Here is a 53360-nt window from a genome sequence, read left to right as displayed (position 1 = left end):
GCCACGGTCGGGACCGAAGGAGCCATCATGCAGTCGCTACGTGATTTCGCGGAGGCCAACTACGACCTCATCGGCACAGTGGTCATCGGACTCGGAAACCTCGGGCTGACGGTGGCCAAGGCCGTCATCGAGCTCGGCACGCCGCTGCTCCAGGGATTCTTCGCCTGACGCCACCGACCTCGAATCCAGGGAGCACACCATGGACGAAGTCCTGCAGTTCCTCTCCGACAACTACAACGCCATCGCTGGTCTCGGGGTGTATGTCCTGCAAACAGGATTCGAGATCACCGCCCCGCTGACCTTGCTGATCCTGAATTTCCTCAACTCCTGACGCCTCACGTATGGCACGCTGGGAGCGCACTATTCGGCTCGCCACACGTGAGGACGAACATGATGCTCTCTTCCATCGCGCAGGAATTCTCGACCCTCGGCAACGGTGTTCTCGATGTCGGCAGGGCCGTCGTCGACCTGGTTCAGAACATCATCGACATCGCCACGCCGAACAACCAGGGCGGCGGTGCGGGCGGCGGCCAGTACCCGTTCACCTGATCCCCGCCTCGCCGGGGTTCCGGCGGGGTTGCGCCGGTCACCGACCCACGCCGCTAGTCTGCGAGCCATGACCGACGATGTGCGGCTCGACGCAGGCTCCGCGGGTCTCACGATCGCCCCGGGCGACGGCGGCGCGATCCACAGCCTCACCGTCGACGGCACCGAGTTGCTCCGGCAAGACCCCGGAACCGGATGTTTCGTCATGGCGCCGTGGGCCGGTCGGCTCGGCAACGGTGAGCTGACCGTCGGCGACCACACGTATCAGATGCCGATCAACAATCCGCCGCACAGCATCCACGGCACCGCGCGCGACGGACGGTGGGACGTGGTGGCCGCGACGCCGGCCGAGGCGACGATCAGCCATCGCCTCGGTGCGCCGTGGCCGTTCGCGGGCGCCGTCACCCAGACGTTCACCCTCACCGACACCGGTCTCACCCTGGCGATGCGCATCGCCACCGACCACGATGCCTTCCCCGCCCAGGGCGGCTGGCATCCGTGGTTCCTGCGCGAAGTCGCGCCGGCGACCGGACCGGTGCGACTCGATTTCGACCCGGCCTGGCAGTACGAACGCGGCGACGACTACCTGCCCACCGGCCGCGAGATCGCGCCGACGCCACCGCCGTGGGACGACTGCTTCGCCATGCCGGACGGCGTCCTCGCCCGCCTCACCTGGCCCGGGTTCCTGGAACTCACCATCACCAGCCCGGTCAACGACGTGGTCGTGTGGACACTGCCGCAGCAGTCACTGTCGGTGGAGGCCCAGTCTGGCCCACCCAACGGCTTGAACACCGCACCCCGGATGGTCACGCCCGGCAACCCGCACGACGTGCTCGTCCAGTGGTCCTGGCGCCGGCTGTGACGAACGGTTCACCCAGCACCCACCGGGAGCGTGCTGGGCTCTGCTTCGTGCCGACCGCTGGTCAACGCGGCCGAATGCAGGCCGTGCCGCATCCGGCCGACACCACTACCTCCCGGTGACCGAGTAGCCGAGCACCGCAACCGATTACGGTGATCGCGTGCCGATCACGTTCGCCCACCCGGTTGCGGTGCTCCCCTTCGCTCGGCATCTTCCGCTTGCCGCCCTTGTCGCCGGGTCCATCGCCCCTGATGTCGCCTATTATCTGCCGATTTCCCTGTCCGGCAGCGCAACCCACTCCGTGGCCGGGGTCCTGTGGTGGGACCTGCTGATCGGCCTCGCACTGCTCGTCGTCTTCCGCCTCTCGGCTGGCCCCGCCACCGCGCTTCTCCCGTTGTCGCTGCCCTCGTCCCGTGCTTCCCGACCGCGCGGACTCGACGTGATACCGACAGTCATCGCGGTGCTGCTCGGTGCGGCGACGCACGTGATCTGGGATTCCTTCACCCAGACAGCGGGTTTCGCTGTGCAGCACTGGGATCTGTTGCGGACGTCGGTCATCGAGCCGCACAAGACCTACAACGTCCTCGGCTACGTCTCCTCTCTCGCGGGAACGGCGACCCTCGCCTACCTGCTGGTGCGCCGCGCCCGCCGCACCACCGTCACTGCCACCTGGATGCGCGGGGCCGTCACCGTCGTCTTGCTCGCCGCACCCGTGATCGGTGCCGTGCTCGCGGTCGACGATCCGGTCGCCCGGGCCAGTACCTACGACTTGATCCGGCACATGATCGTCGGCGCGGTGCGCGCGACGGCCGGTGCCTGGGCGATCTACGCCGCGCTCTGGCATATCCGCGCCGGACGCGTACGCTCATCGCGGCGAGTGAGTGCTGCGGAAGGTGAGCGCGACCAGGAAGGTCGAGGCGGCGATGACGGCGAAGGCCGCGGTCATGCCACCGACCAGGACGTGGTTCGGTGAACCGCCTGCCTCACGCGGTGCCGAAGATCCTCACCGGCTCGGGTCCGAAACGAGCCAGCAGCCCGGGATCAGGCGGATCATCACGAACATCAGCACCGCCGTCGGCAGGAACGCGAAACCTGTTGCCAGCGAGCCCATCCCCAGCACGCGGCGCGGGCTGCCGAGCCGCGCCCAACTCCGCACCGCTGCTCACCGACGTAGCGCTCGTGGGCCTGCGCGTCCAGCGCTAGGCCAGGCCTTCGATCTTCGCCGCCAGTTCGGCGCCGGTGAGTGGTTCGCGGGCGATGACAGCGATGGTGTCGTCACCGGCGATGGTGCCGACGATGTAGGGCAGGGCCGCGCGATCGAGGGCGCTGGCCAGGAAATGGGCGGCGCCGGGCGGGGTGCGCAGGACGGCGAGATTGCCGCTGGCGTCGGTGGAGACGAGCAGGTCACCGAGGAGTTTGGACAGGCGGCCGGTGCCGCCGGTGACGCCACGCACGGGGCTGCCGTCCTCGGGGACGATGTAGACGCCGGCGCCGCCGTCGGCCGCGCGCAGTTTCACCGCGCCGAGTTCGTCGAGGTCACGCGACAGGGTGGCCTGGGTGGTCTCGATCCCCTCGGCCGACAGCAGCGCGGCGAGTTCGGTCTGACTGCGGACCGAATGCGAGGTCAGCAGTTCGATGATGCGCGACTGGCGGCCGGCGCGGGTCCGGGCGATCGCGGGCGAGCCCTTCTCGGGCGCGCTCATCGCCCGGCCCCCACGCCGGCCCCGGTTCGCGGTCTCACGCGGCGGCTTTCGCGAGCAGCCACACCAGCAGCGCCTTCTGGGCGTGCAGGCGGTTCTCGGCTTCGTCCCAGACCACGCTGTGTTCGCCGTCGAGCACCTCGTCGGTGATCTCCTCGCCGCGGTGCGCCGGAAGACAGTGCAGCACGATCGCTTCCGCAGCGGCGTGGGCGAGCAGCTCGGTATTGAGCTGGAACGGACGGAACGGGCCGACGCGGTCGAGACCGTCGTTCTCCTGTCCCATGGAGGTCCAGGTGTCGGTGACGAGCACATCCGCGCCGGTCGCGCCGACCACCGGGTCGCCCGTGACCGACACGGTCGCACCGGTTTCCGCGGCGCGCTTGGCGGCGGCGTCCAGGATCCACGGCAGCGGTTCGAAACCGGCGGGCGCGGCCACGGTCACGTTCATTCCGGCGGTCACTCCACCCAGCAGCAGCGAGTGCGCCATGTTGTTGGCACCGTCACCGAAGTAGGTGAGGTTCAGTCCCGCGAGTGCCCCCTTGCGCTCGCTGATCGTCTGCAGATCGGCGAGCACCTGGCAGGGGTGGAATTCGTTGGACAGCGCGTTCACCACGGGAACCGTTGCGGTGACGGCCATCTCGTCGAGGCGGGACTGTTCGAAGGTCCGCCACACGATGGCGTCGACGTAGCGCGAGAGCACGCTGCCGGTGTCGCCGAGGGTTTCCTCACGACCCAACTGGGTGTCGCGGCCGTCGACGACCACCGCGTGGCCGCCGAGCTGCGCGATGCCGAGCTCGAACGAGAAGCGGGTGCGGGTGGAGTTCTTCTCGAAGATCACGCCGACCCCGCGCGGGCCGTCCAGCGGCCGGTGCAGGAACGGGTCCTTCTTCAAGTCGGCGGCGATGGCGAGGATTTCGGCCTGTTCGGCCTGGGTCACATCGTCGTCGCGCAAGAAATGACGCAGGGTCACTTGGTCGCTCCCTTAGCATCGGCGGCGGCCTTGTCGAGGATCTCGGGCAGGTCGGCGACGAAATTGTCGGCCTGGGTTTCGGTGAGCACCAGGGGCGGCGCCAACCGGATCACATCGGGCTTGGCGGGGTTCACCAGGTAGCCGGCCTCGCGCGCCCGTTCGTCGACATAGGCGGAGATGCCGTTCTTCAGCACGATGCCGATGAGCAGACCCGCACCACGCACGTGGTCGATCTCGGGATGCTCGAGCAACGCGATGCCGTCGCTGAGCTTCTTGCCCACCCACTCCACGTGGGTCAGCAGGTTGTCGGAGTCGATCGTGCGCAGCACGGCCAGAGCCGCCGCGGCACACACGGGATTGCCGCCGAAGGTGGTGCCGTGCAGACCCGGCGTGAGCAGTTCGGCGGCGCGACCCTGGGCCAGCACGGCACCGATCGGCAGGCCACCGCCGAGACCCTTGGCCAGGGTGATCGCGTCGGGCACGATGCCCGCCGCCTGGTGCGCGAAAAATGTTCCGGTGCGGCCGATTCCGGTCTGCACCTCATCGAGGATCAGCAGCGCCCCGGCCCGCGAGGTGATCTCCCGCGCCTTGGCGAGGTAGTCGAACGGCGGGACGACCACACCGCTCTCCCCCATCATCGGCTCGAGGAAGACCGCGGCGGTGTCGGAATCGACCACGGCTTCGAGCGCGGCGGCGTCACCGTAGGGCACGTGCACGACGCCGGGCGGCATCGGCTCGAACGGCGTGCGTTTGGCGGGCTGACCGGTGAGGGCCAGCGCGCCCATGGTGCGTCCGTGGAACGCCTCCTCGGCGGCGACGATCTTGGACCGCCCGGTGAGCCGCGCGATCTTGAACGCGGCCTCGTTGGCCTCGGTGCCGGAGTTGCAGAAGAACGCCTTGCCCTCACCGTCGCCGAAGTGGGCCAGCAGCTTCTCGGCCAGCTCGATCACGGGCTCGTTGACGTACAGGTTCGACACGTGGCCGAGCGTGCCCAGTTGCTGGGTGACCGCCTCCAGGATGGCGGGGTGGGCGTGGCCGAGGCTGTTGACCGCGATACCGCCGAGGAAGTCGATATAGCGCTTACCGTCGGCGTCGTAGAGCACCGCACCGGCGCCGCGCACCAGCGCGACCTTCGGGATGCCGTAGTTGTCCATCATCGCGGCCGACCACCGCTGCTGCAGCTTCTCTACTTCGCTCATGATTGCGTTCCATCCGGCGACCCGGCGGGGGTCACCATGGTTCCGATTCCTTCTCCGGTGAACAGCTCCAGTAGTACCGAATGCGGCACGCGGCCGTCGATCACGTGGGCACTGGGGACCCCGCCGAGCACGGCGCGCAAGCACGCTTCCATCTTCGGCACCATGCCCGCATCCAGGCGCGGCAGCAACTTCGCCAACGCGTCGGCGTCGATCTGACTGGTCAGCGAGGAGCGGTCCGGCCAGTCGGTGTAGAGGCCCTCGACGTCGGTGAGCACCACGAGCTTCTCCGCGCCGATGCCCTCGGCCAGTGCGGCGGCGGCGGTGTCGGCGTTGATGTTGTGCACCACGCCGTCGGCGTCGGGGGCGATGGTGGAGACCACCGGGATGCGGCCCGCGTCGATCAGGTCGAGCACGGCGCCGGGGTTGACCTCGGTGACATCGCCGACCAGGCCGATGTCGGTGGCGACGCCTTCGACGGCGACGGTGCGCCGGGTGGCGGTGAACAGGTGCGCGTCCTCGCCGGAGATGCCGACCGCGTACGGGCCGTGCGCGTTGATCAGCCCGACGAGTTCACGACCCACCTGACCGAACAGCACCATCCGCACCACGTCCATCACCTCGGGGGTGGTGACGCGGAACCCGCCGCGGAATTCGCCTGCCATACCGAGCCTTGTCAGCATGGCGTTGATCTGCGGGCCACCACCGTGCACGACCACCGGATGCACGCCGACGGTGCGCAGGAACGCCATGTCGGCGGCGAAGGCGGCCTTGAGTTCGTCGTCGATCATGGCGTTGCCGCCGTACTTCACGACCACGATCTTGTCGCGGAACTTCTGCAGCCACGGCAGCGCGTCGGCGAGCACGTGCGCTTTGTCCAGCGCCGACAGAGTGTGCACCACACTGCCGCTCATGAGCTGTACGCCGAGTTCTCTTCGACGTAGGCGTGCGAGAGGTCGGTGGTACGCACCATCGCGGTGCCCTCGCCCACGTGGAGCTCGATCAGGACGTCGACGTCTTCGCCGGACAGGTCGACCTCGCGGGCGCCGGGCGCGCCGACACTGTCGACGCAGACCGGATTGCCGTTGAACGACACCGCGATCCGGTTCGGATCGAGGGTCACCGGCGCGATGCCGACGGCGGCGAGCACGCGACCCCAATTCGGGTCGGAGCCGAACAGCGCGGTCTTGACCAGACTGTCGCGGGCGACCGCGCGGGCGACGGTCAGCGCCTCGTCCTCGGAGGCCGCGCCGGTGACGGTGACCTGGACCCGCTTGGTGACGCCCTCGGCGTCGGCCATCAGCTGGGCGGCCAGGTCGTCACACACGGTGAACACCGCGGCGTCGAGATCCTCCTGCGCGGGCGCGACGCCGCTGGCGCCGTTGGCCAGCAGCAGCACCGTGTCGTTGGTGGAGCAGGAGCCGTCGACATCGAGCCGGTCGAAGGTGTACTTCGTGGCCTTGCGCAGCGCGGAGTCGAGCTGCTCGGGCGTGGCGACGGCGTCGGTGGTGAGCACGACGAGCATGGTGGCCAGCGAGGGCGCGAGCATGCCCGCGCCCTTGGCCATGCCGCCGACATTCCACTTGTCCTCGCTGTGGAACGCCGACTCCTTCGGCACCGTGTCGGTGGTCATGATGGCGTGGGCGGCATCGGAGCCACCCGACATGCCGCCGCCCATCTCGTGCACGATCTCGGTGATCGCCGGGATGAGCTTGTCCATCGGCAGGCGGTCACCGATGAGACCGGTGGAGCAGACCGCGATCTCGCCCGCGCCGGTCTCGGTGCCCCAATTACTCAGTGCCGCGGCGAGTTCCTCGGCGGTCTTGTGCGTGTCCTGGAAACCGCCGTGGCCGGTGCAGGCGTTCGCGCCGCCGGAGTTCAGGATCACCGCGCGCACGTGACCGGCCTTCAGTACCTGCTGCGACCAGAGCACCGGCGCGGCCTTGACCTGGTTGCTGGTGAAGACACCGGCCGCCGAGTACTCGGGGCCCTCGTTGAGCACCAGCGCGAGGTCCGGCTTGCCGCTGGCCTTGATACCGGCCGCGATGCCCGCCGCGCGGAAACCCAGTGGCGCGGTGATGCCCTGGGTGTGAATCAGTTTGCCGTGGTCCGGGGTCTGCGGATCAGGGGTCGTCACGGTGCCACTCCTACGGTGGAAAGTCCTGCGGTCTCGTCGAATCCGACGGCCAGATTCATCGATTGCACCGCGGCGCCCGCGGTGCCCTTGGTCAAGTTGTCGATCGCGCCGATCACCACGAGCAGACCCGCGTCGGCGTCGACGGTGACCTGCAGGGTGATGGCGTTGGAGCCGAGCACCGAACCGGTCTGCGGCAGTACGCCTTCGGGTAGCAGGTGCACGAAAGGTTCTTCGGCGTAGGCCTTCTCGTAGACGGCGCGGGCCTGCGCGGCGTCGACCTTCACCGGGGCGGTGCAGGTGGCGAGGATGCCACGCGGCATCGGCGCCAGCACCGGGGTGAACGACACCGAGACATCCACGCCGCCCGCAGCTTTCAGGTTCTGCGCGATCTCAGGAGTGTGACGGTGCGCGCCCGCGACGCTGTAGGCCCGCACGCTGCCCATCACCTCGGAACCGAGCAGACCGACATCGAGTTTGCGACCCGCGCCCGAAGTGCCGCTCACTGCAACGACATTCACGGCGGGCTCGATGATCCCGGCGGCGATCGCCGGGGCCAGCGCCACACTGGACACGGTCGGGTAGCAGCCGGGCACGGCGATCCGCCGGGCGCCGGTGAGCTCGGCCCGCCCACCGGGCAGCTCGGGCAGGCCATAGGGCCAGCTGCCCGCATGGGGGCTGCCGTAATACCGCTCCCAGGCGGCGGCGTCGGTGAGCCGGTAGTCCGCGCCGCAGTCGATGATGACGGTCTCGTCGGGCAGGGCGGCCGCGATGGCGCCGGACTGGCCGTGCGGGAGGCCGAGGAACACGATGTCGTGACCGGCCAGGACCTCGGGAGTGGTCTCCTCGAGAATCCGGTCCGCCAGGGGCAGCAGATGCGGCTGCAGCGCGCCCAGTGCGGTACCCGCGTTGGAACCGGCGGTCAGCGCCCCGATCTCGAGGCGCCCCGCTCGGTATTCGGGATGACCGAGCAGTAGACGCAACACTTCGCCACCGGCGTATCCACTCGCACCGGCAACCGCCACCCGCAACACGGGTCCTCCCGACGAATCAACCATGTGATGATTATGCACGACTATGCAAGCTCATTCATCGGCAACCCGACAACACCCCTCGAATCCGAGGAAACCCCAGCTCAAAGCACCCAACCGCAAAACGCGGTTACTCCACCTCTGCCGACCCATCGTCAACAATTTCGAACTCAGGCCGTGCCGGGGCCGTACCAGCGCTATCGGGATCGAAGTACATGTCCGTGGCCCACCGCGAACGCGGAGCCGACGACGGCAGCAGATGCGTGTACGTATTCAACGTAATCGACGGGTCCTCATGACCCAACGCATCGCCCAGTTCCTTCACTGACACGCTCCCGGCTAACTGCTGGCTAGCGTACACGTGCCGCAACGCATGCACCCCGTCCAACTGCCGCCGCTGCTCCAACCCCGCCGCCTCGAACGCCTTCGCCCACGGACCCTCCAAGAACCGGCTCGCATACCACGGCTCATCGTCCGGACGAACAATCGACAACCGCACCGTCGTCGCATCCCCGTCCAGCGTGTCCCACGGAAGCGTCACCGAAACAGGCGGGAACTGCTCCACATGCTGGTCGATGCGCCGCAACTGCCACTTCGACAACGGCACCTGCCGCGTCTTACTCCCCTTCGGCAACGCGAACACCGTGCCACCGGTCAGCCGCTTGGTCTGCCGCGCCACCGACAGCATCATCGCCCGCCGATCAACATCGTCCGGCGAGAACCCCAAGATCTCCCCCAACCGCATACCGGACGCTGCCCCCATCGGAACAACCAGACGCAACCGTTCATCCAACCCAGCCTCGACCGCGTTCAAGCGTTCGCGCGCCCACGGTATGTAGAGCGTCTTCGGCAGCTTCGGACGTGGCGCGTTCTTCGCCTTGCACGGGTTCTCCAAGATCAGCCGTTCCGCCATCGCGAACGCGAAAATACTCGACAACGCACTGAATGCCTGCAGCCGGTACGACGGGCTCAGCGGTCGCCCACCCCACGTCCGCGCTCCCATCCATTCCGACCAATCCACAACCGCTTCCAAACGGGCAGCCGACTCGATGCTGCAGTCCTCGAAGAACGCGTCCAAGCAGTTACCGATGACAGACTCTTGCGCCGCCCGCGATCGCGCCAGAGACGAGGTTGTACGCAACCAAGCTTTCGACACCTCAGGGAACAGCTTCTGCCCCGCCTTCGGGTCGACGTACTTGCGGTCCAGGATCGAGTTGTCGATGTAGGTCTGGAACTCCTCGGCGAGCTTCTTCTTCCCGTCCGGGAAGCTCTTCGACTTCTCCCGCTTCGACCCCGGAGGAATCCACACGACCTTGTACCGCATGCCCTTGCCGAAGTCGGGCTTCTTGAACCGGATCTTCTTCTTCGGGTTATCCGGATCGGGCTCCTCGCCCCACCACTGGTCCTTGATGTGGCTCATGTCAGGCGGCCTCTTCGTGCGAGTCGAGCCAGAGCTCGACGGTCTTGGGTCGCCACCGCAGCGACTTGCCGACCTTGATCGCGCGCGGACCGAGGCCGGACTTGCGCCACTCGTAGATCGTGTCCTTCGGCACCCCGAGGTAGTCGGCGAGAACGTCGATGCTCCACAGGCGTTCAGCCGAGAGAGTCGACACGGTAGCCGTGGGTTTTGTAGGTGTTGATGCGGCGTTCCTGGGCATTGATACCCCTTCCGTAGGTGTTTGTCGTGCTACACCGTAGTATGTACGCTACGTCGTAACACAGTCAATGCCTCGGGAAAGGCAACTCAACGAGAGCCACCCGTCTACCGTCGACCAGGAAGACAGGGCAGCAGTCGCGCGCCGAAAGGTAGCTTGAGCGCCGCTCGCCCCCGTAAGCTGTGCGTTCCATCGTGACTAACGAACGCCAGCAGGGGGCGACGTGACCGGGCCAACGCCACACCAAGGACAGCAGTACCCGCCCCCGCCCGGATACCAGCCGAGGCCACATCCAAGCCGGCCCAATCCCCCCAAGCGGAATCAAACAGTAACCACCCTCGCGATCATCTTTGCTGGCCTAGCGATCTGTGGGATCCTCGCCGTTGTTGCAATCGCGGGGAACAAGTCGTCATCGGATGGCACATCCGACACGATCGCCGAGACCTACGCCAACCCACCAACAGGCAACAGCGGAGACCTCGAATTTCAGATTCTCCGTGTGACGACCGGCCAACGCGAGCCAGGGTTCGACACCGCCGGTGGACAATTCGTTTCGGTTACCGTCAAGGTGACAAACATCGGCAAGTCAGCCGCCAGTTTCGACCCAGAGGATCCGTACCTCATCGACGCGCAGGATCGGCGGTATAGCGCTGACGGCAGTCGCAGGTCGATCGAGTTGAATCCCGGCAGGTCGGTCACGAGCGACATTGCGTACGCCGTACCGGTCGGCATCACGCCAACCATGTTCTCCGCATCCGCCGGCTGGGGCGTCCCATTCGTTCGGATCTCGCTGCCGCCACAGGGCTAGCACAGCGGGATGTCGATCGCGCATTCCCAGGCGTCGGCACGGCGCACCCAGTACCCAGGTGTCGGTGGGGCGAGGAACACTTCGGCGCCCGCGCCGCGTAACGCGGCGAGTTCGTCTTCACTGATGCCAGGGTGAGGCCACACCTCGACTCGACCAGGTGTCGGGACGACGAGGTGACCAACCTCTTTCCACCAGCGCCAGCCGGAGTCGACCCGGTAGACGACGCGCCCGGTCGGGGGTCGCATGGTGACGCCGAGGACGTCGAGGAGAGCGAGTTCGCCAGTGTGGATGTCGTGGACATCGAATCGCTCCCACCTCACGGTCGGTGACACCTCCACTCGCTTATTCGAACTCATGTTCGAATACTAGCGGGTGTTTGCTGAGGATGCACCCATCTATCGTGGCGTGTGCCGGAGACGACAAAGCAGCCCCCAACCTCGAAAGGTCGGGGGCTGTTTTGTACTGAATCGTTCAGTTCAGGCTGCGCACGTATGTGCCGGTGCCGGTGGATACGTTCGCCTTGAACGAACTGTTTGCCCAAGGCCCGGTGTCGAGGACCTGGACGGTGATCAGGTCTCCACTTGCCACATCGGTCGTCACAGTCACCACCGACGGCGACGTGGTTACGGGTGTTCCCGCGGTGCCGACGAGTGTGCCGTTCTTCATGATCCGCGCCGAGACGGTGTGGTTGTTGCCTGAGCCCGGCACCCACTGCACGCGTGCGGTGAGCGTTTTGCCGGTGCCTGAGCCGTTGACGACGAGGGCGCTGCCCGAGATGGTCGAGCCGGGGTAGCCGGTGGTGTCGGCGGTGAACCCGGTGATCTGGGCCATCGCGTTGGTGATCGCCTGGGTGGTGCCCGACTTGTTCATGCCGGACTCGGTGAACGCTGTTGCGGCAGCCGCTACGGTGCCCGCCCCGGAGAACGGTGCGGTCGACGATGCAACCACCGATGCAGCGAGTGCACCTGCAGCCGTGAATGGTGCAGCAGCGGTCCCGTAGGTGGTGCTGGAAAGCCCTGCTGTTGCTGTGAACTGCGCGAGGGCGGTCGGGACCGCGGTGGCCGCGAGTTGGCCTTCGCCTTCCAGCAGGCCGATGGCTTGGCTGGTCGGGATCAGCAGCTCGCCGACAGCGGTGAACGCTGCCGTCGGTGCAGCAGCCTGGACACCGGACAGTGCAGCTATAGCGGTGAACTGAGCAAGGGTCGACGGCACCGCGGTTGCGCCCAGAGTGCCGGTAGTGGAGCTGACGGCACCCAAACGGTCGGTAGGAAAGACGAACACACCCTCGGCGGTGAAGACCGCGGTCAACGTTGGTGCGCTTCCAGCTCCGAGCGCCCCAGCCGTCGCGAACGCCGCTGTTGTCGACGGAACCGCAGACGCAGCAAGTGTGCCAACGGCGGTGGATGTGGCGATGGGTGGCGGCACGTACATCCCGGACGGCAGTCGCGCCCTGGTCCCCGTCGGGAGTGCCCCGATGGTGGTGCTGGTGCCGGGGGTGGCCGCGACCCATCGTGATCCGGTGGGTAGCGGGGCCGACATCAGCTCACCGAGAAGGAGGGGGTGACCTTGATGGTGCCCGCGCTACCGAGGGTGATCGACGGGGCGAGCGCGCACTTGTCGTAGAAGGTGCCCGACGTGCTCGCAGACCACAGGCCCGCGTACGAGAAGCTGCCAGACGGGGCGTTGAACGTGAGCTCGGCCATCGTCAGCGCGCCACCGGAACCCGAGGACCAGGTGCCCTGGACGCGAGCGTAGGAACCACCGGAGGCTTCGGAGGTGCCCGTGGTGCCGGGGTCGCCGGTGTGCAGGGACACCCACACGGTGGAGGCGCCGGAAAGGGTTTTGTAGGCGTCGGCCAACACTTGGCGTGTGGCGGCTACAGCAATTGCCATTGTGTATCAGTCCTGTCGGGCCACTTGGCCCCGGTACCAGCAGAAGTCCTTACCGTCCGAGTAGTGGACGTAGATTCGGAAAGTCGCTGGGATGGTGATGGTGTCGGACACTTCGGAATGGATCAGCCAGGTCACCCAATAGGTGGTGACAGTGGCGTTCCAGGTCGCGAGAACCGTGTTGGCTGGGTCGTAGATGACGATTTCGCAGGTCGTGCCCGCGGGGATGAAACTGCCGGAGGGGACGTCGATTTGGTGATGGAAGTCTTGCCCGGTAACCAGCAGTAGGGTTTCGATTTGGGGTTCGTTGCCGAGCATTCGGCGCCCTCCAAAAGTGGGAATCAGATTCCGACGCCGGAATAGATCCGAATGTCGTTGAATGCGGCGGAATCACTGCCGTCGCGGCGCACACGCAAACCCGCGTACTGGTTGGTGGCGGGGACAACGTTATGGACGTTGCCTGCGTAGAGTTTCGGGACGCCGTTGACCTCGAACCACATGATTTCGGCGTACACGTACAGTGCGATGGTGTCGCCGTTGGCGATAGTGACGGCTCCGTCTTGAAAATCGGTGAAGCTAGGGGTTCCGTTGACGGAGCTGCTCATTCGGCCGAGATACACGTGGTTCGACCGGAAGTTCGCGACCAGCGCTTGTGTGCCTGCGGAGTTGCAGCAGGCGATCAGTGAGCCGTCCATGAGGTCGGTGACGTTGGAAACGACGGCCTCGACACGTACCTGGCCGTTCAGGTTGGTGACGTCGCGGATCAAGCCGACGCTGTTGGTTGCGGTGCCTGTGTGCGCCCATTTCCCGGAGACAAGTCCTGCGTCGGTCCCGAGTTGGGTCCACCCGTTGCCGACCGTTCCGTCATCTCTGTCGAAGTCGTCGTAGAAGATCGACGACCACACCGTCTTCGGCGGGACTGTGCCGGGGCGGTCGAAGGAGTGGACCCATCTAATCCAAACGTTGCAGTAGGAGCGGTTGATCAAGCGGATGCAGCGGCGGCCTGGCCCGAGGGCGTAGTCGGGGGAAACCATCGAGGACCCGACGTAATAGCCGTTCAGCCAAATCCTCATATACTCATCGTTTTCAACCCACACGCGCAGCGTCAGCGTCTGACCGGTGAATCCAGTTGGTGTGGACCACTGTTTTGAACGCGAAACGAATTCCGAGAACATACTGTCAGCCTCGGTGTACCAAACCGTCTGGCCACCAGCCACCGGATTATGCCGAAACACCACCATCGGCGCATGCAGATAGGTGGACTCGACATTCACCCACGTATTGGTGAAGGCGACCAGGAAGTTCTGAGTATCCAAACCCTCAACCGGGTACCAAAACTCCATTTCGAAACCCCAGTTAGGGGTGAACGGCATCCATTCGAAGCTAGGTCCGCGGCCGTCTGAGTTCACGACCTGCTCAGTGACGACAAGCTCTTCGATATCGTTGATGTAGGATTCGCCGCCGCCGAGGTGTTTCCACGGATGCTGCAAGGGGTTCTCTGGAGGGCGCTGAAAAGAGTCACGCCAACCCGCCCACGCCAAAGGCAGATTGCGGCGGATCAGGAAGCTCATTCGGGTTCGAAGGCTCCCGAGATCGTGCCACCGTGGTCGGCGAGGAACGCGCGAATCCCGGCCAATGCCAACCGGTTACCGCGAAGGCCGAGTCGGTCGTCCGGCGACAGGTGAACTCGCAACGCATCGGGATCATTGTTGAAGCGGGCGATCGCACGGTCGATAGCCTCTATCGCCTGATCATCCGGAGTCATATCGAACAAGCCATCGAGCGACTCGACGCCGAATGCGGCGGCCCACAACGCTTCACGGTAGGGCTGGATTTGCGGCGCACTCTCGATAGTTCGCGTAGCGCCGATAAGGTGAAATTGCTTCATGCTCATTCTCGCTTTACGGCTTTGGGGTGAAGACGCCGGCGACCGCGATCTGAAGGACCTGCGGTGCAACGGATCCGGTGATGGTCGGGACCGTGTAGAAGAAGCGCTCTTTGTCTTGGACCTGGACTTCGAGCAGCGGGATGTTGTATCGGGTGACGTTCGCGCCGATAGTCGCGGTGGTGTATAGCGACGAAGCGGTGCCGGTGGCGTTCCACTTTTTGCACTCGACCTGCATGCCAGCGGGTTGGCTGATCAGCGCGATGTGAACGTCGGTGAGGAACGCGTCTTGGTCGTCAGGCACGTTCAGCACGGGGCCGAGGAGGAGTTCGTTGCCGCCGAGGACCACCGCGGCGGAAGCGACAACGCACTCGATGATCCAGAACGAGGAGTTCAGGTATGCCTTGTCGGCGATGTCGACGGCGTTAGCAGCCGCATTCGCCGCGGCTTCGGAAGCGTTGACGGCTTCGTCTGCGTGGCCGTCGACGATCTGGATGGCGTCGTATGCGCCGTCGATGCGTGACTTGACTTGGACGTTGTGCTCGGTCTGAGCGTCCCCGAACGCGCCGAGCACGCCAGACTTCATCGAGGCTTTGGCGTCGTCGGCGGTTGCGGTTTGTAGTGGTCGGAAGTCGCCCGGCTGATTCGCGCCTCCGGGTGTGGGTTCGCTGGGGGCTGTCACCAGACATCACCCCCCTTCGGCTATTCAGATGTCGTTGGAGATTTCGGGCGGGATCGGCGGTGGCGGCGGTGCGGGGACATGCAGCTGGATGAAGGCCAGGAGGTCTCGGACGTAGTCGACGAGGATGTCGATCCGGCGGACGTCGAGGTAGTGCTGCTTGGTGTCCTCGAGGTGCTGGGCCTCGAGGACGGTCACGCGATCGCGGAGGCTGCCCAGCTCGGCAAGGATTGGCGCGAGAACAGCTTCGAAATCCTTGCGCTGCGAGTCGAGCGTGCGTGACTTCGGTGCGACGAAGCCGAGCAGAATGCCGAGTACCGCCGTCACCGCGGGGATGATGACGGGCCACATGGTTTACAGCGCTGGGGTCTTGGCTGCGGCGACACCGAGTCCGAGAGCGGTCGCGACAACGGCCACGATCGCGGAGACTTGGGAATCAGTAGCGACGCCGTAGGTGATCAGGACCGGCTGGGCGACACCGAGGATGCCGTACAGCCAGGTGCGCCAGGTCGCGGTGGAGTTGGCGCCGGCGACACCGAAGCCGAGGACGGCCGCGGCGACGGAGCCCCACAGGGCTGCGTTGGAGTCGTTGAGCAGGCCCAAGGTGACGAGCAGGACCTGCACGGGCGCGAGGAGCGCGTACAGGCGCCCGCGGGCCTCGGCGGAGAGGTCGCGGAGAGTGTCGAAGGACATGGGATACCTCGTTAGGTAGTCGAGATGGGGCACCGCACGGTTAGGCGGCGTCAGCGAGAGGTGTGTCGAGTGGGCCCGCGGCGAGCACGCCGAGCGTGGGCTTCGGAGTCCAATGGATCCGGCCCTTTTCGAAGTCCTGGAACGCGGCGCCGTCGAACGGCTGCTCGTCGCTGACAGGCCAGCCGTAGGGGCCAGCCTCGAAGCCGGAGCGGTTCCAGTGGTCGCGGATCGCGCCGTGGACCCAGAACGCGGGCTGGGAGTAGCGGCGGTAGATCGCGCCGCCCTGGAAGCCTTGGACGTCGCCCCAGTTCTGCCCGTCGGGGCCCTTGAGCACGGTGTGGTCGGTGGTCGGGTAGCCGAGGGGGCCCGCTTCCCATCCGAGGCCAGCGAACTTGTCCCACAGGGTGTCCGGGATCGGGTGCGCGCCGGAGGCTGGCGACCAGTAGATGTAGCCACGCTCGAACTGCGCCCAGCGGCCGACCTTGTCAGGGCAGGTGTTCTCCCCCGCGGTGAGCCGCTTGCCCAGCCACGGCGAGACCGCGGCCTTGTCGTCGATCGCGTTACGCACAGGTGCCGCGACGGCACCGCCCGCGTATTCGTTGACGTAGGAGGCGAAGACGTCCCAGGGGAAGTTCGGGCCGACGTCGGTGTGGTCACCGATGCCGAGAGCGTCTGTGACCCATCGGTGGTCGGAGATGCCGTCAACGACGCGGTAGGGCGGTGTGATGACGGTGGTGGCGAAGCCGTATTTGCGGGCGTCGGTTACGGCCAGGTAGGCAGCGATGCGCAGGTCGCGGTCGATGGCGAGCCATTGCTGTCGCGACCAGGCAGAGCGGGAGCCGGCGAAGCAGAGGTTGATCGTGCGGGAATTGGCGTCGAGGACGGACCACGATGCGTAGTCGGTGTCGACGACGTTGCATATGATGCCGTCGCGCACGGTGTAGTGGTAGGAGACACCGTTGTTCGAGTTGTTCAGGTAGCCGGCAAGGGATTCGGCGGTGCCGTTGCCTTCCTGGGTGTGGAGCAGGAAGTTGGTGATGCGCGCGCCCCACCGGTTGGAGCGGGAGTTGCCGAACCGGTCGAGCTCGGTGAAATCAGGGCGGGTCACAGACCGACCTCCTTGTATCGCTTGGTGATTCCGGTGCGGGCCTGGCCCATGTGGCGCTCGATCGCGACGACGCGGTCTTGCTCGTCTGGGTCGGCATCGCGGAGGTAGGCGAGGACCTCGGTGACGGTGCGGTGGATCGGGTCGAACGGCAACGGCTCGTTTGTGACGGAGGCGCCGTCGCTGGACGGCTTGCCGTAGCGGGGCAGCTGCGGTTCGTACGCCTCGGCCAGTTGGTGATCAGGCACCGCCGCGGCGGGATCGAATCCGAGCGCTTCCGCGAGTTGGCGCCGCGCGTCCTGCGGGAGGCTCTTGACGAACTCTTTGACGTCGAACTGCTCGCGGTCTGGGTCGCTTTCGTCGACCCAGACGCCGGGGTTGGTGAGCCAGTGCGGGTCGCCGACCTTCGGCCGCTGGTACTTGATGATCACTTCGCCAGGGATCACCGAGTCGGCGGGACGGGAACCGCAGTCCCACTGCCGGCGTGAGACCTTCCGCAGGTATTCGAACGGGAACGGGAACGGTGCCCCGCGCATGCCTGGCAGGCCCGCGTACATCCAAAGGAATGCCTCGTCGGGGCAGTTGGGGTTGCAGTTCGCGCGGGTGGGGAATTCGCCGTCTGGCAGCCACGGGGTCTGGTCGACTTCGGGCAGGGTTGTTTCGTCGGTCACTGGGTCTGGCTCCTGGTTCAGCTCGTGACGCCGAGGTCTTTGACCGCGGCGAAGATGTCGGAGATGAATCCGAGAGCACGGAGGCCGCGGTCTTTGTTCTTTTCTTTCTCGCCGATGACGGGTCGCCATTCAGCGAAAGAATCGCGGTCCCATGCGAGGGTGAGTTCGCGGACGCGGTCGATGTAGATCTGTTTCGTGAAATCGCCGACAACTTGTGCGCCGATTCGGTCACCAATAAAGAAGTGACCTTTGCCGTTCTCGCCGATGTACCAAGGCGCGGCGTCGCGAATCAGAATTTCGTGGCTGAACCAGCTGCGGGTTTCGTGGAAACCGGTCCTGAGCGCTGCGAGAGATTCCAAGGTGTATCCGCGATCGGCGCCGGTCTGGAAGTATTCCCAGTACCTGCTCCAACCGGAATTGGCTACACGCGCATTGGACGGCAGCGAAACCCAGGCGAGCAAGGTGTCGGTGTACAGCGGGGCGAGGAGGGCGTCAATTGCGCCGCCCACGGGGGGCACACCGACCATCATGGCCACGAGATCGCCGGCCATCTGAATTGAGGCGCTGATGAGTTCGTTGACTCCAGGCATTGATTTTCCGCCGCAGTTGATTTGCATGGCGGTCGCCGGAGTGTAAATGAACTTGGACGATTCGACGCCGGTCTCTTCGCCTTCGAAATACACCACGTACGGGCATGTTTTGTCGGTGAGTTTCTGGCCGGGGATCTTGTAGGAGTCCGGTACGACCGGGTCGGCAACGGGTTCGAGTACGGAGTCGATGAAGTCTTCGGCGAATTGGGCGAAGGTGCGTTTCAATCCGAGGAACGGGTCACCGCCGTTTGAGGTGTCGCTGTAGTAGCCGGACTGGTCGACGATGTCGATGACGAGGCACCCGTTGCGGAGTGTTTCACCGGCGATCGGCTGCTCATCATCGGTGGCGATGAACCGTCGGCAGACGATTGAAAGCTGGGAGTCTTCGAGGATCGAGTCGGCCATGTCGTGGAAGTACTTCCATCGCGACGAAGGCACTGACCAGAGGGTTCCGGCGTTCATGTCGTCGAGGAATGTGGTCGGTTTGACAACCACTGACCAGTTCGACATTCCGGGACCGGAAGACGTTTGTGACATGGGGTCGTCGGGAAGGTGCCAGACCGATTCCTGTTCCCTCATCACGTTCAGGAACAGAGCTGTCTTTAGGCACCAGATACTGGGCCCTGCCAGCAGGAACGTGCGCGGGAATTGCACGGCGGCGGGAAGGAACGGGTTGCTCCAGATTTGGTAGTACTTGAGGTTTTCCATGTCGTGCATCCAGCGCACGACCAATACCCGGGTGCCGTCTTCTCTTTTTTCTACGGTGTGGTCGTGGAGACGACCCGACCAGCGTGCCCCGTCTTTGTCGACGGTGATGTGCACGTTGCGCTTCTCACCGTTTTCAATCCGGTCTTTGACGCCCCAGATCCATCGTGCGATCGGGTCTGACAGAGGGATCTCTGTCATGCCGGTTCCGGCGTCGTTGTCGATCCAGGTGAATTCGGCGGAGTATTCGGTGGCGAGGATTCCTTGAAGGTCCCAGTCACCGTTCCAAATGCGGACTAGAGGCGGTTCGCGACGAGACTGCTCGTCAGCCTTTTCACGGGCCTTTGTGGCATCCCAAATCGCCTCACATTGCTGTTCCAATGTGAGAGTGGTGATATCTGTCATTGACTACTGCAACCCCCACGGACGAGTCCATCGGCGTGGACAGAAAACTTCAACGCGGGCACCGCCGACGGGAGCGTTCTCGACCTTCACCGGCACCTCTTGCGCTTGAGTGAAAGGGGGCACTTTGTGCATGAAGAAGATTCCGTTCATCGCGCCGATGATGTTGGTGTCGTTGAAGTCGCGGATCATCAACTTCATTGGGTCGACGTCGACGCGTGCGCCGCCTTGGAGCGCGGTCAAATCCGGCAGGATGATTTTGCGGTTGGCCCACTCCCCCGATGGGATCCGCGCGTACTTCGGGCCGAGGAGTTGCCGGTCCGGCAGCGTCCACTTTCCGCGCGTGACGACCCATTTCAAATACATCGGAACGTCGGTCGGGTTCGAAATAGTGACGAACCCCTCGGACGTGCCAGTCGAACCGGTTTGGAAGTAGTCCGAGCATTCGTCTTCGTACCGGTCTTCGAACCAAAACGGCTGCTCGGCAACCAATGTCATCGGCAGCAACGACGTCCGCGTCAAATGCGGGTCATACTTCGACTCTGTCACCGGGCTGTCAGTCAACGCCAAATACAGCGACCGAGTCCCCGATCGAGGCGTGGTGATCGACATCTTCGCCAGCTTCGACGCCGGATTGAACGGATCAGGTTCGTAATCCCACGCCGCCCGCCACCGTGAATCCAGGTCCTCCCAATCAGCAGGATCCTGGCCTTTGATGTGGACACCCATGGTGATGTCGCGCTGTTCGTACTTTTTGCCTTGATAGGTCGAGCCACGCTGGTAAGCCGACGACTTGTATTTCGTGGTCACCGGCGCGTCGTAGATCCCTTTGACATCAGATGCCATGAAGAGATTCGGCGACACGCCGGGACCGTTGATGATGAAATGCGAGTCATCGACACCGAACACTTCGACCTTGGCAGAATTGCTCTGCAAGGTTCGTCAGCTTCCTCTCGCCGAGGACGTCAGCGAACGCAGCTCTTGGATCTGCTGCGCTTTGCGGAATGCCTCAGCCGTGTCGGCGGTCTGGATGTAGATGTTGGTGGTGTTGTCGTTGGTGACTGAGCTCATCGAATTGCCACCGGTGTCGGTGTTGGTGACCGTGTTCGCGGCACCCGCGGCGGACTGCCCGGCCTGGTAGTAGCCGGACGAGGCCAGCGTCGAAGTCGAGTCCGTACCGGCGGCTTTCGAGTTCGCCCAGCTGGAGTAGGTGTCGTAGTAGTCCTTTGCCGCGCTGTAGAGCGGGATGTCTCGCGGGTCGGGTGCGCCGACGACGGACAGGCCGTCCTCGATCTGCCCGTCCACGAAACTGGAGAGCGCGCCGCCGAACCGCTCCTGTGCCTTCGTGCCCAGCGTTTCCCACGTATCGAGGGACGTACTGCTGGAACTGGATCCGGACGTGCTCGGGCTGGTGAAATCAGTCCCGGTTCCGGTGCCGTCGGTGCCCGGAACGATGTCCGTGGACACACCAGGGGCCTCAAGGGTTTGCGGGGCCTGGTTGGTCATCCCGCCGACGAACTGCTGGAACATCTTCCACTGCGGGTTCGTCAGGACCGCTTCGGGGAGACCCGACGCGTTCCACCCGAAGGTCCCGCTGGGGAAGATGCCGCCCTGGTCGTACCCGTGGCCTTGGCCGATGACGTCGAGGAGCCGGGCGCCGTACTTCTGTTCGCCGTAACGGACCATCGCGTTCGTCATGGCCCATGGATCACGCCTGTTGTCGGGCAGTGACGGGTCCCTGTAGGACTGCCAGGTGGTCGGGATCATCTGGCCGAGACCGACACCCGCTGATTCGCCGGTGCCGTTGACATCGACGATCTGCTGCGCGACGTTCGGATCGCCACCGGACTCGGTGTCGATCTGCCGAACCCACGCGTCGACCTTCTCCGGGGTCGGCTCGTAGCCTTGCTTCTTGTAGGCGTCGATGATCATCTGACGCCACTGCTCAGCACCAGCAGACGGTTCCCAGGCCGCTCCCCCGCCACCGGATGAACCGGAGCCGAGGACCCGGCTAGCCAGTGATTCGACGAGCTTCTTCGCGAACGCTTTCGGGATTTTGCCGGCGTCGCCGAACCCGGACAGTTCCGGGACGTTGTTCGCCGCGGCACGCAAAGGGTTCAGCAGCAACGTGTTCGCGAGGGCGTTCTTGCCGCTGTTGACCGCGCCGGATAGCGCGGACCCGATACGGCTGAAGATCGACGCCTTCTCCTCATCGGACAGGTTGCCGAGGAAGTCAGCATTCGCCCAGTGGACGTGGTCCATGTGGTCGGCGTTTGTGCTGGCGCCGTAGTCGAGTGGCGCACCGTTCTTGAGGTTCTGCCAGCCGGCGAGTGGCCAGTGGATGAGCTCGCTCGACTGCGGGTAGGTTTCGTAGATCCAGCGGGCGATCTTGTCCATGGGTCCGGCGAGGTCGATCGCTTTGCCCTGCATGTGGTAGTCGAAACCACTGCCGACGTCGGCGAAGCGCTTGCCCGAAGTCAGAACCGCATCAGGGATCGCGGACCGCACCAGGTCCCACAGTTGGGCCTGGACCGGGTCGAGTGGGTCGCTCGTAGAGACGACACCGCCGTCGGCGTAGCCGGGTGCGCCGTCGCGTTCCGGCTTGGACTGGGTGCCACCGCCGTCGAGTGCCGCGGCGCGCATGTTGTACATGGCTTCGTGGCCACCAGCGGCGGCGACTTCTGCTGCGGTCCAGACGTGCTCGCCGTTGGACAGCCGGTACAACCCGGCTTTGTCTTCCGTTGGTCCGCCAGGGCCCTTCACCGGGCCACCGGGGCCACCCATCCAGCGCCCGCCGACGTGACCGCCGGCTTCGGGGCGTGTGGGGCGTCCCGCGAACGGGTCTGTGGTGCTGGAGGTTCCGACGTGGCTCATCGGCTCCCATGTGGGGAGGCCGAGTTTGGAGGCGACCTTGTTCCAGATCTCTCCGAGGTTGTTCAGGTTGTCGATCAGCGTGTTGATCGGGCCGGACAGTTTGCCGGGCAATTCGGCCCACTTGGCGCCGATGTCGGTCATGAGGTCACCGAAGAAGTCCGTCAAGGACGTCGAGTCCGTGGTGAGCTTGATGAACCCGTTGATACCGGTGATGTCAGCGATGCTGGACAGAGCCGCGCGGCCCATGTCGGCGAAGCTCAGCGACCCGTCTTTCGACAGTTCGGCGAGCTTGTCTTTCAGACCTGGTACCGCGTTGCCAAGGGTGGACAGAGCGCCGGTGGCGCTGGTCTGCAGGTTGTCCAGGGCGGCCGTGCCGATGTCGCCGAACCAGCCGACGACGCTGTCACGAAGCCCACCGATATCGCTCTTGAAATCGTCCAGGGCAGGTCCGAAATCATCAGCGATGTCGTCCCATTCCTCTTTGACCTTCCCCCACCCGCTTTTGATGAAGTCGAGCGAAAGAGAAACGGGGATGTTGTACTTCACGCCGCCGGCGAGACCGCCGAGGTAATCACCGACTCGTTCCTGGGTCGTCTTGTCGACCTCGACAGGTTTGCCGTCAGCGTCCAGAATTGGGTTTCCGTCGGCGTCGGTGGCGGCCTTCTTGTCGTTGAAGATGCTGCCGAGCACTTTCGCGGGTGCGGACGACTTGACGTCGTTCATCAGCGAGATGATCTTCTCGATCGCGTGGACTACGGCATCAGCGGTGTCCTTGACGTCCTTGAAGAAGTCCTTGATCGCCTGCTGACCTTCTGGGGATTTCGCCCAGTCAGCCCACTCTTTGAGCTTCGCGATGATGTCGTCGAGCATCGTTTCGCCGGTCTCTTCCGAGCCGGAGAAGACGGCGCCGAGCAGGCGACCGATCTCTTTCACGAGGTCCTTGATGCGGCCGAAAGCATCGAGGGACTTGTCAAGGAATTCCTTGAACTTCGTTTGCCCCTCAGGCGATTCGGCCCATTCGCGGAACCGGGCCATCAGGTCGGCGAAGCTCTGCGCGCCCGAGGGCATGAAGTCGGATCCGACCTGCGCCAGGGACAGGAAGCCCTGGACCATGTCGTTGAGGCCGTCGATGACCGGGCCGATGGAATCGGCGACCTTGCCGAAGATGTGATCGAGTTTGCTGCGGGTCGCTTCAGATTCGAAGTCAGCGAACGCACGGCGCAGACCGCCGTTGATCTCGGTGGCGATGCCGCCGAGCCCGTCTTTCAAGGTCGGGATCCACTTGGTGACCAGGCTCGAAACCGAGTCACCCATCTTGTCGAACAGGTTCTCCTGCACCCCGTCGGCGAGGCCGCTGAGCTGCGGTTTGACTGCGAGCCACTTCTTGACGAAGTCCTGCGCGGCGGGTGAGAGCTTCGCGAGCTTGCGCTCGAATTCCTCAGCCGCGTCACCGGAGTCGTTCATTGCCTTCGTGACCGCTTGCTGCGCCTCGACCAGCTGCTCTTGGGCATCAGCCAGCGACTGGTGGGCATCAACAAGAGACTGCTGCGCGTCGGCTTCGGCCTCAGCCGCCGAAGCAACCCGGTCCTTCGCCGCGACAACAGCGTCGCTGCCTTCGACACCCTTTTCGTTGGCCTCGTTGGTCTTCTCGGCCAGCTCACGAGAGCTACGGAGCGTGTCCTCCTGGTCCTGCAGTGCCTTGTCGAGGTTGTACTGGGCGCGGGCCCGCTCGGTCGCGGTCGAGGACGTATCGCGGAATACCTCGTTCAGGTCTTCCTGCGCCTCGGCGACCGACAGCGCGGCACCCTGCTCGTCGAGCTTGGTGCGCTTGAGTTCGCGGTTGAGGTCTTCGAGCTCTTTGCGGGCGTCCTTACGGGCCGTGGTCAGCGCCTTCTGCGCAGCCAACGACTCCTTCTGAGCCGAACGGACACCCTTCTCTGCCGACACCACACCGCGTTGCGCGGACGCCACACCACGGGCGGCCGATTCGGCCGACTTCTGTGCGGAGGCAACAGCTTTCGCCTGCGACTCAGCTTGCTTCGCTGCACCATCGGAGACCTTCTTCGCCGCGGCGAACGCGTCCCCGATGCCGGAGAATCCTGTGACGATCGTGGCAAGGACAGCGCCGAGCCCGGTCACAGCTGCGGGGAGCAGCGCGATGACGCCGGCGGCCTGTGCGAGTTGCCCGATCAGGGGCACCAGCGACACGGCAGCGAGGCCGATCAGGGCGACCTTGGCGAGCCCGGCCAGGTTAGAGAAGGAGAAGAGGTTCTTGGCGGCTGAGGTGATCGCGTCTGTCGCCGCGGACCGGAACCCGGACCATGCTGCTGAGAGGCTGCTCATCAGCGAGCCCTGGCGGCTTCGGGAGCGGTCGAGGCGGTCGTTCGCGTCGGCTTCCTGGCCCATGAGGCTGGACAGGCGGCCGGTCGCGTCGGCGTGGTCGCGTTGCGCGCGGGTGAGGCGCGTGGTTGCTGCGGTGCGTTGTGACAGGGTGGAGTTGCCGTTTGCCATGACTTCGTCGTGGCGGTGCTGGGCAAGGGTCAGGTTGTCGAGGGTGTCGCCTTGTTGGCGGCGCGCGACTTGCAGGCGGGCGATGACGTTCGCAAGTTCGGCTTCGGCGCGGGACACCGAGTCGCGGTCGAGTTCAACCTGTAGCCGGATCGCCCGAATAGGGCGGGTGATGATATTGCCGGTCAGACGCCGTGCGGAGCGGCCGATGCTGGCGCCGCTGATCGAGTTGACCCGATCCCCGACATCGGAAGCCAGGGTGCGCAGCGCCATCAGTTGGGCGACAGCCGCCGACGTGTCGACATTGACATTCATCGATAGCGGCTGCGCGCTGACAGCTGTACGGAATTCCGCAAGCTGCTGGACCGCTTCGGTGAGATCGAGCTTCACCGTCAACTGGGCTGCGGGCAGGGTGGCCTTGAGGCCGCGGATCTTCTGTCGTAGACCGGCTTCGGACAGTTTCAACGTGACCGTGGCTTCGACGCCTGCCGCCGCGGCATTGACCTTGCCGCGGAGCAGAGTCTTGAATCCGGCTTTCAGCTCCGGCGTGAAGTAGATGTTCGCGCCGGCTTTCTCGCCTTCGAGCTTCGCTGCGGCCTTGAGGGTGGTGCGGAACTTCGGGGCGAGCTTGTGCCCGAATTCGATCTTCGCGCCCGCCCCCTCGGCTGCGGACTTCGCGAGGTCTTTGACTTCGGCGCGGAACCCGGCCGCGAGCTTGGGTTTCAGTGTGACCGTGAGTGATTCGTTGATCGGTTTGACCAGCGTTTTCACCATGGCCCGGAACTGGTTAGCCAGCTTGGGGTTCAGTGTCAGGTAGGCAGAGCCTGCGCGATATTCGCCTGGAGTCGACACGGGCGCACCACCTCGATGTTCAGTTGGTCGTGCCGTCGAGAAGTGCGTTCACCGCGTCGGTGAGTTCGATCTTTTCGATGGCGTCGCGGAACCGTTGCTCCGCTGTTTGCGGGCGTGGCTCCGGTGGGAATGGCGGCGGGAGCTTGCCGCCGAACACGGCAGGCAGTACCCGGAGTACTTCTTTGAGCAGGTCGTTCTGGCGGATCATCGTCAGCACTTCCAGCGAATAGCCTTGTGGTGCAAGCGGTTCAGGCTTCTCCGGGCGCTCCTTCTGCGCGCGGGCCCAGCCGACCTCTTCGTCCATCGCGAGCGCGGACTGGTACCAGCTGTCCATCGGCAGGCGGCGAAGGAACCGGATCAGCTGCGCCCAAGGGCGTCGACCTCGGAAGTAGTCCGCGAGGTCGACGCCGAGGCGCTGGCGGAGGTCGAATTCGATTTCTTCCCCGAACTCCTCAATGAGGAGAACGAGGGCTAGACGCCCCCCGGCAGATCACCGGCCTCGGCGCCGGGAACGGCGTTGAAGTGGTCGCTCATGTCGCCGACGAGGGCGAACAGCAGCTCGAATGGCTCGTCTTCGACGATGGCCCAGACCTTGTCGAACGCGTCACCGCAGATCGCGGCAACGAGGCGGCGGAGCGCCTTCGCTTCGAATTCGCCCTTGCCGTCGATGAGCTCGGCCATCGCGGTGACACGCTCGATGGTGTCGGGTGCGCTGATCTCGATCGGCGGGTCGACGGCGTCGAACAGGTACGGTGGGCGGGCCTTGTGGTTGGCGCGGGCTTCGTCGCGCATGGTCGCCCACCGTGACTTCGCGGCGGGGTTGATCTTCTTGGCAGCAGCCATGATCGTTTCTCCTGGCAGAGGGGTTACTTGCTGGTCTTGGTGTCGGCGGGCTTCACGACGGGGCGCGGGCGCTCAGGGGCGCGGGCGGGCGCCGGCGCGGGTTCGGGGGTGTAGCCGCGGCCGAGCAGGGTTTCGCGGTCGGTGGCGTTGCTCACGAGGACGGACACGCCGTCGGGCGAGACAAGGCGGATAGGGGTGAAAGCCATTGCGGGAGGTCTCCTGGCTGGGCCCTGGCAAGAAGTGGAGGAAGGTGCCGTCCCCGCGCGCGGCCAGGAATCACGCGCGGGGAGGCGGTCAGTGAGCGATCAGGCGTAGGTGACCGCGTAGGCGGTCGACGGGCCGGTCGCGTTGGTGACGAGGACGTTGTGCGAGCCCGCGGTCTTGGCCGGGGTCGTGATCGCCAGCAGGCTGTCGTTGATGACGGTGAAGTCGGTCGCAGCGGTGCCGCCGACGGTGACTGCGGTGGTGCCGGTGAAATGCAGACCGGACAGGACAACCGACTCCGAACCCGCTGCGGCGAAGGTGCCGACCGGCTGGTGCGAGGAGATCGTCGGGACGGACGCGGTCGCGGTGAAGCCCATATCGGCCAGCAGCGGCGCGATGCCGGGGCCACACAGGACGTGCTTCACGCTGTAGCCGAGGTCGTCGTCGATCTTCGCGGCCCAGGTGACGTTCCAGGCCAGCGCGGCTTCCTGGCCCCATGTCTGCTCGCCGACCGAGGTGACGGTGGCGCGCGGCAGGATCCGCAGGTAGTAGATGAGGTTCGCACCAGCGCCGTCGACGAGGCCGAGGATCACGCGGTGGTAGCGGGTCTCCGGGGCAGTCGGGTCGTTGAACTGGACTTCTTTGGTCGTCGGGTCCGCCACGATCGCGGACAGGTCGACACCGGAATACAGCTCCAAGCTGCGACGCCGGGTTTCGAGCATCGTCGCCGAGACGGTGGTCTTGCGGGAGATGACGTCGGTGCGGGGCGGCTCAAGAGCACCCCACGCCTCCACGTCGCTGGACTCGACCTCGGGGGTGAAGGTGGGTGGGGCCGCCTTGTCGATCAGGCCGAGCGACTCGAAACCGGCCGCGCTCAGCGACTGGAACTCAGCGGAGACGCCAGAAGTGAAGGCGGAGGGAATGGTCGCGGACATGTCGCCGATCAACACGAAGCCCTTATTCGGGCGACGGATGAGATCGGGGTTCCAGTTTGCGACCTGGTCGAAAGTGACAGCAGGCATGTGGTTTTCCTTGATTTGGGCACACCACAGAGCCCGACAGCCTTCCGGCCTTCGGGTGGTGTGTCAGAGGTGATGTGTCAGCCGCGGACGCGGCGATAAGACAGCCGGACCGTGGCGGTGACGCCCCGGTACTCGCGTTGCATCGGCGGAATGTATTGGCCGCCAGCGGTTTCCTCGGCGACGTCGATCAGGTAGCCGCCGGGTGCGGTGTTCCCGGCGGCGCGGATACGTTCCTGACCTGCCGTTTTCAGTGTTTTCGATTCGGCGCGAGTCGTCGCGATGTACTCGATATCGATGATCGGGTTGTCGGCGACGCCGTCTTCGCGCCCACCCACGCGAGTGACGTAGATGAAGGGCGGGTCGAGCGCGTCGGACTCGAATGTCACAACCGGTGCGATGTCACCGAGCAGGGCACGCAGGACCTCGTCGAACTCTGGATACGGCGGCAACGGCATATCAGCCCTCCACGTCTCGGATGAAGTCGCGCATCACGTGCTCGGGTCGGTTCCAACGGGTTCCGTGCTCGCGGAAGCGGGCGTAGTGGCCGGTCGCGGCGACGACGCCTTCCTGGTTGCCGCGGGCGTCGGGCTGGACGAACGCTTCGACGTGGGTGGCGTTGAAGCCGGTGCGCCAGCGGACACGCAACGCCCACCGGTCGGCACCCTGTTCGGCGACTTCTTGGAGGAATTCGCCGAGTTCGGAGCTGGTGCGGAGGAAGTCGCGGTCGAGATTGAAGTCAGCGCTGTCGTACTCCATTGGGGCCGTCCTTCGCGATAGTGAACCGCGGCCCGGTGGACCATCCGGTGAATCCGTTTGGTGCTTCTCGGACTTGGCCGTCGATGACGAAGACGCGGCCGTCGGGGTGTCGGATACGGTCGCCTTCGAGGACGTCGTCACCGTGTGGTGCGGTGACGCGTGCTGTCACAGTGACGAACTCGCCCTTGCTGGAATCCTCAGTGTCGGTGTTCCACTTGATGTCGCACGGTCCGATCTGATGCTCAGTGGTGGCCGAGGTGTTGGGGTCGCCTTCCCAGTTACGGTCGGCGCCGCGGATCACGGTGAGCATGGTCCCGCCGGGGTAGGTCGGGTGCGCGTAATTCACCATGTGATCGGCCTCGTAGATGCCAGGCCAGCGTTGCGGAGGATCCGCAGTGCTGTTGGTGACAGGGCCGACAGGGATCGTTCGATCTCGTCGAGGCCGATATGGCCGGCGTAGGTGACGCTGCCGCCGTCAGCGGTCTGAGAGGCGATGGCGATTTCACGGCCCACGGTCCCGGCAGCCGGGTCGATTCCGGCGAGATGCCACATGGCGGCGTGTGCGCAGGTGGCGTCACGCATGGCTTCTGCGATGTCGAGGTCGACGGGAAGCCCGGACGGGTACGTGTCGTACAGGTCGAGGCGTGTTGCGTACCTGACGAGTTGGGAGGCGTACCTGATGAGCCGGACCGCGGTCGCGTTGTCGGGGAGCTCGGTCAGCCACCCGTCAGCGAAGTCGTCGGGTTCGGCGTAGGTGAGCATCGGTTACGCGGCCTTCTTCGGGGCCGACTTCGCCGGCGCCTTGCGCGGTGCGGGCTTGGTCGCGGGAGCGGGCGCTTCCGCAACCGGAACGTCAGCGGTGGCCGCTTGGTCGTCAGCCTTGGGGTCTTCGGTGCTCGCCGTCGGTGCCTCGTTCACTGGCTCGCCTGCTGGCGCCGGTGTGGCGGCAGGCGGAGCCGGGATGGGTTCCGGTGTGGCGGGTTCGGGGATCTCGGACCAGTACGCCCACGCCAGTAGATCGTCGCGCGGCTCGTCGGATTCGATGACCCAGGACGGGTCGTGCAGATACTGGTAGAAGTGGGCCACTTCTGTACTCCTGGAGGGGGTTCGGGTGCCGGTCGCCCGTGCAGCCCGCGCGGGGCGGGCTGCACGGGGTTAGGTCACGCCGCCAGCGCGCCGCGCAGCAGAACGCCGCGGTTCGCGTCCAACGTTTTGGTGCCGAACAGGATGTCGAGCGAGCAGACGTCCTGCTTCTTGTTGATGTCGTACTTCTTGACCAGGCGCAGAGACAGGCCCTTGTAGGACTTGACCGAGTGCCACGAACCGTCCGACGGCGCGGCCAGAGGAGCCGAGGCCAGCGCGAGCGCGGTCTTGTGGAACGCGAGACCGACCTCGGTGGTGGGCTGACCCGTCGCCGGGCTGCCGGCGGGCTGCACGATGTTCTGGGTCATGTAGGCGCCGAAGCCGATCAGGTCGTCGCCGATCGCGCCCTTGCGCAGGGCCTGGGTCGAGCCAGACTTGTCGACGTGCTTCAGCCACTCGCTGTTCAGCCAGTTCGCGCGGGTCGTCGGACCGACCACCGCGGCGCGCTCGCTCGGCGGCACGTTCTTGATGTTGAGCAGCCGGTCAGCCTCGATCAGAACTTCGGGCTTGTTCCACTCGAAACCGGTACCGGTGCCAGCGATCTGGACGAAGTCGGCCTTCGCCTGCGCGATGATGGCGCGGTCGATCGACTGCGCGAGGGCCTCCATAGCAGGCTTGAGCAGCTGCTCGGTGAAGTCCTCGAGGTGCAGGGTCAGGTCCTCGGCGGTGACCGCGAACGAGACGTCCTTGATGGTGTTCAGGACGACCGGGACGCTGGTCTCAGTGGCGTTCTGAATGGTGATGCCGTCAGCGCGGACGAAGGTGTTCGCGGTGAAGGTGGCTGGCTTGCGAATGTTGACGGTCTCGCCGACCTTCGCGCGGGTGAAATCGGTCGACACATCGGTGTAAACCAACGGCACCATGCACAGCTGTTCGTACAGATTCGCGAGCGCGGCAGTCGCCAGCACATCGGGAGTGAGAAGGGTGTTTGCCATTAGTGGCTCCTATTACTTTGACTTCTTTTCGGCGGCTTCTTGAATTGCGCGCCGGAAGTCTTCAACGGTTTTCGGGGAACGCGAACCTGTGGTTGCGTTTCCGCCGGAGTGGTCACCGCCGCTACGTGGAGCCGCCGCCTGGGCGGGCGCCTTTTTCAGCTTCGGATTGGATTCGACAGCTTTCGCGACAATCTCGGCCACCTGGGCTGCGAATTCGTCGTCGTTTGTGTCGAGGGCGTCGATTTCCTGCGAGATCTTGCGGGAATCGAGAATGGATTCGAGATCGCCGTCAGATGCCTTAGCGGCGTCGGCGAGGGCGTCTTTGCGGGCGTAATCCCGCAGCTTCTCTGCGTAGGTGTCACGCTCGGTGGCGTGCTGCTTCGCCTGGTCCTCGGCGGCCTTGAGCAGGGCTGCGAGGTCGGGTTCGGCGTCGTCGGGGACGAGGCCGAGTTGTTTGCCGAGCTTCGAGACGAGTTCCTCGGTGGCCTTCTTGGCGGCGTCCTGCGCTGCCTTTTCGGCCTTCTCGTTGCCCTTGACACGGTTGGCGGCAGCTTCCTTGCGGAGTTTGTCGACTTCCTTGTTCAGGCGCGAGATTTCCGGGGTGAGATCATCGGTCTTGGTGTCGGCTTCGGTCTCGGTTTCGGTGCCCTGTACATCGGCACCGGTATCCGTAACCGTGTCAGTCGAGGTTTCCGAGATTTCGGCAACGTCGGTGACGGATTCAGTTGTGGTTTCCTGGGTGGTGGCTTCGTCTGCCATGATGAATGTGCCTCCTGGACACGCAGAAACACCCGGCGGCAACCTGGCCGAACGGGGTGTTTAAATGACGAAACCCCCAGGGCAGAAAGGCCAGAACTGGGGGTTATTGCACCCGCGCAAAATGGGCGGGAAGATTCTTTTTAGAAGCGGAAGCTAGAAGTCTCGAACTCCGTGGTTTTCAGGCCACCCCAGGTTTTCAAGACCTGTTTGTCCCCTGCGGAGGTAGCTTCCTTCTGGCAGGCTCGCCAGGATTCGAACCTGAACTAACTGAACCAAGGTCAGTTGTGCTGCCGTTACACTACGAGCCTACGAAACTGCTAGTTGCCCAAAAGTCTTGCGCGCGTTTGTTCGGCACGTCGTTGGGCATTCGTGCCATCGAGCATGCCGGCGAACGCCGCTTCTGCCGCGACGATCAACTCTGCAGAAGGATCCGGGTAGGCATCAGCGACCGCGGTCACAGCGCTCGTAGTGTCGAAGTCGAGCGGGATGTCGGTGAGCGAGAGTCCCTCGTCGCGGGCCACAGCAAGCACGTAAGCGAACCAGGTGCGAAGTTCGTCCTCGCTGGGTTCGCGGCTCCCCATCCTCACGACGACCCCCTCGACTTGTCGACCAGCAGCTTGTGTAGCACCTTCGCGGGCTCGCAAGCATTGTCGCCGCGGATCTCTACCTCAGCAAACGCCTCGGCGATAGCTTCCTGTGCGTTCAGCTTGCCATCGCCCTTGAAGCAGTAGAGCGGAAGCTGCTGCAACCACACGGGGTAGCGGGCCAGCCAGTCTCGTGCTGACTCGTCGGCGCGGCGCGGGTGGTTCTGGATCCAATGCTGCTCCAGGGTCCGTTCCGCCGCGTTCTGGCCTTCGTGCTGACCGGCGACGTCGAGGACGTGCCCGAACTCGTGGACCATCACCGCGTAGACAGGGCGCTGCTCGAAGCCCTGAGAGTGGTAGTGGTCAGCGACGTCAGCTTCCATCGCGGTCCGATATACGTCGGGGTCGCCCGCGTGTAGTTCGTTGAGGACGATGTGCTCGACATACCTGCGTTGCCCCTTCGGTTTCCGGTTCGGGGCTTGGCCGAAGACTCGTTCCGGTTCGGGATGCCGGACCGGCCCGATCACGATGCGGTTCGGTTGCATCTGCGGGTAGCGGGTCATCATGTCGTCGACGGCGCGGGCGTATTCCTGCACGACTTCCAGAGACAGGCCGGGGGTGTCGAATCCTTCGACGGGGATGCCGTGGCGCAATTGCAGGATCTGCGCGACTTCCATGCCCGTAGTGGCGTTGTCAAAGGGTGAGGGTGGAATGTTCGGGCGCGGTTGGTTGGTCCCGCCGTCGTTGCCGACGTTGTTCGACGCCATCAGTGGCGCTTCGACGCGGCGGGCGCGATTCCTGACTCCCGCTGCGACCAACCGGTCTTGTGCGCGGTCTCTATGGCCGGCGACGATGCGGAGCCGCCGGTTCGCGCGCTCGCGTTCTGAGACCCGCACTGCGCGGGGTGGTGTCGGGTCCTCGGGTGTCCACACCTTGATCGTGTGGCGGCAGCCGTAGTGGAACAGGCCGCGGGCACGAGCCTCGGCGAGGGAGCACATCACGTTGACCGCGACTGTGCTACCAGTGCGGGTGTCGCGGGTGATCGCGCCGGCCGTAGAACCGGTGATCGAGATGACTCGACCCTCAAACGGTGTGCACAGTCGGCAGGCGCCGGGCACATCGGAGACGATGAACAGGTCGGAGCCGTCGGCGAGGGCTTGGGCGCAGAACCCGTCGACCTCGGCTGCGGTGACGCCTGCACGGATCTGCTGTTCGGTGTAGGCGACGAATTCGCGTCGGCGGCCGTGGCGGTCGGTTGTGGCGACCAGCCCGAAGCGGGCGTTACGTGCCAGCGCCGCCCGCAACAGTTCGTGAACTTCCCGGTCACTGGTGACGTTCGAGTCGCGGAACACCTCGTCGACGACGCGCCGGTAGATGGCCTCGGTGTCAGCCAAGGCCCCGCGGTGCGCGGTGTCGAGTCCGTCGACTACACGGTCGATGATGTCTCGCACCGCGGCGTCGTCGAAGTACTCAGTGTGGGAGCCGGTGTCTACTCGTGCTGCGCGGGTGCCGTCACGCCATGCCTGGCTGATCGCGGTAGCGACCATGTCCGGCGCCCGCCTGGCAGCCTCATCGAGTGGGCGGCGAACCGTGCGCCGGAAGTTAGGTAGGCGCATCAGCATTCGCGTCAGCCACCGCCGACCCCACCCCTTCTCCAGTCCGAGTGCCTTCGCCAGGATTCGCCACAGAGCCAGCTCGACGAGCCGGTACAGGCGGATCAGTGGTGCGGCGTGTTTGTCGCCGTTGGATGGGGTGAGCGGCATCAGGCAGCCTTTGCGAACGGGTCAGTCCCGTCCTGGTCCTGGTCGTCGTTGGCGGGATCGCCGTCGGTGAAGTCGCTCGGCGGGTCCAGGAACGTTTGCTGGGCCTTCAGTTCGGCTTCGGTCTCCGACGTGATGCGGGCGACCTCTTCCTCAACCTCGAGGTTCGACCAGTTCGGGTGGAACATTCGGACCGCGGTCTCAGTCGAAACAGCCTTCGCGAGCTTCAAATTCGCGATAGCCGTCGACAGTTGCACCGGGTCCTGATCCACGCGGACCGGGAACACCATCTCTGGAGCGCGTTTGATGCCGAAATCAGGTCCGCCGAACACCACGCGGTCCAGCGCCAGCGCCGACAACGCCAGCTCAGGCACTTCGGACTGCCAGTACAGGATCTTGCGGTTGCGCGTCTGGTTCGATTTGTTGCTGCGAGCAGACACCTCGGTCGCGGTCATCGCCGTCGAGTCCGAGTCGTCGAAATCAGCGGCCGAATAGCCGGCACCGCGCAGGATCTGTTTCAGGATCTTCTCGCACGTCTGTGCGTGCTCCTCGACCCGGATCAGGAACTGGTTGGCCTGGACCAGGCGGAGGGAACCTTCGTCGTTGAGGCCCATGTCGTCAGCTGGTGCGGCGGTGAAGATCTCGCGTTCGCGGTCGAAGGTGGCGCCCTTGCCGGGGCCTTGGTCCTCGAGGAGGTTCTGTGCGACGAACAAGCGGCCTTTGCCGAGGTCGAGGTCGCGCATCCAGGACGACCAGGCTTCGTCGAGGGCGTCGAATAGGTGCTCCAAGCCCTCGAAGTCGCTGCGGCCCAACGGGGCGAGTTCTGGGATGCTGCGCCACCTGCGCGCCGGCCTCACATTGGGCACGTAGCAGGCGGTCATGCCGTCGATACCGGTCCGGATCGACGATTCCTCGTCGACGAGTTCGGCAGCCCACTGGGTCGCCGTCATCTCCTCCAGCGGCATCCGGCGGCCGATCGAGCCGTCGTCACCGCAGTAGAGAGCGTGTTCGATGCGGCCGGGTTCGTGGTGCTCCAGGTGCCGCCAGGTGCCGCGTTTGTCCTTGCCGACAACCCTCCAGAACGTGACCGCGGTGAGGTGCCCGTACCGCCAGTGCGGGATGGCCGCATCGGGTGCGACAGCGCTGAGCATGACCTTCTGGGCGATCGCTTGATCCCAGTGGAGCCGGAAGTACACGCCACCCAAAGCGGCTTGGGTTTCGGCGCCTTCGAGGAATGTCGCGACTGTGTCGGCGCCGTCCATGAGCTCGTTCAGACGGGTTTGCGCGCCTTCGATGTCGGTGGCGTCGCCTTCGCTGAAAAGCCAACTCGGCGGCTGCCCGAACAGCAGGTCCGCGCTAGTTGTTGCGATATCGGCCGCGGCGGGCACGTGCAGGCGGTTTGTGTCCGGCAGGACTGGGCGACCCCACCACAGTCGGGAAGCGAATCCTCGGACTCCGCCCATCAGCTGTGATGGGCGGACTGGCGCGAATGCTGTTGATCGGCTGTAGATTTCGGCGAGGTCGTCGGTGTTGCCAGCCCACCAGGCCGTGAATTCGTTGTAGGCGTCGGCGGCGACATCATGCGGCTCGGGCGGCCATGGGCCTGCGTAATCGGGCAGCGGCATGCCACCTCCAAATGGGTGTCAGCGCGCCGTATCACGGGCGAACGCTATGAAGTTTGTGGGGGCCTCTTACACGAGGCTGAGGTTTTCGAGGGCGGGGCCGCGGGTGGTGTAGATCAGCGCACCGGGCCGGGATTCGGCGCCGGTCTTGTCGCGATACCAGGCAGACCCGCCGTCGAGGGTGGGCGAGCAAATGATGGTGCGCGCCGCGGCTTGCTGGATCGCGAGCTCGTGCCAGTGCCCGTGGAGGAGGAAGTCGGCGCCAGACGGGTTGCCGTGGTGGAACGCTTGTGAGGCCCACCAATCAGCGGCTTTGCCTTTGCGGAACTGATGCCCGTGCAGCAGCGTGAATACCGAGTCGCCGACACCGACCGTCATGTAGCCCTGGTCGCGCGGCGGAACCTGAACGCGCACATGCCCGTACGCTGCCGAGTTCTCGGCAAGTGCATCGGAGACAGCGATCGCGCCTTCGGTGGCCCAGTTGTCGTCCGCGCGGGTCTGGACCGGTAGGCGGGTGGCGTCGTCGTGATTGCCGCCGACCACGGACACGACGAGTTCGTCGGTCAGCGGGGCGAACGCTTTCACCGTTTCGAGGAGGGTGCGCCGCCACAGCCGGACCTGTTCGGTCACGGTGAGCGATTGCCGCCAGGCGAGCTTGCCGCCTTGGGACACTCCCCCGTTTTCGATGCAGTCACCGACGTAGGCCAGGTGCACGGCGCCGATGTTGGGGCGTTGCTTGAGGTCTGCGATGGCTTTGTCGACGCCGGCGAAGTATCGGTCGATGGTGCCTTGGACGCCGTCACCGTCGATCTTGCCGAGCTGCAGGTCACCCGCTTGGAACACGAACGCGCCGCCGGTGGTGATACCGGTTGGCTGGTGTGGTTCGCGGTCGCGGATCGAGTCGAGGAGTTCGTTGACGTCGAGGCCGAGGATGTGGGGCGCGATCGTGAATCGGTATGCCGCCAGCCAACGTTCGTCGTAAGTCTGCCAACGGCTGACCCGCGGTGCACCGACGATCTGCACCTCGTCCGGGTCGTACCCAAACGCTTCGAGAAGTTCGATGTGCGACTTCGGTGCGGTGTCGAGCGGGCCGGTCTGAATGTAACCGCCGGTGGCACCGTCGAATTCGGTTCGCGGTTTGAACTCGGACTCGGCAGCGGTCGGCTGTTTCAGTAGGTCGTCGGCGAAGCTCACGCAGCAGTCACCGTTCCTCGGTAGCAAGAGCACAGTTGGCGGCAGTGGGTGCGGAACCGGGTTTCGGCGGCGTCGCACCCGTTGCGGACTGCAGCCCGCCACAAATGCGAAACCGATCCGCCGCGGCCGAGATGCGCTTCGATTGCGGCGCGATCCTCGTCGTCACGACCAGCTATCCACGCACCGGTCTTGCACAACACCGGTTCGCGGGTGGTCAATTCGGCGAGGTCATCAGCGAATGACATTCGAGCCTCCAAGATCGGTTACACCAATCCTATGGGCGTTGGCAAACCGCCAGTTTCTCTACGCTGCGTCCGCGATAGGGAGTTCACTGAGTTTGATCTGACGGCGCCATTTACGTTCAGTGGAGACGATGCAGTAGCGAAGGGCGTCGATGCCGTGGTCGTTGACTTTGACCGGCTCGTCCTTGCCCTTCTCTGTGGCCGTGGTATCCCACACGTAGCCGGGGATTTCTTTCAGCAGTTCGGTGCACCGGTCCGCGAATTTCAAACGCCCGGACCCCACAAGCGCCGTCAGGGTGCGGATCCCGTACAGGACGTCTTTTTGCGCGATGATCGTCGCCAGGCCATCCTGTTTCAGCTGGACGCGGTAGTCGGCGGCAGCACCATCGACCACCACGTACCCGCGCCAGGGGGCGCCCGCAGGGTCGTCGCTGGGGTGATGAGGTTGGTCGAGCCAGTCCCGCAGCCCTTTCGAGAGCTGCACGTTGGTCCACCGGGCCTCTTTCGAGGACGCCTTGTAGCGCCATTCGTCCATGCAGTACAGGACGTCGTCGACACCGTGGCCGATGATGATCGCGTGGGTGGGGTTCGTTGTGCCGTGGTCGACACCGACGCCGATAACCCACCGCATCTCCGGCAGGTTATCCCACGGGATCGTATGAATGTCAGGGTCGTACATGTCGAAGATCGCGCCATCTGCGGCAACCCACTGCCCCAGGATGTTCCGCAGGTAGAACAGGCCGACGAACTCGGCCTTGATCGACCGCACGTAATCCGGGGCCAGGGAAGGGTTGTCGTCGAGCGTGAAGTTCCACGCCCGAAGGTTCATGTCCGGCTCGTCCTGCCGGTCAATGAAGTTGACCTTCAGGTAGTGCTGCGGGTTGTCGGGGTTCGTCGTCGCGAGACAGCGCGCGCCGGGCACCGACAGACGCGCCAACAGCTGCGTCCAGAAGCTCTCCGGCAGCAGGGTCGCTTCGTCGACGAGCGCCAAACACGCGGTGAGCCCGCGGAGTTTGCCCTCGGAACGCACATCGGAGGCACCGATCAGCCACACCATGCGGCCGAAGATGACTGCGGTGTTCGATCCGCGGGTGTGGTGGACTTCTTTCGCCCATTGGCCGAACACGGTCTCGTCCTGCATCGGCTCGAGGATGTTGCGCTCGATCGTCTGCAGGGTGCGGCCGGCGATCAGGATCAGGCCGCTATCGGGGGCGTTCGCGACCGCGTCGTAGAAGGCGAGGATGCTCGCGATGGTCTTGCCGGAGCGGACCGCGCCCGACCAAATGGAGACGCGGTAGCGGCGGGACTCGACGATGCTGGTGATTTGTTTCCGCGACAGTGGCAGATTGTCGAGCAGGCTGGTCAACTCTGCGTCGCGACTCATTCCGGGTTGCTTTCATCCCGCTGCGCGAGGGCATCGGCGGCGACGAGCTCTTCGAGACGGCTGAAGAAGTTGCCGACCATCGAGGTGGCCTCGACAGCGACACCGCCCTTGACTTCAGCGATCGCTTTAAGTTCGGCAGTCTTGTAAGTGCCGGTCAACTTCGCACGCTGATCCATGATCGCTAGTGCGCGGTCGATCAGCCAGGTTTTACCTTCGCCGTCGCCGATGATGTCAGGCCAAATCGCGGCGAGCATTGCATCGAGGCGAGAGAGTTCGAGCTGCAGGTATTCGTCGGCGGTTTCGCGGGTGATGTCAGCGACCGCGGTCGAAATGTAACGTGAAACTGTGGATGTGGAGACATCGAGCTCTTCGGCGATCTCCGCTTGGGACTTGCCCTTCATACGAAGTTCAAGGGCTCTTTTGCGGTTCTCCTGGGTCGCGACCAATGTCTCGACGGGAACTGTATTTTTTCGTGCCATAGCTGGCGGACCTCCAGGGCGCGGCGGGCTCCTGGCCGGACTCGCGTTCTAGGTGGTGGGAACGGTCGCCTCCTGGGCGACACGGAATCGCTGCGCGAGAACCGCGGCAGCGTGGAAAGGATCAATAGAAATGGGCAGCACACCAAGCAGGTGCGCGGCAGTGACAACGACCGCGGCACGCACCGCTACCGGATGCCGGCGGGTGGTGCGTTCGCACGCGGCGGTCAAGAGTTCGTCGGTGTCAGCGCAGAGCTCGTAGACAGTGACCGCGCTGATCAGGATCGCCCAGGCCGGTCCGGCTTTTAGCCTCACCGGTCACTCCTCAGGGTCGTCCTCGGAGACCAGCATGTATTGCTGGACGGGGTTTTGGGCGATCGCGGACCACAGTGCTGCGATCAGGTCTGTCGAGGAGACTTGGACTGGTTCGGGGGTGTCGATTTCGAGCTCGAACCAGAGCAGCTTCAATCGGAAACGCATCAGCTGCTCCTAGGGTTCGTGAGTCTCGAGGGACAGTGCAGCCCATTCGAGTTTGTCGGGTGCGTAACCGCCCCAATGGATCAGCTCCCCGCCGTCGCGGACGACGATCACGGGTGCTTGCAGGTAGCCGAGGTCCCGGATCAGGTCCAGGGCTTCGGGGTCTTTGGTGACGTCGATGACCGCGTACGCCGCGCCGAGCTGGCTCAGCTTCCGTTTCGTTGCTTTGCAGGGCTGGCAGTCGGGGCGCGTGTACACGGTGATCAAGGTTCTTCGAATTCCTTATTCAGTTGGTCGATCTCAGCTTCGGCCGCCTTCTGTGCGGCGTCGAGAGCATGCATCGCGTCGGCGTAGCGGGACTGAGCCTCGGCGAGTTGAAAGGTCGCCGATTCGACGTCCAAGGCCGCCCTTGCGGCCTCAAGCTCCGGGGTGTCGAAGTAGCTCATGGAGCTCCGATCAGTAGATCTCGGGGAACCAGTTGCCTCGGACGAAGTTCGGGTACGACCATGGGTTGAGGTCGTACGCGCCGTGCACACCGGTGTAGAGGTAGCCGTGCGGGCCCGCGTCCTCGTTGCACACCCAGTCGCCCGCGTTGCAGATCGTCAAAACTGGAAAGTCGCCGAAGTCAGCATCAGTGCCCGCGGCGCCAGTGAAGACACCGATCAGTTCGGCAGGCCCGGCGAGGGGGTTGCCGGCGAGCCCGTCGCCGCCTGGACCTGCAGCCCGTTTGGGGTCGGAGACGAGGATCGCGGTGGCGTTGGGGACGTCCTTGTGCTGGGATACCCAGACGTGGACGACTGCGGCGCCGCCGCTGTGACCGAGGATCTTGATGTGTGAGCCGGGGCAACGGCTGCGGTATTCCCAGAACAGCTTGTTGAGCTCACGGACGCCGTCGTTGATATCGATGGAGTTGTAGCCGACTGGCTGATCGGTGCCGCGGATGTAGAGAGATGGCTGTCCGAGGTTCGGGGGGAAGGTCTCCAGGTCGATCTGGAATCCTCCGACGCCGAATGCGAAGGTGTCTTTGCAGACTGGGCCGCCAGCGTTTGCTGGAGCGGGTGCAGCGATCAACCCAGCGGCAATGAGCGCTGCCGCAGCGATGAGTCGGGTGCCGATGTGCATGGTGGCCTCCCGGCCGATCGAGCGAGTGGAAGCTGGGCCCGCCGGACTCCCAGGTAGCGAAAACTGGTCCGGCGGGCGGGCCGCGGCGCGCAATGCGCTGCCAGCGGCCCCGCCACCTGAGATCCCCTACGGCCGGCGCTCGCGAGAAGGCGCGGCGACCCCTAGCGGAATGGGGTACGAGGGTGGTGGCGAAAACGAGCGGTGGGAATTCTCCTGGCAGACACCGACTGCCGATTGCGTTACCTCACAATGGAGGTCGCACTACGCCAATACGCGCAGTTAAGTTTCAAGTTCGCCGGGTAGGTAGTGGTGGCATCCGCAGTCCGGACCGCCCTTCCGGCACGCGCGGTCGATCACCTCGGCGGGGTCTTCGTACTCGTCAACCCAACGCAGCAGTTCGCGCTTCTCGCGTTGCCGTTGGTGATGGTTCGATCGCCGGTAGTTGCAGCAGTGGCAGTACAGCCCGTCCCATGCCGCCGTGCCCATCATCCGCGCCATCGTCACTCCTGCCCGATGCATGGGCCGCACGGGTAGTCGCAGTCGTAGTCGTGGAAACACCGAACATCCGGGTGACCGTGCAGCAGTCGTCACCCGCGTCGCCGAGCGCGTCGCTGGCGGGGGTCTCATAATCGTCGCGCCAGGCGGCGGTTTCACGCTTCTCGCGCTGTCGTACCGAGCTGCGCAGGGGTGGGTGGCAGCAGCCGAACATGCAGTTCGGGTGAACCATCATCGCCATGCCCACCGCCCGCGCTGCTAAGATTTGTGACGTCACGCGAGTGATGCCGAGCGGGTGGACGCCGTAGCACCGACGCCCACCATGATGAACTACCTAGCCCGTCGAACTCGGCTGACCAGGAACAGAGCCCCGGCGATCACGGAAGCTGTCGCAAGCAGCACTGTGGTCGACCGGGTCTCACCAAAAGTCCGGCCGGATGGGCCGTTGATGACCGAGGTCTGCAACTCGGGGCCGTCACCGCCAGGTGTCACCGCCAATCGCGGTGGAACAGTTAAGGCAGTTTCGCACGACGTACCCGGGTCGGCGCTTCGCCTTTCGGCTTCCGGTGACTTCCGGCGTTATCAGGCGGGTGGTCATCCCGACCCCGATGTACAACCCCGAGCGCATGGGGTCTCGTCTGCCTGGCGTGATTCGAACACGCGGTCTCCTCATCCCAAATGAGGCGGGATGCCAACTTCCCTACAGGCGGGCGGACGGCGTCCACGTCTCAACGACGCAACTTTCCGTCCTAGATGCGACGGCGGGTGTCGAACCCGCGACCTACGGCGTATGAGACCGGCGAGCTACCACTGCTCTACGTCGCAAAGAAATCCAGCCCGCACCAAACGGTCGGGCTGAACGATTGCACGGACGGCAGGATTTGAACCTGCAACCTGCGGTTTTGGAGACCGCTGCTCAGCCAGTTGAGCTACGCCCATAAGTGGCAGGCGCCCTGCCGGGCGGTCTGCCATGTGACCGCCCACCCCGAAGGGAGGACTGGTGAGCTTTGACCTCACTGCTCCACGCATCCTGTGCGCGGCAATTCCGATGTCCTCGGGGGGAGGCCGAAGCCCTCAAGTCCCGAGGCGAGTCAAACGGGCGGGGCGGCGCGTGCCGTGCGGTATACGCCAGCAGAGGCGCCACCCGCCCTTGTTCGCATACCGTGCCCGCAGACCGACAGAGGCGAAGTTAGTGGGTGGGGAGTTGCCTAGACTCCGACCGGGGCACGGATCGTAAGGATTAGGTACCCGGTGCTGCGACTTCCTGCTATGGGGGACGCCTGCCCGGAATCGAACCGGGTTTTTCCCGGCTATGGGCCGGCCGGTCTGCCATTAACCTACAGGAGTCCTCATGCCAGTTTCGGGCTGCTAAGCCGTCCCCTCAGCCACTTGGCCGTTGGGTTCCTGACAGTCGCACACATTCGCGGCCCGATCGCGCGGGAACCGCTCACTCTGTCACCACCAGCATCGGCCGCTAAACCGGTGCTTTGTGCCCCCCGCGCGATTCGAACGCGCACATCACCGAGGTTTGAGCTCGGTCCCTCTGCCTGTTGGGGTAGAGAGGCAAATCCGGCCCAGGGGTCTAACCTGGTCCCTCCCGCCTATTGGGCGGGCGCTCTCACGATGAGCTAGCCGGAAGTATTCAATTGTGCAGCTCCAAGCGTTCCATGGGTGCTTGGGCGGGCAACGCTGCGGTCTCCCCCGTTGCCGGTTCGCCGACTGGTTTCGGAGACAGCTATCGCACAGATGAACGGTACGACGTTCGAAATGGTCAGTAAAGCCGGTTTCAGTCCCTCATGTCGAGTGCGGCACGGAATTGCACCCTATACCAGCGGAAACAATTCTTTTATGAAAAGCGTCACACCCGACGTGAAAGGTTAAACGCCAATCAGATTCGCAGCCAAATACGACTCCACCCGATCCAACGAGACCCGCTCCTGAGACATCGAATCACGCTCACGAATCGTCACCGCATGATCTTCCAGCGACTCGAAGTCGACCGTGATACAGAACGGCGTACCGATCTCGTCCTGACGACGGTAACGGCGACCGATCGCACCCGAATCATCGAAATCGACATTCCAGTTACGCCGCAACTGCGCCGCCAGGTCCTTCGCCTTCGGAGTCAACTCCGCATTACGCGACAACGGCAACACCGCAGCCTTCACCGGCGACAAACGACGATCCAGACGCAACACAGTCCGAGTGTCCACACCACCCTTCGTATTCGGGGCCGAGTCCTCCGAATACGCATCCACGAGAAACGCCATCAGGGAACGGGTGAGACCGGCGGCCGGCTCGATGACGTACGGCGTGTAGCGCTCACCGGTGGCCTGGTCGCGGTAGCTCAGGTCGACGTTGGAGTGCTCCGAGTGCGTCTTGAGGTCGTAATCCGTTCGGTTCGCGATGCCCTCGAGCTCACCCCAAGCGCCACCAGCGAACCCGAACCGGTACTCGATGTCGGTGGTGCCCGCCGAGTAGTGCGACAGCTTTTCCTTGGGGTGCTCGAACAGGCGCAGGTTCTCCGGGTCGATGCCGAGGTCGGTGTACCAGGCCAAACGCGTGTCGATCCAGTACTTGTGCCACTCCACGTCCTCGCCCGGCTTGACGAAGAACTCCATCTCCATCTGCTCGAACTCACGCGTACGGAAGATGAAGTTGCCCGGCGTGATCTCGTTGCGGAAGCTCTTGCCGATCTGGGCGATGCCGAACGGCGGCTTCTTACGCGCGGTCTCCTGGACGTTCTTGAAGTTGACGAAGATGCCCTGTGCCGTTTCAGGACGCAGGTAGTGCATGCCCTCTTCGTCGTCCACCGGGCCGAGGAAGGTCTTGAGCAAGCCGGAGAAATTGCGCGGCTCGGTCCACTTGCCCGGCTGGCCCGTATCGGGGTCGTTGATGTCGGCCAGACCGTTCGCGGGCGGGTGCCCGTGCTTGGCCTCGTACGCCTCAATCAGGTGGTCGGCGCGATAACGCTTGTGCGTGTGCAGCGACTCGACCAACGGATCGGAGAACGTCTCGACATGACCAGACGCCTCCCAAACCGGGCGCGGCAGGATCACCGAAGAATCCAAGCCCACTACATCGTCGCGGCTGGTCACCATAGCCCGCCACCACTGCCGCTTGATGTTGTCCTTCAGCTCGACGCCGAGCGGACCGTAGTCCCACGCCGACTTGGTGCCACCGTAGATCTCACCGCATTGATAGACGATCCCTCGGCGCTTCGCGAGGTTGGCGACGGTGTCGACGACAGATGTTTTAGCCACGTGGGTCTCCTAGGCGTCCAGACTGGTGGGGTGTTGTGGACAGCTGTTGAGCCTAGCCGAGCAGTTACGCAGCCTCGGCCGGGGTCATGCAGCATCCCCGATCACGTCCATGCCGAGCACGCCGGCGATGTCGGGCGGGGTCCATCCCTCGGGCTTCTCGATCTTCCCGTCGTCGCGCCGGATGACTTCGCCGTCGACCATTTTCGCAATGTTGCTGCGCTGAACCTCAGCCCACACGCGGTCCATCGGCACGTGCAGAATGATCGCCAGCGCGCTCAGCTGGTACATCGACTCGTGAATTGCGACGTCGACCTCGATCAGGTCGCGAGCGATGATCGCGTCCCGGATCCGCTGGTCGACCTTCTCGAGCTCGTCGCCGATGTACGCCATCGTCTTCGTGGCATCGAAGTCAGCCCATGACGGCGGCTCGGTGGACTTGGTGATCAGGTCATGAATGTAGGTGCGCGCCAGGCCCAATCGGAGGAGAAGGCCCGCGCGCACGTACAGGCTGTCGGCGATCGCATCCGCGGCTCCGACGAGGTTCCGGGACGCAAGCGCGAACAGCAACTCGTCACGCTCCTCCACCACCAGCCGCAGCGCGAGCGCGACGTCAGGACCAGGCGCCCAGCCCGGCGTATGACGCATCGACACGCCACAAGCGGCGTTAAAGGCACGCACGTCGTCCCACAAGTCATTCATTGCGTGACCTCCTCGGTCAATTGGTCATCCACATAGGTCTTTGCACGCAGGACAAGCTGATACAGCTCGTCGAGCAACGCCCCGGCGCGGAGGGGGTCGCTGTCGAGAACAGCGAACTCAGTCCGTGCCGCGGTGCCAGCGATCGCCGGCCACACCGCGGCGATCTCAGCCGAGGTCGGGTGCTTCCACAGTCGGTGGGTTTCGAGGCGCTCCGGGGTCGATTCCCCTAGCAGGACATGGCATTCAGGGCAGGTCATCAGGTGTTCGCTTCCAGCAGTTCTGGGCAGCATTCGGTGAGCCGGTGCCAGGGCAGGCCGATGATGATCGCGCCGAGCCCGAGCAGCGGGAGCACGACCGTTTGCCGGCACCACATTTCGGTCAGAGGGATGTCCATGTCCTCGGTGCCGTCGCTACCCAGCCACGGCACCACGTTCCGACGGATGCCGTAGAAGGGACGCGGTCCGTAGAACCAGATCCCCGGCCACCAGGGCGGCTTTTCGTTCACTCGGATACTCCGTTCGTCTTCATCTCGGCGGCTACCTCACGCATGAGCTGGACCAGCCCGTAAACGAGCAGGGTGACGACAGCCAGGAACGCGAGCACGACGACCGCGACCAACAGCCACAGCACCAGCATCACTGCGGTCACTCGCCCACCTCCCGCAGCCCGACCACGCGGGCGTCTGGGATACCGGGAAGCACTCTGCGCCAGTAGTCGGCTGCTTCCTCGGCATCATCGCGCGTGAGGATTTTGGTCGGGACGTGCCGTTCGCCGTGGATGTTGGTGGTGACCACGACGTACCCGATCGGCTCCCGCTGGGCGGGTGCGGCATCGACGGCGGCCTGAACCGAAGCGACGGCGAGCTTCCACCCGCACGAGATCACCGTGTCGGGGTGGACGTCGCAGCGCGGATGGTCGGCCAGGGCCGCCCGCACACGATCGACCAGGGCCTCCAGCTCGGTGGCATGGGCGCGGGCGTCAGCACCGTCGGCGCAGGCAGTGCGCGCCAGGTCCTCCAGGCGGCCGACGCGGTTGCCCTTCTCCCGCAACTGGTCCTCCAGTTCGGTGACACGGGCGCGGGCTGTGTCGCGCTCAGCGAGGATGGCGTCGATCATGTCCGCCAAGTCCGTCGCCTGGCCATCTGCGGCCTGCCACAACGTGTTCCAGCGGTCAGTGTCGTCGGCAGCGCGGCGAGCCTGCTGCACTGCACGGGACTGCCACGCCTCCAACTCGGCGGCACGGGCGCGCAAGGCCAGCAGTTCGGCGGCCATCGTGGTTGCCTCGTGTGCGCCCGCGATCCATGGGCGCTCCGCGATGGCACTCAGCCTTGCATCGGTCAGATCAGACACCGGCCTCCTCCTCGGTGGCTGCGCATTCCGGGCAGTAATGCCGTCCGGCGGTCGTCAGTGGGCCGGGCGGGGCAGAGCCGGGTGTCACCCAGTCGCATCCCTCGGCATCCTCCAAAGCCAGCTCGGCATCGCCCCACGCAGAGATGTCACCGCCCTCGTGCGCGCTGACCCCGCACTTGTCGCAGATGGCTTCGTAGTAGGTCACTGGGCGGATCATCGGCCGAGCTCCTTCGGGTACTCGTCCCAGGTGCGTTCGTCCAGCTCGCGGCCAGCGGCCTTCTTGCCAACGCGCCAGTACGCATCCCGGGTTTCGCCGGAACCGTGTTCGATGTCCCAGCTTCTGAAGGCTTCTTCGGTCATCTGGTTGGGCGTCACGTACTCGCCCCACTGTTTGAACAGGAACGGGACATCGGATTGCGTGCACTGGTCGCGGAGTGTGCGCGCCCAATCTGGGTGCATCGGCCGGGCACCGCGCCCGGACTCGCCACCGACGATCACCCAGTCGAGCTTCGGCCCGATCTTCAGATAGCCGTCGTTGTCCCAACCGGGTTCGCCGGTGAGCCAGTACGTCAGCCGTGGCCGGTGGTGTCCTGATTCGTCGAGCGGGCCGTGGAGGTCGATCGGTCCGAGTAGCGGTTCGGCGCTGAGAAATCGGACAGCTGCCGGGGTATCGAGCAGTACCGGGATACGGACATCGGCCCACTTCTGGTCCTCAGCCGAGACACCCAGCCAGACGTTCGGCAACGGCCAGGGCGCGTCATAGAGCACGGCGGCCGTCTCCTCATCGCTTGTGGCCTCGAGGAGACGTTGCGGACCGTCGAGATCGTCACCGAGCAGCGAACGCATCCGGCCCGGCCGCTTCGTCAGGATCTGAAACGTGTGCTGCGGCGCCCTCGCCATCGCCGCGAACACACGCGCGATGAACTCGTCCGGCACATCCTTGTGGAACAGGTCCGACATGCTGTTGACGAACACTCGCCGCGGCTTCCGCCAGTGCAGCGGATCGTCCAGGCGCTCCGGTCGCAGAGTCACCCCAAACCCGTTCGGGAACTGCGGGGTGCCGGCGAACCGGTGCGCGATTCCCTCGGCGTAGCAGTGGTCGCAGCCTGGAGACACCTTGTCGCAGCCAGTGACCGGATTCCAGGTCTGGTCCGTCCATTCGATCGACGTCTTACCCACCGAGGGCCTCCACGTGCGCTTGCCAATCGCCGAAGGTGCAGAATCCGCCCTGCCGCATACGTACAGCCATCTCAGTCCAGATTTCGATGCCCTCATCGGCCTTCCCGTCGGGCGCACCATGCGAGGCCAGAACCTCCCGGATCTGGATCGCCTTCCGCTCCAAATCCTCAGCGGTATCTGTGGGCAGAGCCATGACCGCTGTATCGCGGACCGACATCTCAGACATGGTTCGTCTCCTCGGTGGGTGTGAATCGGTCGCCGCGGCCGTACCGCTCGGCGCAGGTGCGGCACTCGCGCAGTTGGACAGGGTGTTTGTCGGCGGTGCCCATGTCGTCGCCAGGGAAGACGGTCCCGCTGAGGTACTGGTCGCCGGGCTTGATGGTGCGGTGGTCACAGCTCTCACACCAATGGGACTTGCGGGCGCGGCGCAGGATCGTCCTAACCACGGCCGTCCTCCTCGTCGAAGAGCTCCCAGGTGATGAGCCCCTCGGGTGGGTTCCAGTAGCCGTCGGCGTCAACGGATTCACAGAACTGGCGGAGGTCCGCGCGGGCGACGGTCGCGCACCAAGCATTCGCTGGGTACGCCTCGGGCCGGAAACCTTCCCGCACCGTGATGGTTTGCTCAGCCCACCCATCCCAACCGAGCTTCGAAGATGAACCGTGCTCGTCGGCACGAGCGAATCGGTCAGCGCCCGCATGCTCGTAGGTGGACTCCAACTCAGCGCGAGTACCGCACCGGATCGGCGCATCCACCACGGACGAGTACACGACGTAGAAGTCCTCGTCACGGGTCGGCTTGATGATCGTGTGCCCCATCACGCCTGCCTTGCCGCGGGAATGGACGCACCGAGGATCGGCACCGTTGCCATCGACTGCAGGCATTGGTCGAGGTTGTCGATCACGACATTCCGCACACCCCGCGGCGAGTACCGGCCCTGCGCGAACTCGGTCCACGTCATCGGGAAGGGAATCGACAAACCCATCGCTTCGGCCTGGTCCGCGACATGCCTGGCCTGCCGGTGATTAGGGACAACGATGTACCCGCCATGCTCGGCAGCCAGACGGATCATCGCGACCGTCTTCCCGAACTGGCGTCCACCCGACACAAACTCGATCACGACGACACCTCCGGCAACAGCGCCGCAGCACGCTCACGAATCGACGAGTCGGCCCGAGTTAAGTAGTCGATGAGATGCGGCGCGACCGACCCGTCACGCGGCACCAGCAACGTCGGATCCAGATCGAACCGGAGACCATGGCCAGCGAGATCCGCCACGAACTCCTCCAACTTCGCGACGCGTGCCTTCAGCTCCTGGGCTGTCGGCGCCGGGGTGTCGATGCGCCGGTACTTGGCGCGCAGCCCGTGGTAGCCGATCAAGCGCTCACGAGTCGACCCGTGTGTGCCTTTCACCAGGAACTGAATCTCGCCACGCCACGGCGCCGCCTCACTCAGCACCACCAGCCCGCGCCGGCCGTCCTTCGACTCCCACTCGGAGCCGACCAGATCAGAAATCGTCATGATCGGGCACCCCCAAGCGCAGCAACGGGACACCCAGGCGGTGCCAGAGACGGCACACTTGGAGGCGGTCGTCGAAGGCGCCGAGCACGTGGAAACGGTTCCGCAGCTCGCGGTCGAAGATCTCGTACTTGATCAAGTAGTCCGGTCGCTTGTCCCCCGCCTCTCGCATGTGCAGCTCGGTGAACTTCACACCGTTGCCGAGCAACCAATCCGCAGTTTCGGTGATGCAGTCCGAGTCGCGACCGGACAACACGATGATCGCCGAATCCTGAGCGAGCTTCTGTACCACCTCCACCGTGTGCGCGATCGGGATATCGCGATGGACCTGGGTGTAGTCGTAGATCCCACGATCCGGGTGCTTCTTCGCGAGAGTCCCGTCGACGTCGACGATCCACGCCGGCGGCAGCACCGGATTCGGCACGTACGGAGTCGGGTAGAAATGCAGGTCCAGCGACGGCTCCACCTTCGCCCAATGCTTTCGGGGGAACCGCTTCGCGACCGCGCGGATCGCGTCCTCCCCCACCATTCGACCACCCGCAGCGCCGCGCAGAGCATCACGACGGATGCATTCGTCGACCGAGGTATCGAGATCAATCACGGAGATCTCAGCACCGTGCAACGCTGCGAAGTTCGCCCACCCACGCGTCCACTGCGGGCGCAAGTTCATCGCGTCGACGAAAACGTCATAGCCCGCGTCGAGCAGGGCGGCGGCCTGTGCGCGTTCGGCTTTGGAAATGATCTCTTCCTGCGCGTGCGTGAGGCGACCCTCCGCCGCAAACAAGGTCGCGCGCAGATCATCACGTGACACCCTGGCCAGCATCGGATGGGACTTCCGCAGCGACGCAAACAGGTACGTCTTTCCCGCACCGGGGTACCCGCGCGGAATGAACACCGTCGGGCGCACCGAAACGGGGATCACGTCGACCAGTTCGGTGGTGGTCATGCGGCGACACCGCCTTCGGTCTCCAGGTCGACGACGTCCTCGTCGAGCTGCTTGGTCTCGTGCTCGAAGAACTTCGCCGACTTGGCCTTTGCCAGGTATGGGACGAGGCCCTCGACGCGAACTACAACGCCCTCGTCGACGATCTTTTTGTTCGCGCCGAGCGGGAGCGTCTGGGTGTAGCCAATGTCGTTAAACCGGACGTCGAGGTACTGGTCCACGTCGAAGTAACGGTGCTTGCCCCGCCACAGCACGGGGACTGTCTTCAGCCCGTGGTCGTCGCAGAACTCAACCGTCTGGTCCCACGACAGGTCGGTCAGGCGGCCCTGCGGGTTGATCTGAGCGACCCGGTACACGAACAGCTGGCTGGTGCCCTTCGGCAGCCCGTACGAATACCCGGCCTGGATCTCGGCGCCGTCGCCCGTCCAGCCGACGAGTTCACCGAAAACGATGAACCCCTCTGGCAGGAGATCGCCGAGACGGGCACCGTATTCCGACCAGATATCGGAAAGGTAGAAGTGATCCTGGCGGGGGTTGTTGATGTCCTTGAGGACGCGCCGCGAGCCGAAGACGTGGTCGTACTCGGTCTCCTGCACGCGGACACCGAACTTCTTCGCCAACCGCTCCAGCCAGGAAAGCTGGCGGGCGACAACGGTGTTCGCGCCGCGCCATGACGTGCCGTGGTACTTGGCGGTGACGATGATCTCGGCGTCGGCGGGGATGCTGTCAGCGACACGGAAGTAGTTGTCGGTGTCGACGTGCAGGTGGAAGTGCTTGCGGTCGACCCGCTCGTAGGTCTTGGCTTTGTTCTTCTGGGTCTGGGCGGGGCCGACCTTCTTGACCTCGTACTTCGCGCAGATGGGGTGCCCGTTGAGCTCGTCGAATGTGTCGCCCGGCGCCAGCTTGGTGATGTCGAAACCGGTGTACGCCAGCGCCTCAAGCGGCAGGAACAGAGCGTCGGAGCGGTGGCCGCGGAGCTTGATCGCCCGGACGCGGCGGGTCTTCTCCAAGTACCCCTTCTCGGCGGGGTCGGCGTTCAGCTCGGTATCGGAGTGCTGGTTGTTGACCCGCGCGAACTCCTCGGACAGCTGTGTCTCGGCCGTGAAGACGATGCCGAGATCACCGGCAGCCCGGTCTTTGCCGACGATTGCCTGGTAGCCGAGCACAGGGGCGCCGGCGATGTTGTCGCAGCGGTCGAGCGCGTTGACCGCGGTCAAACGGACTACGACGGCAGCGTAGTTCGGGTTCTTTGGGGTGGTGAGGGCCATACCCGAAGCATAATCGCGTTACGTCGTATTGTCTATGTCACGACGTGTTCGATTGCACTGAGTTCGATCATTGCCATGTTGTCGGTCATGCGTCCGCCGTCCATGTCGAGGATGTGGACCTCGGTGCGGTAGTCGCGGCCGACCAGGGTGGTGTCGAGGCGGCAGTGGTAGTGGCCGGCGAACAGGTGCGCGGGCTGAACCTCGTCGACGACGCGGCGCAGGAGTTCTCGGTGCTGTTGGGCTGCTGCGATTTCAGACTCCGGGAATCCGACCGGGTTGCCCTCGATGCACGGGATGCGGACACCATCCGGCACGTCGTGGCAGATCATCACATCGGCGTGGCCGCCGTTCGCCGCGGTGACCGCTTCGCCGATGGTGATGGTTTCGCGCGCCCACCATTCCCCGCGGGCACGCCACAACCGGTCCACGCTATGCGCGCCACCGAGCGCCAGGAACGACACCCCCGACCATGTCCACCGGTACCCGCGGGGGAGGTAGATGATGTTCGGGCGCATGGGGATCGCAGTGACGCTGTGTTCGGCGATGAGCGCGCCAAGCCGATCGTGGTCGTCGTGGTTGCCGTCAACGAATGCCAGCGTCAGCCCGGTGTCTTCCAGGGCGCGTTGCACGCGGGCCATGAACTTCGGCGCGAATTTGTAGCCGTAGTCGCCGACGTGCAGGATCGCTTCGGCGCCCTGCTCGGCCGCGTGCTTGATCGCTGCGATGGCGTGGAAGCTGTTGCCGTGCCAATCGCCTGCGGCCATGACCCGCGAGGGGTTGAGAGTTTCCCAGGTCATGACACGGAAAACGTCGGGGTCACAATGAGAACGTCGCCGCTCTTCAACCAGTACTCCCGCTCAGGAAGGCTGAGCCGCATGATGGCTTGGCCGTTGGACCACATCGTCAGGGCTTTGACGTGGGCCATCGGCACCACCTCGCGGCTGCGGTAGCGGGTTCGGATCTGCCACCAGCGCCGCGGCAACGACACCCGCACCTGTTCGAGCGGCATGACGGGGATACGGAACCCGACGGAGCCACCTTCTGCGAACGAGTACGGTTGCCGGAGCCCGTCGCCGAACGCGAGGTTGTCTGTGCAGTCGGGGCCGGGGTCGCCTGTGTGGATGGCGAATTCGACGCGGTCGCCGGTGAGTTCGTCGAGTTGATGCTGGTTCATCGTGAGCGCCGTTCTCCGGTGATCAGGTATTCGTTGAGGTCGCACAACCATTTCGGGGTCCAGCCGAGCCTGTGCCCGAGTTCATCGAGATGGTCGATGACGTGCGCAAGGATCCGCTTCATTGGTTGACCAGTTCGAGAAGCGCATCGGTGTGACACGGTTGATCGAGCGGACACCAGCAGGCAAGGTCACGGCCTGCGAGCTCAGTGACATCGACCGACCCGTGAGCGATCCGTTCGATGAGGTTCTTGCGGTACAGCGCGACCGCGCGCTCAACGGCAGCGGTCTCGGTCGGCCAGATGTGCCGGACCAGAGCCACCGCAGGCTCGGGTCGGACTCGCCAGCCATACGGGTAGAAGCCTGGCTTGTCGACACGCAGCACCTTGTACGGGTTGCCCCACTTCGTCGGGCGGCCCACGTACACGGCACCTTCCGGCATCTTCCAGCCCTTGGTGCGCTGTCGCTGAATACGTTTCGGCATGATCGTCCCTTCGAGTTGCCGAAACGCCCCGCTGATGGCTTAACCCGTCAGCGGGGCGTCATGTCAAGCTAGGCGGCCTGGTCGCCGTTCTGCCACGGCCAACCGCCGTCGGTGCCCGCCTCGAGGAGCGGCACGAGCTTGAAGGTCGAGTCGGTCAGGGAGCCGAACTCGTGACGGTTCGCACCCAGCTCGAACGCGGCCGGACGGTACCCGTACAAGTTGAACCCGTAGACGGGGACATTGAGCGGGACGCCTGCTGTGATCTGCGGGCTGCAGGTCTGCATGTCCGAGATGATGAACACCCGGTCATGACCGTTGTACTGGCGGCGGACCGCGCCCGCGATGTCGGTGCCGTGCCCGACTTCGCCGACACGGTGGATGAACCGGTCGATCTCCCGCATAGCCGACGCGCCCGCCTGCACGTTGTGCTTGAACTCGCCGGACGCGAACCCGTAGATATCGGCACCAGCAGCGTTGCGAACGCCGAGCGCGACACCGAACACTGCGGCGGCCTTGACCATCTGCATCTGCGACTTCCCCGACACGCTGTTCTGCATCGACCCGGAGGTGTCGATCAGGATCAGCGACCGCCCTGGGAGGACTGGCAGGTTGCGCAACGAGTGCCCGAGCGCCTGGTCGAGGGCGTGACCCCAACGCAGCGACGGCGCCGCCTCGTATGCCGACAGGAACCGGAACGGGAACTGCCGCGACTTCGCGA

The 53360-nt window shown here is 64.7% G+C and carries 71 protein-coding genes and 6 tRNA genes (1 of these 77 only partly in view); 7 read left to right on the top strand and 70 right to left on the bottom strand.

The features are described from left to right. The first annotated feature begins 27 nt into the window (after window positions 1-27). The 5 genes from ACFWFP_RS29540 to ACFWFP_RS29520 all read left to right on the top strand — a co-directional run bounded on the left by ACFWFP_RS29540 (window position 28) and on the right by ACFWFP_RS29520 (window position 2378). Window positions 28-168 (top strand): hypothetical protein, encoded by a 141-nt coding sequence (locus ACFWFP_RS29540; RefSeq protein ID WP_379226089.1) that lies wholly within the window; start codon window positions 28-30, stop codon window positions 166-168. A 31-nt stretch (window positions 169-199) separates the two neighbouring features. After that, complete coding sequence (locus ACFWFP_RS29535) at window positions 200-331, top strand: hypothetical protein (protein WP_379300436.1); 132 nt, start codon at window positions 200-202, stop codon at window positions 329-331. A gap of 59 nt (window positions 332-390) precedes the next feature. Then, the gene (locus tag ACFWFP_RS29530) at window positions 391-549 is read left to right on the top strand and encodes a hypothetical protein (protein ID WP_379300434.1); all 159 of its coding nucleotides are present in this window, start codon (window positions 391-393) and stop codon (window positions 547-549) included. A 67-nt stretch (window positions 550-616) separates the two neighbouring features. Next, window positions 617-1408 carry an aldose 1-epimerase gene (locus ACFWFP_RS29525; RefSeq protein ID WP_379300432.1) on the top strand — a complete coding sequence of 264 codons (792 nt, stop codon included), beginning with the start codon at window positions 617-619 and terminating at the stop codon, window positions 1406-1408. Between the two features lie 157 nt (window positions 1409-1565). After that, window positions 1566-2378: a DUF4184 family protein gene (locus ACFWFP_RS29520; RefSeq protein WP_379300430.1), complete on the top strand. Its 813-nt coding sequence runs from the start codon at window positions 1566-1568 to the stop codon at window positions 2376-2378. A gap of 30 nt (window positions 2379-2408) precedes the next feature. Here ACFWFP_RS29520 and ACFWFP_RS29515 read toward each other — a convergent pair whose 3' ends face one another. The 9 genes from ACFWFP_RS29515 to ACFWFP_RS29475 form a co-directional block, all read right to left on the bottom strand. Then, complete coding sequence (locus ACFWFP_RS29515; protein ID WP_379300428.1) at window positions 2409-2561, bottom strand: hypothetical protein; 153 nt, start codon at window positions 2559-2561, stop codon at window positions 2409-2411. A 43-nt stretch (window positions 2562-2604) separates the two neighbouring features. Then, complete coding sequence (locus ACFWFP_RS29510; protein ID WP_378636937.1) at window positions 2605-3108, bottom strand: arginine repressor; 504 nt, start codon at window positions 3106-3108, stop codon at window positions 2605-2607. 34 nt (window positions 3109-3142) lie between these two features. Further along, window positions 3143-4075 (bottom strand): ornithine carbamoyltransferase, encoded by a 933-nt coding sequence (gene argF / locus ACFWFP_RS29505; protein ID WP_379300426.1) that lies wholly within the window; start codon window positions 4073-4075, stop codon window positions 3143-3145. After that, window positions 4072-5274 (bottom strand): acetylornithine transaminase, encoded by a 1203-nt coding sequence (locus ACFWFP_RS29500; RefSeq protein WP_379300424.1) that lies wholly within the window; start codon window positions 5272-5274, stop codon window positions 4072-4074. Before ACFWFP_RS29500 ends, argF begins: the two co-directional genes overlap by 4 nt. Then, on the bottom strand, window positions 5271-6185 hold the full coding sequence (argB, locus tag ACFWFP_RS29495; RefSeq protein WP_379300422.1) for an acetylglutamate kinase: 915 nt from the start codon (window positions 6183-6185) through the stop codon (window positions 5271-5273). The genes ACFWFP_RS29500 and argB overlap by 4 nt, the downstream gene beginning before the upstream one ends. Then, the gene (gene argJ / locus ACFWFP_RS29490) at window positions 6182-7408 is read right to left on the bottom strand and encodes a bifunctional glutamate N-acetyltransferase/amino-acid acetyltransferase ArgJ (protein WP_379300420.1); all 1227 of its coding nucleotides are present in this window, start codon (window positions 7406-7408) and stop codon (window positions 6182-6184) included. Before argJ ends, argB begins: the two co-directional genes overlap by 4 nt. Continuing rightward, window positions 7405-8463 (bottom strand): N-acetyl-gamma-glutamyl-phosphate reductase, encoded by a 1059-nt coding sequence (argC, locus tag ACFWFP_RS29485; RefSeq protein WP_379300418.1) that lies wholly within the window; start codon window positions 8461-8463, stop codon window positions 7405-7407. Before argC ends, argJ begins: the two co-directional genes overlap by 4 nt. Window positions 8464-8566: 103 nt before the next feature. Further along, entirely contained in the window at window positions 8567-9856 is a 1290-nt protein-coding gene (locus ACFWFP_RS29480) for a tyrosine-type recombinase/integrase (protein ID WP_379300416.1), read from the bottom strand. Window position 9857: 1 nt separating this feature from the next. After that, window positions 9858-10049, bottom strand: coding sequence for a helix-turn-helix transcriptional regulator (locus tag ACFWFP_RS29475; protein ID WP_379300414.1), 192 nt, complete (start codon window positions 10047-10049; stop codon window positions 9858-9860). A gap of 265 nt (window positions 10050-10314) precedes the next feature. On the opposite strand from ACFWFP_RS29475, the gene ACFWFP_RS29470 reads away from it, so the two are divergent. After that, window positions 10315-10899, top strand: coding sequence for a DUF4352 domain-containing protein (locus ACFWFP_RS29470; RefSeq protein ID WP_379300412.1), 585 nt, complete (start codon window positions 10315-10317; stop codon window positions 10897-10899). Here the strand turns inward: ACFWFP_RS29470 and ACFWFP_RS29465 are convergent. The 30 genes from ACFWFP_RS29465 to ACFWFP_RS29320 form a co-directional block, all read right to left on the bottom strand. Further along, a complete protein-coding gene (locus ACFWFP_RS29465; RefSeq protein WP_379300410.1) occupies window positions 10896-11255 on the bottom strand; it encodes a hypothetical protein in 360 nt (119 codons plus the stop codon). The two genes, ACFWFP_RS29470 and ACFWFP_RS29465, sit on opposite strands and share 4 nt — an antisense overlap. 115 nt (window positions 11256-11370) lie before the next feature. After that, a complete protein-coding gene (locus ACFWFP_RS29460) occupies window positions 11371-12207 on the bottom strand; it encodes a hypothetical protein (RefSeq protein WP_379300408.1) in 837 nt (278 codons plus the stop codon). 230 nt (window positions 12208-12437) lie between these two features. Further along, window positions 12438-12791 (bottom strand): hypothetical protein, encoded by a 354-nt coding sequence (locus ACFWFP_RS29455; protein ID WP_379300406.1) that lies wholly within the window; start codon window positions 12789-12791, stop codon window positions 12438-12440. A 6-nt stretch (window positions 12792-12797) separates the two neighbouring features. Continuing rightward, window positions 12798-13106, bottom strand: a complete 309-nt coding sequence (locus ACFWFP_RS29450) for a hypothetical protein (RefSeq protein WP_379300404.1) — start codon at window positions 13104-13106, stop codon at window positions 12798-12800. 23 nt (window positions 13107-13129) lie between these two features. After that, window positions 13130-14359 (bottom strand): hypothetical protein, encoded by a 1230-nt coding sequence (locus ACFWFP_RS29445; RefSeq protein WP_379300402.1) that lies wholly within the window; start codon window positions 14357-14359, stop codon window positions 13130-13132. Further along, window positions 14356-14676, bottom strand: coding sequence for a hypothetical protein (locus ACFWFP_RS29440; RefSeq protein ID WP_379300400.1), 321 nt, complete (start codon window positions 14674-14676; stop codon window positions 14356-14358). Before ACFWFP_RS29440 ends, ACFWFP_RS29445 begins: the two co-directional genes overlap by 4 nt. Window positions 14677-14689: 13 nt before the next feature. After that, window positions 14690-15355 (bottom strand): hypothetical protein, encoded by a 666-nt coding sequence (locus ACFWFP_RS29435; RefSeq protein ID WP_379300398.1) that lies wholly within the window; start codon window positions 15353-15355, stop codon window positions 14690-14692. A 24-nt stretch (window positions 15356-15379) separates the two neighbouring features. Next, window positions 15380-15703 carry a hypothetical protein gene (locus ACFWFP_RS29430; RefSeq protein WP_379300397.1) on the bottom strand — a complete coding sequence of 108 codons (324 nt, stop codon included), beginning with the start codon at window positions 15701-15703 and terminating at the stop codon, window positions 15380-15382. Window positions 15704-15706: 3 nt separating this feature from the next. Continuing rightward, window positions 15707-16045 carry a hypothetical protein gene (locus ACFWFP_RS29425; RefSeq protein ID WP_379300395.1) on the bottom strand — a complete coding sequence of 113 codons (339 nt, stop codon included), beginning with the start codon at window positions 16043-16045 and terminating at the stop codon, window positions 15707-15709. A gap of 40 nt (window positions 16046-16085) precedes the next feature. Next, window positions 16086-17153, bottom strand: a complete 1068-nt coding sequence (locus tag ACFWFP_RS29420; RefSeq protein ID WP_379300393.1) for an N-acetylmuramoyl-L-alanine amidase — start codon at window positions 17151-17153, stop codon at window positions 16086-16088. After that, the gene (locus ACFWFP_RS29415; RefSeq protein ID WP_379300391.1) at window positions 17150-17821 is read right to left on the bottom strand and encodes a DUF2744 domain-containing protein; all 672 of its coding nucleotides are present in this window, start codon (window positions 17819-17821) and stop codon (window positions 17150-17152) included. The genes ACFWFP_RS29420 and ACFWFP_RS29415 overlap by 4 nt, the downstream gene beginning before the upstream one ends. 17 nt (window positions 17822-17838) lie before the next feature. Next, a complete protein-coding gene (locus ACFWFP_RS29410; RefSeq protein ID WP_379300389.1) occupies window positions 17839-19521 on the bottom strand; it encodes a phage tail protein in 1683 nt (560 codons plus the stop codon). A gap of 3 nt (window positions 19522-19524) precedes the next feature. After that, complete coding sequence (locus ACFWFP_RS29405; protein WP_379300388.1) at window positions 19525-20454, bottom strand: hypothetical protein; 930 nt, start codon at window positions 20452-20454, stop codon at window positions 19525-19527. Between the two features lie 6 nt (window positions 20455-20460). Next, on the bottom strand, window positions 20461-25752 hold the full coding sequence (locus ACFWFP_RS29400) for a hypothetical protein (RefSeq protein WP_379300386.1): 5292 nt from the start codon (window positions 25750-25752) through the stop codon (window positions 20461-20463). 19 nt (window positions 25753-25771) lie between these two features. Further along, a complete protein-coding gene (locus ACFWFP_RS29395; RefSeq protein WP_379300384.1) occupies window positions 25772-26086 on the bottom strand; it encodes a hypothetical protein in 315 nt (104 codons plus the stop codon). Between the two features lie 137 nt (window positions 26087-26223). Continuing rightward, window positions 26224-26595, bottom strand: coding sequence for a hypothetical protein (locus ACFWFP_RS29390; RefSeq protein ID WP_379300382.1), 372 nt, complete (start codon window positions 26593-26595; stop codon window positions 26224-26226). A 23-nt stretch (window positions 26596-26618) separates the two neighbouring features. Beyond that, a complete protein-coding gene (locus tag ACFWFP_RS29385; protein WP_379300380.1) occupies window positions 26619-26801 on the bottom strand; it encodes a hypothetical protein in 183 nt (60 codons plus the stop codon). 99 nt (window positions 26802-26900) lie between these two features. Continuing rightward, window positions 26901-27821: an IPT/TIG domain-containing protein gene (locus ACFWFP_RS29380; RefSeq protein WP_379300378.1), complete on the bottom strand. Its 921-nt coding sequence runs from the start codon at window positions 27819-27821 to the stop codon at window positions 26901-26903. Window positions 27822-27898: 77 nt separating this feature from the next. Next, complete coding sequence (locus tag ACFWFP_RS29375) at window positions 27899-28276, bottom strand: hypothetical protein (RefSeq protein WP_379300376.1); 378 nt, start codon at window positions 28274-28276, stop codon at window positions 27899-27901. 1 nt (window position 28277) lies between these two features. Next, complete coding sequence (locus tag ACFWFP_RS29370; RefSeq protein WP_379300374.1) at window positions 28278-28577, bottom strand: hypothetical protein; 300 nt, start codon at window positions 28575-28577, stop codon at window positions 28278-28280. Next, window positions 28558-28926 carry a hypothetical protein gene (locus ACFWFP_RS29365; RefSeq protein ID WP_379300372.1) on the bottom strand — a complete coding sequence of 123 codons (369 nt, stop codon included), beginning with the start codon at window positions 28924-28926 and terminating at the stop codon, window positions 28558-28560. Before ACFWFP_RS29365 ends, ACFWFP_RS29370 begins: the two co-directional genes overlap by 20 nt. Further along, window positions 28920-29339, bottom strand: coding sequence for a hypothetical protein (locus tag ACFWFP_RS29360; RefSeq protein WP_379300370.1), 420 nt, complete (start codon window positions 29337-29339; stop codon window positions 28920-28922). Before ACFWFP_RS29360 ends, ACFWFP_RS29365 begins: the two co-directional genes overlap by 7 nt. Before the next feature lie 3 nt (window positions 29340-29342). Then, complete coding sequence (locus ACFWFP_RS29355) at window positions 29343-29663, bottom strand: hypothetical protein (protein ID WP_379300368.1); 321 nt, start codon at window positions 29661-29663, stop codon at window positions 29343-29345. A gap of 74 nt (window positions 29664-29737) precedes the next feature. Beyond that, window positions 29738-30655 carry a P22 phage major capsid protein family protein gene (locus tag ACFWFP_RS29350; protein WP_379300366.1) on the bottom strand — a complete coding sequence of 306 codons (918 nt, stop codon included), beginning with the start codon at window positions 30653-30655 and terminating at the stop codon, window positions 29738-29740. Window positions 30656-30667: 12 nt separating this feature from the next. Further along, entirely contained in the window at window positions 30668-31414 is a 747-nt protein-coding gene (locus ACFWFP_RS29345; RefSeq protein ID WP_379300364.1) for a hypothetical protein, read from the bottom strand. Between the two features lie 234 nt (window positions 31415-31648). Then, window positions 31649-31722: transfer RNA gene (locus ACFWFP_RS29340), tRNA-Gln, on the bottom strand. Window positions 31723-31731: 9 nt separating this feature from the next. Next, window positions 31732-32001 (bottom strand): hypothetical protein, encoded by a 270-nt coding sequence (locus ACFWFP_RS29335; RefSeq protein ID WP_379300362.1) that lies wholly within the window; start codon window positions 31999-32001, stop codon window positions 31732-31734. Next, window positions 31998-33761: a phage minor capsid protein gene (locus ACFWFP_RS29330; RefSeq protein WP_379300360.1), complete on the bottom strand. Its 1764-nt coding sequence runs from the start codon at window positions 33759-33761 to the stop codon at window positions 31998-32000. The genes ACFWFP_RS29335 and ACFWFP_RS29330 overlap by 4 nt, the downstream gene beginning before the upstream one ends. Continuing rightward, window positions 33761-35383, bottom strand: coding sequence for a phage portal protein (locus tag ACFWFP_RS29325; protein ID WP_379300358.1), 1623 nt, complete (start codon window positions 35381-35383; stop codon window positions 33761-33763). The genes ACFWFP_RS29330 and ACFWFP_RS29325 overlap by 1 nt, the downstream gene beginning before the upstream one ends. 66 nt (window positions 35384-35449) lie before the next feature. Next, on the bottom strand, window positions 35450-36574 hold the full coding sequence (locus ACFWFP_RS29320) for a hypothetical protein (protein ID WP_379300356.1): 1125 nt from the start codon (window positions 36572-36574) through the stop codon (window positions 35450-35452). Window positions 36575-36618: 44 nt separating this feature from the next. Here ACFWFP_RS29320 and ACFWFP_RS29315 point away from each other — a divergent pair, with 44 nt between their 5' ends. Beyond that, on the top strand, window positions 36619-36816 hold the full coding sequence (locus tag ACFWFP_RS29315; protein WP_379300354.1) for a hypothetical protein: 198 nt from the start codon (window positions 36619-36621) through the stop codon (window positions 36814-36816). A gap of 61 nt (window positions 36817-36877) precedes the next feature. Here the strand turns inward: ACFWFP_RS29315 and ACFWFP_RS29310 are convergent, their stop codons facing one another. The 31 genes from ACFWFP_RS29310 to ACFWFP_RS29160 all read right to left on the bottom strand — a co-directional run. Continuing rightward, window positions 36878-38200 carry a PBSX family phage terminase large subunit gene (locus tag ACFWFP_RS29310; protein WP_379300352.1) on the bottom strand — a complete coding sequence of 441 codons (1323 nt, stop codon included), beginning with the start codon at window positions 38198-38200 and terminating at the stop codon, window positions 36878-36880. Next, complete coding sequence (locus ACFWFP_RS29305; protein ID WP_379300350.1) at window positions 38197-38679, bottom strand: sigma factor-like helix-turn-helix DNA-binding protein; 483 nt, start codon at window positions 38677-38679, stop codon at window positions 38197-38199. The genes ACFWFP_RS29310 and ACFWFP_RS29305 overlap by 4 nt, the downstream gene beginning before the upstream one ends. A 48-nt stretch (window positions 38680-38727) precedes the next feature. Continuing rightward, window positions 38728-38991 (bottom strand): hypothetical protein, encoded by a 264-nt coding sequence (locus tag ACFWFP_RS29300; RefSeq protein WP_379300348.1) that lies wholly within the window; start codon window positions 38989-38991, stop codon window positions 38728-38730. A gap of 3 nt (window positions 38992-38994) precedes the next feature. Next, window positions 38995-39156: a hypothetical protein gene (locus ACFWFP_RS29295; protein ID WP_379300346.1), complete on the bottom strand. Its 162-nt coding sequence runs from the start codon at window positions 39154-39156 to the stop codon at window positions 38995-38997. Window positions 39157-39165: 9 nt separating this feature from the next. Then, window positions 39166-39420, bottom strand: a complete 255-nt coding sequence (locus ACFWFP_RS29290; protein ID WP_379300344.1) for a glutaredoxin domain-containing protein — start codon at window positions 39418-39420, stop codon at window positions 39166-39168. Further along, window positions 39417-39599, bottom strand: a complete 183-nt coding sequence (locus ACFWFP_RS29285) for a hypothetical protein (protein ID WP_379300342.1) — start codon at window positions 39597-39599, stop codon at window positions 39417-39419. The genes ACFWFP_RS29290 and ACFWFP_RS29285 overlap by 4 nt, the downstream gene beginning before the upstream one ends. 10 nt (window positions 39600-39609) lie before the next feature. Beyond that, window positions 39610-40275, bottom strand: coding sequence for a cutinase family protein (locus ACFWFP_RS29280; RefSeq protein ID WP_379300340.1), 666 nt, complete (start codon window positions 40273-40275; stop codon window positions 39610-39612). 279 nt (window positions 40276-40554) lie between these two features. After that, the gene (locus ACFWFP_RS29275) at window positions 40555-40773 is read right to left on the bottom strand and encodes a hypothetical protein (protein ID WP_379300338.1); all 219 of its coding nucleotides are present in this window, start codon (window positions 40771-40773) and stop codon (window positions 40555-40557) included. A 634-nt stretch (window positions 40774-41407) separates the two neighbouring features. After that, window positions 41408-41480 (bottom strand) — tRNA-Pro (locus tag ACFWFP_RS29270). 43 nt (window positions 41481-41523) lie between these two features. Beyond that, window positions 41524-41595 (bottom strand) — tRNA-Met (locus ACFWFP_RS29265). A 41-nt stretch (window positions 41596-41636) separates the two neighbouring features. After that, window positions 41637-41709 (bottom strand) — tRNA-Trp (locus tag ACFWFP_RS29260). 331 nt (window positions 41710-42040) lie between these two features. Continuing rightward, window positions 42041-42119: transfer RNA gene (locus ACFWFP_RS29255), tRNA-Met, on the bottom strand. A 141-nt stretch (window positions 42120-42260) separates the two neighbouring features. Further along, window positions 42261-42335, bottom strand: a tRNA-Leu gene (locus tag ACFWFP_RS29250). Between the two features lie 312 nt (window positions 42336-42647). Next, window positions 42648-44033, bottom strand: coding sequence for a glycine--tRNA ligase (locus ACFWFP_RS29245; RefSeq protein ID WP_379300334.1), 1386 nt, complete (start codon window positions 44031-44033; stop codon window positions 42648-42650). 84 nt (window positions 44034-44117) lie between these two features. After that, window positions 44118-44732: a hypothetical protein gene (locus ACFWFP_RS29240; protein WP_379300332.1), complete on the bottom strand. Its 615-nt coding sequence runs from the start codon at window positions 44730-44732 to the stop codon at window positions 44118-44120. After that, window positions 44729-44989, bottom strand: a complete 261-nt coding sequence (locus tag ACFWFP_RS29235) for a hypothetical protein (RefSeq protein ID WP_379300331.1) — start codon at window positions 44987-44989, stop codon at window positions 44729-44731. The genes ACFWFP_RS29240 and ACFWFP_RS29235 overlap by 4 nt, the downstream gene beginning before the upstream one ends. After that, window positions 44989-45237: a hypothetical protein gene (locus ACFWFP_RS29230; RefSeq protein ID WP_379300329.1), complete on the bottom strand. Its 249-nt coding sequence runs from the start codon at window positions 45235-45237 to the stop codon at window positions 44989-44991. Before ACFWFP_RS29230 ends, ACFWFP_RS29235 begins: the two co-directional genes overlap by 1 nt. Then, window positions 45234-45380: a hypothetical protein gene (locus ACFWFP_RS29225; protein WP_379300327.1), complete on the bottom strand. Its 147-nt coding sequence runs from the start codon at window positions 45378-45380 to the stop codon at window positions 45234-45236. The genes ACFWFP_RS29230 and ACFWFP_RS29225 overlap by 4 nt, the downstream gene beginning before the upstream one ends. Next, window positions 45377-46081 carry a hypothetical protein gene (locus ACFWFP_RS29220; protein WP_379300325.1) on the bottom strand — a complete coding sequence of 235 codons (705 nt, stop codon included), beginning with the start codon at window positions 46079-46081 and terminating at the stop codon, window positions 45377-45379. The genes ACFWFP_RS29225 and ACFWFP_RS29220 overlap by 4 nt, the downstream gene beginning before the upstream one ends. Further along, on the bottom strand, window positions 46074-46298 hold the full coding sequence (locus tag ACFWFP_RS29215; RefSeq protein ID WP_379300323.1) for a hypothetical protein: 225 nt from the start codon (window positions 46296-46298) through the stop codon (window positions 46074-46076). Before ACFWFP_RS29215 ends, ACFWFP_RS29220 begins: the two co-directional genes overlap by 8 nt. After that, window positions 46295-47380 carry a DUF5131 family protein gene (locus ACFWFP_RS29210; protein ID WP_379300321.1) on the bottom strand — a complete coding sequence of 362 codons (1086 nt, stop codon included), beginning with the start codon at window positions 47378-47380 and terminating at the stop codon, window positions 46295-46297. Before ACFWFP_RS29210 ends, ACFWFP_RS29215 begins: the two co-directional genes overlap by 4 nt. A 98-nt stretch (window positions 47381-47478) precedes the next feature. Next, a complete protein-coding gene (locus ACFWFP_RS29205) occupies window positions 47479-47706 on the bottom strand; it encodes a hypothetical protein (RefSeq protein WP_379300319.1) in 228 nt (75 codons plus the stop codon). Next, entirely contained in the window at window positions 47699-48076 is a 378-nt protein-coding gene (locus tag ACFWFP_RS29200) for a hypothetical protein (RefSeq protein WP_379300317.1), read from the bottom strand. The genes ACFWFP_RS29205 and ACFWFP_RS29200 overlap by 8 nt, the downstream gene beginning before the upstream one ends. After that, entirely contained in the window at window positions 48076-48378 is a 303-nt protein-coding gene (locus tag ACFWFP_RS29195; protein WP_379300315.1) for a hypothetical protein, read from the bottom strand. Before ACFWFP_RS29195 ends, ACFWFP_RS29200 begins: the two co-directional genes overlap by 1 nt. Beyond that, window positions 48375-48779: a hypothetical protein gene (locus tag ACFWFP_RS29190; RefSeq protein WP_379300313.1), complete on the bottom strand. Its 405-nt coding sequence runs from the start codon at window positions 48777-48779 to the stop codon at window positions 48375-48377. Before ACFWFP_RS29190 ends, ACFWFP_RS29195 begins: the two co-directional genes overlap by 4 nt. Next, entirely contained in the window at window positions 48766-49722 is a 957-nt protein-coding gene (locus tag ACFWFP_RS29185) for an AAA family ATPase (RefSeq protein WP_379300311.1), read from the bottom strand. The genes ACFWFP_RS29190 and ACFWFP_RS29185 overlap by 14 nt, the downstream gene beginning before the upstream one ends. Continuing rightward, on the bottom strand, window positions 49719-50987 hold the full coding sequence (locus ACFWFP_RS29180; RefSeq protein ID WP_379300309.1) for an RNA ligase family protein: 1269 nt from the start codon (window positions 50985-50987) through the stop codon (window positions 49719-49721). Before ACFWFP_RS29180 ends, ACFWFP_RS29185 begins: the two co-directional genes overlap by 4 nt. Before the next feature lie 32 nt (window positions 50988-51019). Beyond that, entirely contained in the window at window positions 51020-51784 is a 765-nt protein-coding gene (locus ACFWFP_RS29175) for a metallophosphoesterase (RefSeq protein ID WP_379300307.1), read from the bottom strand. Continuing rightward, window positions 51781-52161 (bottom strand): hypothetical protein, encoded by a 381-nt coding sequence (locus ACFWFP_RS29170; protein WP_379300305.1) that lies wholly within the window; start codon window positions 52159-52161, stop codon window positions 51781-51783. The genes ACFWFP_RS29175 and ACFWFP_RS29170 overlap by 4 nt, the downstream gene beginning before the upstream one ends. 118 nt (window positions 52162-52279) lie before the next feature. Continuing rightward, window positions 52280-52642: a DUF4326 domain-containing protein gene (locus tag ACFWFP_RS29165; protein ID WP_379300303.1), complete on the bottom strand. Its 363-nt coding sequence runs from the start codon at window positions 52640-52642 to the stop codon at window positions 52280-52282. Window positions 52643-52710: 68 nt separating this feature from the next. Next, window positions 52711-53360, bottom strand: the 3' end of a protein-coding gene (locus ACFWFP_RS29160; protein ID WP_379300301.1) for a TROVE domain-containing protein. Its footprint extends 943 nt past the window's final position; only the last 650 of its 1593 coding nucleotides appear in the window; its start codon lies beyond the right edge, outside the window — the gene reads right to left on this strand; it ends in the stop codon at window positions 52711-52713.

The sequence above is a fragment of the Nocardia sp. NPDC060249 genome (assembly GCF_042728755.1).
In the GTDB taxonomy this organism is placed as follows: Bacteria; Actinomycetota; Actinomycetes; order Mycobacteriales; family Mycobacteriaceae; genus Nocardia.
This window is presented reverse-complemented; position numbering and strand designations above follow the sequence as displayed.

Excerpts from the sequence above, each read along its gene's own strand:
- ACFWFP_RS29540 (WP_379226089.1), top strand. The coding sequence starts at position 28 with ATGCAGTCGCTACGTGATTTCGCGGAGGCCAACTACGACCTCATCGGC.
- ACFWFP_RS29535 (WP_379300436.1), top strand. The coding sequence starts at position 200 with ATGGACGAAGTCCTGCAGTTCCTCTCCGACAACTACAACGCCATCGCT.
- ACFWFP_RS29530 (WP_379300434.1), top strand. The coding sequence starts at position 391 with ATGATGCTCTCTTCCATCGCGCAGGAATTCTCGACCCTCGGCAACGGT.
- ACFWFP_RS29525 (WP_379300432.1), top strand. The coding sequence starts at position 617 with ATGACCGACGATGTGCGGCTCGACGCAGGCTCCGCGGGTCTCACGATC.
- ACFWFP_RS29510 (WP_378636937.1), bottom strand. The coding sequence starts at position 3,108 with ATGAGCGCGCCCGAGAAGGGCTCGCCCGCGATCGCCCGGACCCGCGCC.
- ACFWFP_RS29500 (WP_379300424.1), bottom strand. The coding sequence starts at position 5,274 with ATGAGCGAAGTAGAGAAGCTGCAGCAGCGGTGGTCGGCCGCGATGATG.
- argB (WP_379300422.1), bottom strand. The coding sequence starts at position 6,185 with ATGAGCGGCAGTGTGGTGCACACTCTGTCGGCGCTGGACAAAGCGCAC.
- argC (WP_379300418.1), bottom strand. The coding sequence starts at position 8,463 with ATGGTTGATTCGTCGGGAGGACCCGTGTTGCGGGTGGCGGTTGCCGGT.
- ACFWFP_RS29480 (WP_379300416.1), bottom strand. The coding sequence starts at position 9,856 with ATGAGCCACATCAAGGACCAGTGGTGGGGCGAGGAGCCCGATCCGGAT.
- ACFWFP_RS29465 (WP_379300410.1), bottom strand. The coding sequence starts at position 11,255 with ATGAGTTCGAATAAGCGAGTGGAGGTGTCACCGACCGTGAGGTGGGAG.
- ACFWFP_RS29455 (WP_379300406.1), bottom strand. The coding sequence starts at position 12,791 with ATGGCAATTGCTGTAGCCGCCACACGCCAAGTGTTGGCCGACGCCTAC.
- ACFWFP_RS29450 (WP_379300404.1), bottom strand. The coding sequence starts at position 13,106 with ATGCTCGGCAACGAACCCCAAATCGAAACCCTACTGCTGGTTACCGGG.
- ACFWFP_RS29445 (WP_379300402.1), bottom strand. The coding sequence starts at position 14,359 with ATGAGCTTCCTGATCCGCCGCAATCTGCCTTTGGCGTGGGCGGGTTGG.
- ACFWFP_RS29440 (WP_379300400.1), bottom strand. The coding sequence starts at position 14,676 with ATGAAGCAATTTCACCTTATCGGCGCTACGCGAACTATCGAGAGTGCG.
- ACFWFP_RS29430 (WP_379300397.1), bottom strand. The coding sequence starts at position 15,703 with ATGTGGCCCGTCATCATCCCCGCGGTGACGGCGGTACTCGGCATTCTG.
- ACFWFP_RS29425 (WP_379300395.1), bottom strand. The coding sequence starts at position 16,045 with ATGTCCTTCGACACTCTCCGCGACCTCTCCGCCGAGGCCCGCGGGCGC.
- ACFWFP_RS29410 (WP_379300389.1), bottom strand. The coding sequence starts at position 19,521 with ATGACAGATATCACCACTCTCACATTGGAACAGCAATGTGAGGCGATT.
- ACFWFP_RS29395 (WP_379300384.1), bottom strand. The coding sequence starts at position 26,086 with ATGGACAGCTGGTACCAGTCCGCGCTCGCGATGGACGAAGAGGTCGGC.
- ACFWFP_RS29390 (WP_379300382.1), bottom strand. The coding sequence starts at position 26,595 with ATGGCTGCTGCCAAGAAGATCAACCCCGCCGCGAAGTCACGGTGGGCG.
- ACFWFP_RS29385 (WP_379300380.1), bottom strand. The coding sequence starts at position 26,801 with ATGGCTTTCACCCCTATCCGCCTTGTCTCGCCCGACGGCGTGTCCGTC.
- ACFWFP_RS29380 (WP_379300378.1), bottom strand. The coding sequence starts at position 27,821 with ATGCCTGCTGTCACTTTCGACCAGGTCGCAAACTGGAACCCCGATCTC.
- ACFWFP_RS29375 (WP_379300376.1), bottom strand. The coding sequence starts at position 28,276 with ATGCCGTTGCCGCCGTATCCAGAGTTCGACGAGGTCCTGCGTGCCCTG.
- ACFWFP_RS29370 (WP_379300374.1), bottom strand. The coding sequence starts at position 28,577 with ATGGAGTACGACAGCGCTGACTTCAATCTCGACCGCGACTTCCTCCGC.
- ACFWFP_RS29365 (WP_379300372.1), bottom strand. The coding sequence starts at position 28,926 with ATGGTGAATTACGCGCACCCGACCTACCCCGGCGGGACCATGCTCACC.
- ACFWFP_RS29360 (WP_379300370.1), bottom strand. The coding sequence starts at position 29,339 with ATGCTCACCTACGCCGAACCCGACGACTTCGCTGACGGGTGGCTGACC.
- ACFWFP_RS29350 (WP_379300366.1), bottom strand. The coding sequence starts at position 30,655 with ATGGCAAACACCCTTCTCACTCCCGATGTGCTGGCGACTGCCGCGCTC.
- ACFWFP_RS29345 (WP_379300364.1), bottom strand. The coding sequence starts at position 31,414 with ATGGCAGACGAAGCCACCACCCAGGAAACCACAACTGAATCCGTCACC.
- ACFWFP_RS29330 (WP_379300360.1), bottom strand. The coding sequence starts at position 33,761 with ATGCCGCTCACCCCATCCAACGGCGACAAACACGCCGCACCACTGATC.
- ACFWFP_RS29325 (WP_379300358.1), bottom strand. The coding sequence starts at position 35,383 with ATGCCGCTGCCCGATTACGCAGGCCCATGGCCGCCCGAGCCGCATGAT.
- ACFWFP_RS29310 (WP_379300352.1), bottom strand. The coding sequence starts at position 38,200 with ATGAGTCGCGACGCAGAGTTGACCAGCCTGCTCGACAATCTGCCACTG.
- ACFWFP_RS29305 (WP_379300350.1), bottom strand. The coding sequence starts at position 38,679 with ATGGCACGAAAAAATACAGTTCCCGTCGAGACATTGGTCGCGACCCAG.
- ACFWFP_RS29295 (WP_379300346.1), bottom strand. The coding sequence starts at position 39,156 with ATGCGTTTCCGATTGAAGCTGCTCTGGTTCGAGCTCGAAATCGACACC.
- ACFWFP_RS29285 (WP_379300342.1), bottom strand. The coding sequence starts at position 39,599 with ATGAGCTACTTCGACACCCCGGAGCTTGAGGCCGCAAGGGCGGCCTTG.
- ACFWFP_RS29280 (WP_379300340.1), bottom strand. The coding sequence starts at position 40,275 with ATGCACATCGGCACCCGACTCATCGCTGCGGCAGCGCTCATTGCCGCT.
- ACFWFP_RS29275 (WP_379300338.1), bottom strand. The coding sequence starts at position 40,773 with ATGGCGCGGATGATGGGCACGGCGGCATGGGACGGGCTGTACTGCCAC.
- ACFWFP_RS29240 (WP_379300332.1), bottom strand. The coding sequence starts at position 44,732 with ATGAATGACTTGTGGGACGACGTGCGTGCCTTTAACGCCGCTTGTGGC.
- ACFWFP_RS29235 (WP_379300331.1), bottom strand. The coding sequence starts at position 44,989 with ATGACCTGCCCTGAATGCCATGTCCTGCTAGGGGAATCGACCCCGGAG.
- ACFWFP_RS29215 (WP_379300323.1), bottom strand. The coding sequence starts at position 46,298 with ATGATCCGCCCAGTGACCTACTACGAAGCCATCTGCGACAAGTGCGGG.
- ACFWFP_RS29210 (WP_379300321.1), bottom strand. The coding sequence starts at position 47,380 with ATGGTGCGCCCGACGGGAAGGCCGATGAGGGCATCGAAATCTGGACTG.
- ACFWFP_RS29200 (WP_379300317.1), bottom strand. The coding sequence starts at position 48,076 with ATGGGGCACACGATCATCAAGCCGACCCGTGACGAGGACTTCTACGTC.
- ACFWFP_RS29190 (WP_379300313.1), bottom strand. The coding sequence starts at position 48,779 with ATGACGATTTCTGATCTGGTCGGCTCCGAGTGGGAGTCGAAGGACGGC.
- ACFWFP_RS29185 (WP_379300311.1), bottom strand. The coding sequence starts at position 49,722 with ATGACCACCACCGAACTGGTCGACGTGATCCCCGTTTCGGTGCGCCCG.
- ACFWFP_RS29180 (WP_379300309.1), bottom strand. The coding sequence starts at position 50,987 with ATGGCCCTCACCACCCCAAAGAACCCGAACTACGCTGCCGTCGTAGTC.
- ACFWFP_RS29175 (WP_379300307.1), bottom strand. The coding sequence starts at position 51,784 with ATGACCTGGGAAACTCTCAACCCCTCGCGGGTCATGGCCGCAGGCGAT.
- ACFWFP_RS29170 (WP_379300305.1), bottom strand. The coding sequence starts at position 52,161 with ATGAACCAGCATCAACTCGACGAACTCACCGGCGACCGCGTCGAATTC.
- ACFWFP_RS29165 (WP_379300303.1), bottom strand. The coding sequence starts at position 52,642 with ATGCCGAAACGTATTCAGCGACAGCGCACCAAGGGCTGGAAGATGCCG.